Genomic DNA, 55766 nt, shown 5'->3' on the forward strand with positions numbered 1-55766 from the left:
CGGGGCCGCCGCGGGCGTGGCCCGCGGGGACTGGTCCGCCAGCCAGGCCTGGTATTCGGCCTCGGGCAGCACTTCCACCACCACCGGCATGAAGGCATGGTCCCGCCCGCACAACTCGGCGCACTGGCCGCGGTAGGTGCCGGGCACGTCGGCCTGGAACCAGAACTCGTTGACGAAGCCCGGGATGGCGTCCTTCTTGCCGCCGAAATACGGCACCCACCAGGAGTGGATCACGTCGTTGGAGGTCAGCAGCAGCCGCACCTTGGCGCCGACGGGCACCACCAGCGGGCGATCCACGTCGAGCAGGTAGTTTTCCACGGTGCTGACGTCGATGCCGGAGCCCAGCTGGCGGGCGCGGTTGGATTCCTCGGAGAGGTTGCTGAAGAAGGCCACGCCCTCGTCGAGGTACTCGTAGTGCCACTTCCACTGGTAGCCCGTGACCTTGACGGAGAGATCGCTGTTGCGGGTGTCTTCCATGCGGATCAGCGTGTCGGCGGCCGGCACGGCCATCGCCACCAGGATGGCGATGGGGATCACGGTCCAGACGATCTCGACCTTGGTGCTGTGCGAGAACTTCGCCGGTTCGACGCCGCGCGACTTGCGGTGATGGAAGATCGACCAGATCATCGCGCCGAAGACGACCACCGCGATCACGACGCAGACGCCGAAGATCAGCATGTGAAGCTCGTAGACTTCGTTGCTGATGTCGGAGACACCGCGCGGCATGTTCAATGCCCAGTCGGCCCATGCCGACGCCTGTACCGCGAGGGCCAGCCCCGCGCCTGCCGCAATGCGGCCCATCCACTTCAACGTGGTTTTGGACATCAGTCCGGGCTCCCTTGGATCAGGACACTCTCAATTCATTCATTCGTACGGCCGGCCTGCCCGGTTGCGTCTGCCGGCCCGGTGCCGGCGATCAGCTCCGCCAGGCGCTGCCGCAGGCTTTCGCGCTCGCTCCCGGTCAGCACCGCGCCGATCTCCCGGCGCTCCCGCCCGCAGCACAGCAGCAGCCGGGCCGGGTGCCCGCGCCAGGGCGAGGGCTCCAGTTCCACCCGCGTCCAGTGACGGGGCAGCTCGATCCTCTCCTCGACGGCTCCGGCGCCCCGCTCGATCACAATGCGGTCGCCGTAGACGCTGACGAACTCCCGGTAACGCCCCCGCTTCATGCTGAGCCCCAGGGCGAGCCCGAGCGCAAACAGCTCGATCCCCGCGAAGGGCAGGACGGGCCAGAAGCCGCGTGCCGCGAGCGCGCCGGCCAGCAGGAGCGAGGCGGCTGCAGTGACGCCGAAAAACAGGAAAGCCCCCTGCCGGCTCAGCGATGAATTGGCGCTGACCAGTACCTGTCCAAGGAGCTTGTCACTGTGTCCAGAGACGTCTTCAACCTCTCGCCGCTGCCCGGGGCGTCGCTAAAAGCGCGCTAATCGTAAGTGAATGCCGTAATACGGCGCAACACGGCGGCCGCTTCCCGGGCCCGTTCCAGTTCCCCCGCCGCCGTGCAGCGGGGCAGCCGGGCCAGCATGGGGGCCCCGAGCCGCTCGCCGAGCGTGGCGATATTCTCCTCCAGCCGCGGCATTTCCGGCGCCAGGGGATTGGCGATCCAGCCCGCCAGCTCGAGCCCGTCCGCCCGGATCGCCTCGGCGCTGAGCAGGGCGTGATTCAGGCAGCCCAGCCGCAGCCCCACCACCAGCACCACCGGCAGTCCCAGCAGGCGGGGCACGTCGGCGAGCGTCTCGGCGGGACCCAGCGGCACCCGCCAGCCGCCGGCGCCCTCGACCAGCAGGAAATCGGCCCCGGCGCCGGCCTCGCGACAGGCCGCGGCCAGGGTGGCGGCGCACAGTTCGATGCCGGCCTCGGCGGCCGCGATGTGGGGGGCGATGGGCGGCTCCAGCGCCACCGGGTTGACCACTTCCAGCGGACGCGCGACGGGCGCCGTGACGGCCAGGAGTTCGGCATCGCCGTTGACCAGGCGCCCGCCCTCGCGCCGGCAGCCGGCCGCGACCGGCTTGCAGGCGGCCGCGCGCACCCCCGCCGCGCCGAGCTGCAGCAGCAGCGCGGCGCTGAACAGGGTCTTGCCGACCTCGGTGTCGGTGCCGGCGACGAAGACGCCCTTCATCGCTCCCGCCGGCCGATGTTCGCGAGCGGGATGGTGACGGTGCCGTCCTCGGCGGGGCCGGCCCCCGGCGCGGCGGCCGGCGCCCAGGCGTGGCCGTAGACCACTTCCCAGGTGGCCGGCAGCCGCCCGTCGCGGCGCAGGGTCTCGTACCGGGCCTCGGCTGCGGCCAGGCGCCGCCGGCCGGTCAGCCCCCGGTTGCGCCCGCCCGTGGCGTTGCCGGCGCCCATGGTCTTGAGGTCGCGCATCAGTTCGCGCAGGTTGGTATAGGTCAGGGTCAGGTGCTCCACGTCCATCACCGGCTCCGCCAGCCCGGCGCGGACCAGGGCGTCGCCGAGGTCGTGCATGTCGATGAAGCGGCTCACGTGGGTATGGCCGTCGGCAGCGCTCCAGGCGGCGCGGAGCTCCTTGAGGGTGTCCGGGCCGAAGGTGGTGAAGAGCAGCAGCCCGCCGGGTCGCAGGACCCGCCTGAACTCGGCGAACACGGCGTCGGGCTGGTTGCACCACTGGAGCATCAGGTTCGAGAACACGAGGTCCACGGACCCATCTGCCAGCGGCACGGCGGCGGCGTCGGCGCACACGGTGTCCAGCCGGCGCAGCCAGGGGCGCCGGCGACGCGCCTGCGCCAGCATGCCGGGCGCGAGATCCAGGGCCACCAGCCCCGCGCCGCGGTAATGCCGGAGCAGCGCCCGGGCGCCGTGCCCGGTACCGCAGCCGGCATCGAGAATCCGCCGGGGCTCGAGCCGGAACAGCTCGAGCCGTTCCAGCAGGCGCGCGCGCACTTCCGCCTGGATCACCGCCACCGCGTCGTACCCGTCCGCGGCAGCGTCGAAGGACGCGCGCACCCGCCGCCCCTCCAGCCGGAAAGGATCGCTGCTCACGCGGCCGCCTCCGGTTCGTCCAGGAACTCTTCCAGGCCCGCCAGGAACTCCTCCGGGTGGGTGAGGAACGGCGCATGCGCGGCGTCGGCGAATTCCAGCCGCCGGGCCGCAGGCAGCGCGGCCGCCAGCCGGTGGCCGGCCGCCGCGGGCGTCAGCCGGTCCCGCGCCCCGGTGACCACCAGGGTGGGCAGTTCGAGCGCCGGCAGCCGGTCGCGCAGGTCGGTGGCGGCGAGGATCTCCAGGCCGGCCGCCAGGGCCGCCGGGTCGGGCAGCGGCGCGTTCGCCAGCAGCTCGCGCAGCGTCCGCAAGAGGCTGGCGGCGCGGGCATCGCCGCGCAGCTGCAGGCTAAGGAAGTCGCGCACGGTCTTGGCATGATCGACCCCCAGCGCCGCGGCAAAGTCCCGCAGCACGCCGGCCGCCACCCCGCAGGGCCAGTCCGGGGCGGTCACGAAGCGCGGCGTGGTCGCCACCAGCACCAGCCGCCGCGGTTCGTGCCCGGCCAGCGCCGCCGTCATGGCGACCTGGCCTCCGAGCGACCAGCCCAGCCACGTACTGCCCGGCGGCGCGACCGCCGCCACCGCGCCCGCCCAGCCGGCCAGCGTCGGCGCCGCGGCGCCGGCGGGGCTGCGGCCGTGGCCGGGCAGATCGGCCAGCACCACCCGGAAACGCTGCTCCAGCCGCGGCAGCAGGGGCGACCAGATGGCGGAGTTGAGGCCCCAGCCGTGCAGCAGCACCAGGCCGGGACCGCTCCCGCGGGTTTCGACGTGCAGGCTCATGCCGCGCCCCCGGGACGCAGCGCCGGGATGCCGTCCAGTGCCGCCAGCAGGCGGTCGACGTCGGCTTCCTCGTGGGCCGCCGAGAAAGTCACCCGCAGGCGGGCCGAGCCCGCCGGCACGGTCGGCGGCCGGATGGGCGTGACCCACAGCCCGGCCGCGAACAGGCGCTCGGCGGCCTCCAGGGCGGCGCGGGCGGAACTCGCCAGCACGGGCTGGATCGGCGTGTCCGACGGCGCCAGCCGCAACCCGAGCGCGGCGGCGCCGGCACGGAAGCGCCCCACCAGGGTCGCGAGCCGGTCGCGGCGCCACTGTTCGGCGCGCGCCAGGGCCAGCGCCCGGCGCGTCGCGGCCGCCAGCGCCGGCGGGGGCGCCGTGGTGTAGATGTAGCTGCGGGCGCGCTGGAGGAGCGTCTCGATCACGGTCTCGCTGCCGGCGACGAAGGCGCCGAAGGTGCCGAAGGCCTTGCCGAGAGTGCCGACCAGCGCCGTGGCGTCGGCCGGCGCCAGCCCGGCGGCCGCCAGGCTCCCCCGTCCTTCCGGGCCGACCACCCCCAGCCCGTGGGCGTCATCGACCACCAGCTCGGCCGCGTGTCGCCGGGCCAGCGCCGCCAGCGCGGCCAGCGGCGCCCGGTCGCCGTCCATGCTGAAGACTCCGTCGGTGACGATGAAGCGCCGCCGGGCCGACCCGTCCAGCCGCCGCTCCGCCGCCGCCGGATCGGCATGGGCGTAGCGGCGCACCCGGGCCCCGGACAGCCGGCTGGCGTCCAGCAGCGAGGCGTGGTTCAGGCGGTCCTCCGCCACCAGGTCGCCGCGGTCTGCGAGGGCGCAGAGCAGGCCGAGATTGGCCATGTAGCCGGTGGAGAACAGCAGCGCGCGCGGGAAGCCGGTGAAGGCCGCCAGTTCCTCTTCGAGCGCATGGTGCTCCGGGCTGTGCCCGGTGACGAGGTGGGCGGCGCCGCTGCCGGCGCCGGCCGCCAGGGCGTGTCCCGCCAGGGCCTCGGCCAGCCGCGGGTCGTGCGCCAGCCCGAGGTAGTCGTTGCTGCAGAAGGCCAGGCAGCGCCGGCCGTCCACCACCAGCTCGGCGGCGCGCAGCTCCGGCGACCAGGCTGCGACCCGGCGGCGACGGTACAGGTCGGCCTGCTCGAGTCGCTCCAGCTCGCGGGCCAGCGCCTCAGTTGTGGCGGGCGTCGCCACGGGCGTCCGCCGGGCCGGGCTCCGGCACCAGCCCCAGGCGCCGGAACAGCGAGAGGTCCCCGTCGGCGCCGGGATTGGGCGTGGTCAGCAGCTTCTCGCCGTAGAACACCGAGTTGGCGCCGGCGAAGAAGGCCAGCGCCTGCATCTCCTCGCTCATCTCGGTGCGCCCGGCGGAGAGCCGCAGGTGCGAGCCCGGCATCAGGATGCGCGCCACGGCAATGGTGCGGATGAACTCGAAGGGGTCGAGCGGCGCGGCGTCCTCCAGCGGCGTGCCCGGCACCCGCACCAGCTGGTTGATGGGGACGCTCTCCGGATGGGCCGGCAGGGTGGCGAGGGTATGCAGCAGTGCGACCCGGTCCTCGCGCGCCTCCCCCATGCCGAGGATGCCGCCGCAGCAGACTTTCATGCCGGCGTCGCGCACGTGCTGCAGCGTCTCGAGCCGGTCGGCGTAGGTCCGGGTGCTGATGATCTCGGGGTAGAAGGCCTCGGAGGTGTCGAGGTTGTGGTTGTAGTAATCGAGGCCGGCTTCGCGCAGGGCCGCGGCCTGCTCGGCGGTCAGCATGCCGAGGGTGGCGCAGGTCTCGAGGCCGAGCGCCCGCACCTGTCGCACCATGTCCATCACCACCGCGAGCTGCTTCGGCTTCGGGTTGCGCCAGGCCGCGCCCATGCAGAAGCGCGTGGCGCCCGCGGCGCGCGCGGCGCGGGCGCGCTCCACCACCGCCTCGACCTCCAGCAGCGGGTCGACCGGCAGCCCGGTGTCATGGCGCACGCTCTGCGGGCAGTAGGCGCAGTCCTCGGGGCAGGCGCCGGTCTTCACCGACAGCAGCGTGCTGACCTGGACCTCGTGGCCGGGGAAATGGGCCCGGTGCACGCCGTGGGCGCGGTACAGCAGTTCGAACAGCGGCAGCCCGAACAGCGCGCGGACTTCCTCGAGACGCCAGTCGGTACGGGTTTCAGCCATGGTGCGGGACTCTTGCTGGGGCGCCCCTAACAGGGCGATTGGCCTGGATATCGGCCCTGGGCGCGGCGCGCCGGGCGATGCACGATGGACCGGGAGTATTCGGGGCGCCGGAGGAGGCTGTCAACCTGTGAGTGCCGCCTGGGTTAACGGGCGCTTGCGTCCGCGGCCGCCTCGCTGGCCGTGCGAGCTCTGCGGGGCGGCGGCGGGGCGGTCCGGAATCTGTGCGCCGTGTCGCGCCGACCTGCCGTGGATTCGCGGGGCCTGTCCCGGTTGCGGCCGTCCCGGGCCGGCCGGCGGGACCTGCGCCGACTGCGCCGGGGCGCCGCCGCCATGGTCGCAGGTGATCGCGCCGCTGGCCTGGCGTTTTCCGGTGGACGCGCTGGTGACGCGGTGCAAGTACCACGGGGCCCTGCACCTTGGCGCATTGCTCGGCCGCCTGCTGCTGGACGCCTGCGTCGGCCGGGCGGTCGATGCCGTGCTGCCGGTGCCCCTGCATCCGGCGCGCCTGGTCGAGCGGGGCTTCAACCAGGCGGCGGAGGTGGCGCGCCCGGTGGCGCGCGGCCTGCGCCTGCCGCTGCTTGGCCGGGGCGCCCGGCGGGTTCACGCGACGCGGCCCCAGGCCGGCCTGCCCGAGCAACAGCGCCGCCGGAACCTGGCCGGGGCCTTCGTCGCGGGGCCCGCGGTAGCCGGGCGGCGGATCGCCGTGGTGGACGACGTGTTCACTACCGGCGCCACGAGCCGTGCCCTGGCGGCGGCGCTGCTGGCGGCCGGCGCCGCGGCGGTGGAGGTCTGGGCGGTCGCGCGCGGCGGAACGGCTCAGGCCGGGAGGTAGATGTAGTGCAGCAGGATGCCGACGAACACGGCCATGCCGTAGAGATTGTTGTTGAGGAAGGCGCGGAAGCAGTCGGCCGGCTCGCGGTTGCGGATCAGGTACTGCTGCCAGAGCGACAGCGCCGCCGCCACGCCCAGCGCAGCGTGGTACCAGCCACCCAGCCCGGCCTGGCGGCCGACCAGCCAGAGCGCCACCAGCAGCAGCGCCTGGAGCACGCCGATGAGGGCGCGGTCGGCGTCGCCGAACAGGATCGCGGTCGAGCGGACGCCGAGCTTGAGATCATCCGCGCGATCGACCATGGCGTACATGGTGTCGTACACCACCGCCCAGAGGATGACGGCGATGAACATCAGCCAGGCCAGCTGCGGCACCGTGCCCGTCTGGGCGGCGAAGGCCATCGGCACCGACCAGCCGAAAGAGGCGCCGAGCCAGATCTGCGGCAGGTGGGTGAACCGCTTCAGGAAGGGATAGGCGACCGTCAGCACGGCGCCCCCCAGGGCCAGCAGCACCGTGAGCCGGTTGAGTGTCAGCACCAGGCCGAACGCCACCGCGCCCAGGGCGGCCGCCAGCAATAGCGCCTCCAGCGGCGCCACCGCGCCGCGCGCCAGGGGCCGCTCGCGCGTGCGCGCCACGTGGGGATCGATGCGTCGGTCGGCGAAATCGTTCATCACGCAGCCGGCCGAGCGCATCAGCACCACGCCGGCGACGAACACCAGCAGCACGTGCGGGTCGGGCCGGCCGGCGCCGGCGATCCAGAGGGCCCAGAGGGTCGGCCACAGCAGCAGCAGGGTCCCGATGGGCCGGTCCAGCCGCATCAGCAGGGCGTATTCCCGCAGCTGCGAGCCGAGGCCGCGCCCCATGGCGGCCGGGTCTACGGGGTCCCGCATCGGGTGAGGCCGGGGAGAAACATCTCGTAGACCAGGAGCGGCCCCGCCGCGAGGCTGAAGCGCGACCGGCGGCTCCAGATCGCGGCCGGCCGGATGTCCGAGTCCTGCAGGGCGGGCAGGAACAGCGGATGGGACGGGCTGACCCGGGCGAACTCGAAGGCCGAGCGCCGGATGCCGTCGCGTGCCAGCAGCGCGTCGCCGAGGGGCCGGTCGCCGAGGCTCGCGAGCCAGTCGGTGCCCGCCAGGGTCGGCAGCGGGATCAGCGTAGTGGCGCAGACGCACAGCGCGTCGCCGCAGAACATGCGCACCCGGCGCGCCCGCACCGTGGTGCCGTCGAGCAGCCCGCGCGCATCAGCAGGCAGCGACTCGGTGGCTTCCCCGAGGAGTTCGAGCCGGAAGCCCGCGCCGCAGGCGGCACGCAGCCGCGAGGTCAGCGAGCCGGGATCGCGCAGCCAGTCGCGCAGGACGGCGTCGTCCGGGAGCGCGCCGCGGGCACGCGCCGGCAGCCAGGCCAGGGGCTGGGCGAGGTTCTCGGGCCGCGCGGTGAGTGGGCTCTCGCTGCTCATGAGGGGACGGGACATCGCAGGAAATGAACGACCATTATAGAGGTGTTCGGGCCGCCGTCAGACCTGGCCGTAGCGCGTGGCCACGCCGATCCAGCGCGTGGTCAGCGCGGCGACCGCATCCGGATGCCGTTGCAGCAGCGCGTCGGCCAGCTCGCGCACCAGCGGCATCAGCGCCTGGTCGCGCGCCAGGTCCGCGGCCTTGAAGCTCAGCAGCCCGGTCTGGCGGACGCCGAGCACCTCGCCGGGCCCGCGCAGCTCCAGGTCGGTGCGGGCAATGCGGAAGCCGTCATTGGTCTCCCGCATGGCCGCCAGGCGGGTGGTCGCGGTCGGCGACAGGGGCGGCTTGTACAGCAGCAGGCAGGTCGAGTCCGCGCTGCCCCGGCCGACGCGGCCGCGCAGCTGGTGGAGCTGGGCCAGGCCCATGCGCTCCGCGTTCTCGATGATCATCAGGCTGGCGCGCGGCACGTCCACGCCGACCTCGATCACGGTGGTGGCCACCAGCAGGTGGATCTCGCCGGCCTTGAAGGCCCGCATCACGCGCTCCTTGTCGGCCGGCTTCATACGGCCGTGTACCAGGCCGACGGTCAGCTCAGGCAGGGTCTCCGCCAGCAGCGTGGCGGTGTCCTCGGCGGCCTGGGCCTGCAGCTGGTCGGACTCCTCGACCAGCGGGCAGACCCAGTATGCCTGGCGGCCGGCCGCGCAGGCCTCGCGGATCCGGGCGATGACTTCGGCGCGCCGCGACTCGGGCATCGCCACCGTGCGCACCTCGCCGCGGCCCGGCGGCAGTTCGTCGATGACCGACGTGTCGAGGTCGGCGTAGGTCGCCATCGCCAGGGTGCGCGGGATGGGCGTGGCCGTCATGATCAGCTGGTGCGGGCGGCGGCCCGCGCTCGTGCCCTTGTCGGTCAGGGCCAGGCGCTGGTGCACGCCGAAGCGATGCTGTTCGTCGATCACGGCGAGCGCGAGGCGGGCAAACTCGACGCCGTCCTGGAACAGCGCATGCGTGCCGACGACGACGGCCGCCTCCCCGGCCGCGATTCGCGCCAGCGCCGCGCGGCGTTCGGCGGCCGGCTGTGAGCCGGACAGCCAGGCCACGCCTACGCCCAGCGGCTCGAGCCAGCCGCGGAAATTGCCGTGGTGCTGCTCGGCGAGCAGCTCGGTCGGCGCCATGATGGCCGCCTGTGCGCCCGAGGCCACGGCCTGCAGGGCCGCGGCCGCGGCCACCACCGTCTTGCCGCTGCCGACATCACCCTGCACCAGCCGCATCATCGGCTCGCGCGCGGCCAGGTCGCGGCGCACCTCGGCGATGACGCGCTGCTGCGCAGCAGTCAGCGCGAAGGGCAGCGCCGCGATGAAGCGGTCGACCAGGGGCCCGCCTGGGAGCGGCCATGCGGCCTGGCGGCGGGCCCGGTAGCGCAGGGCCCGCATGGCCAGCTGGTGGGCCAGCAACTCCTCCAGCGCCAGGCGCTGACGCGCGGGATGGTGCCCCGACTCCAGGGCCGCGACATCCTCGTCCGGCGGCGGCTGGTGCAGCAGGCGCAGGGCCTCGTCGAGCGACGGCAGGCCGCGCCCGGCCAGCGCCCCCGGCGGCAGCAGCTCGGGCAGGGTCTGCCCCAGCGCGCGCCAGGCCAGGCGCACGAGCTGGCGGAGGCGGGCCTGGGTAAGGCCCTCGGTGCCCGGGTACACGGGCGTCAGGGCCGGCGCTTCCGGTTCTTCCTCCGGCTCAGCCCGCTGGTATTCGGGATGCACCATCTCCAGCCCGCGCTGCCCGGCGCGCGCCTCGCCGAAGCAGCGCAGGCGCGCGCCGCGGGCCAGGGACTGCTGCTGGCGCGCGGTGAAGTGGAAGAAGCGCAGGGTGAGCATGCCGGTGGCGTCGCCGAAAGCGACTACCAGCATGGGCCGGCGGCGGCGCACCACCTCGGCGAGCAGGATCTCGCCCTCGACGACGGCGCGCTGGCCCGGTTGCAGGCTGCCGATCGGCACCACGCGCGTGCGGTCCTCGTACCGGGCCGGCAACAGCAGCACCAGGTCCTGCACCGTCCGCACGCCCAGCTTTTCCAGCCGGGCCGCGAGCGCCGGGCCGACCCCGCCGAGGCGGGTGACGGAATCTTCTGGCGCGAGGGGCACGCCCGGCGCCGGGACCTCAGTTCCCGGGCGCCAGCACGGCGTCCACCTCGACGCGCGCGCCTTTCGGCAGCGCGGCGACCTGGACCGTGGCGCGGGCGGGATACGGCGGGCTGAGCACGTCCTCCATCACCCGGTTCACGACCGCGAAATCACCGAGGTCCGTGAGATAGACGGTCAGGCGCACGGCGTCGTCCAGCGAGGCGCCGGCGGCGGTCGCCACGGCGGCGAGATTGCGGAAGACCTGCCGGACCTCGGCCTCGATGTCGCCGCTGACGAGCTCCATGGTGCTCGGGTCGAGCGGGATCTGCCCGGACAGCCACACCGTGCCGGCGGCCGCGACCGCCTGGGAGTAAGTGCCGATGGCGGCCGGAGCCTGGTCGGTGGCGATGGTGCGGCGGGTCATGGGCTCTCCTTCAGGTGTTGGTGCGCGCCACCGACAGCACTTCCGCCATGGTCCGGATGCTGCGCAGCACGCGTTCGAGCTGGTCGCGCCCGTCCACCTGGAGGAGGAAGATCAGGGACGAGCTGTCGCCGTCACGTTCCACTACCTGGACGTGCTCGATGTTGGTCTGGGTGGAGGAAATGTTGGCCGCGACCGCCGCCAGCACGCCCAGGCGGTTCTGGACCTCGGCGCGAATCTCCACCGGGAAGGTGCGGTTCAGGCGGCTTTCCCATTCCACCGCCACCCACTTGTCCGGCTGCTTGCGGAACTCGGCCAGGTTGCCGCAGTCCTCCCGGTGGATGACGATGCCGCGCCCGGCGCTGAGGTAGCCGAAGATCGTGTCGCCGGGGATGGGATGGCAGCAACGGCCGTAGGTCACGACCATCCCCTCGGTGCCGGCGATCGCCAGCGGCGCGGCCTGGCCGGCCCCGGCCTCGCCGGTGTCGTCGGGCAGCAGGCGCCGGGCCACCAGCGCCGCCATGCGCTCGCCGAGCCCGATCTGCTCGTAGAGCTCCTGGACGTTGTTGCAGCCGAGCAGGTCGAGGGTGGCCTGCATCCGCTCTGCCGGCACCTTGCGCACAGTCAGCTTGAACTCGCGCAGCGCATTGTCCAGCAACCGGCGCCCGAGGTCGGCCGCTTCGCTGCGCTGCAGGTTCTTGAGGAAGCTGCGGATGGCCGTGCGCGCCTTGGCGGTCACCACGAAGTTCACCCAGGCGGGATTGGGCGAGGCGCCGCGTGCGGTCACGATCTGCACCGTCTGGCCGTTCTTCAGCACGGTGCGCAGCGGCACCGGTCGGCGGTCGACGCGCGCGGCCACGCAGCGGTTGCCGACGCCGGTGTGCACCGCGTAGGCGAAATCGACGCAAGTGGCGCCGCGCGGCAGGCGCACGATGTCGCCCTTGGGCGTGAAGACATAGGTCTTGTCGGGGAACAGGTCGATTTTCACGCTCTCGAGGAATTCCTCGGAACTGCCGCCCTCCTCCATTTCCATCAGGCTGGCGAGCCACTCCCGTGCCCGCACCTGGGGCTGGCCGGCCGCCGCGCTGCCGCTCTTGTAGAGCCAGTGGGCGGCAATGCCCGATTCGGCGATATGGTCCATGTCGTCGGTCCGGATCTGGACCTCGCAAGGCAGGCCGCCGGGGCCGAACAGGGTGGTGTGCAGCGACTGGTAGCCGTTCACGCGCGGGATGGCGATGTAGTCCTTGAACCGGCCGGGCATCGGCTTGTAGCACTTGTGGACGACGCCCAGCGCGCGGTAACAGTCGTCCACCGACTCCACGATAATGCGAATGCCGTAGACATCCACGATCTCGTTGAGCGCGCGCTTCTTCTCCCGCATCTTCCGGTAGATGCTGTAGATGTGCTTCTCGCGGCCGGCCACGCGGGCCTCGATCCGCGCTTCCCCGAGGCCTTCCTCGAAGCGCTTGCCGATCTTTTGCAGCACCTGTTTCTGGTTGCCCTGGGCCCGTTTCAGCGCGCGCTCGAGGACGCGGTAGCGATTGGGATAGAGGCAGCGGAAACCGAGGTCCTCCAGCTCCAGGCGGATCGCGTTCATGCCCAGGCGGTTGGCGATCGGCGCGTAGATTTCCAGCGTCTCGCGCGCGATGCGCCGCCGCTTCTCGGGCGGCATGATCCACAGCGTGCGCATGTTGTGGGTGCGGTCGGCGAGCTTCACCAGGATCACGCGCATGTCGCCGACCATGGCGAACAGCATCTTGCGGAAGCTCTCGGCCTGCGCCTCGGCGCGGCTGCGGAACTCGACCTTGTCCAGCTTGCTGACGCCGTCCACCAGCTCGGCGACTTCGGCGCCGAACATCGTGGCGATGTCGGCCTTGGGCACGCCCGTGTCTTCGATGACATCGTGGAGCAGCGCCGCCATCAGCGTCTGGGCGTCGAGCTTGAGCTCGGCCAGGATGGTCGCTACGGCGACGGGGTGGCTGATATAGGGTTCGCCGGAGTAGCGTTGCTGGCCTTCGTGGGCCTTGGCGGCGAACTCGTAGGCCTGCATGACCTGCGCGACCTGCTCGGCCGGCAGGTATTTCTCCATCCTGCGGTTGAGCCGGTCGAGCCCAATGGAGCGCTTCCTCTTAGGCAACCGGGCCAGGAAGGAAGCGGCGTAGTCCACGGGCGCGGGTCCTCCTCGGTCAGTCTCCCAGCGGGGGAATCGGGCGCTCGAAGACCTCCGCTTCCGGCGCCAGCGGCAGGGGCTCCGGCTCTTCCAGGATGGCGGGACCGATCGTGCCCTCCGCGATCTCGCGGAGCGCCAGCACCGTGGCCTTGTCGTTTTCCCACTCGAGGCCCGAGGGCGCGCCGTTGGCGAGCTGGCGGGCGCGCCGGGCGGCGATCAGGACGAGGTCGAACAGGTTGTCGACGTTCTGCATGCAGTCTTCAACAGTGATGCGGGCCATGATGTTCTCTGCGGTTGAGGAGCGCCCCATAAGGCGGGGGCGAGCGTTGCATAGTAACGGAATCCCCGCCGGCGCTGCCAGTGCGCGGACGGCCTCAGGAAAGCAGCGCGGCGGCGACCGGCCGGAGCTCCGGCCGGTCGGCCCGGCTGGCCTGGCCGCGGCCTTGGACGACGTCCGCGAGGTCGTCGAGGGCGCGGCCGAAGTCGTCGTTCACCACGACGTAGTCGAACTCGTCCCAGTGCGAGATGTCGGTTGCGGCGTCGGCCAGCCGGCGCCGGATGACGCTCTCGGCATCGGTGCCGCGGCCGCGCAGGCGGCGCTCGAGTTCGGCGCGGGAGGGCGGCAGGATGAAGATGCCGACCGATTCGGGCATCTGGGCCTGCACCTGCCGTGCGCCCTGCCAGTCGATCTCCAGCACTACGCCGTGGCCGGCCGCCAGCAGCGAGTCCACCTGGCTGCGGGCGGTGCCGTAGCAGTTGTCGAACACCTGCGCGTGCTCGAGGAAGGCGCCGGCCGCCCGCATGCGCGCGAATTCTTCCCGCGTGACGAAATGGTAGTGCTGGCCGTCCTGCTCGCCGGGGCGCTGCGGCCGCGTGGTGTAGGACACCGAGAAGCGCAGCTCGGGCTGGCGCTCCATCAGCGCCCGCACCAGCGAGGTCTTGCCGGCGCCCGAGGGCGCGGCGATGACGAAGAGCCGGTTCTGCGCGGGCTCATTCGACATTCTGGACCTGCTCGCGCATCTGCTCGATCAGCACTTTAAGCTCCACGGCGATGCGGGTGGTGCGGGCGTCGACCGATTTCGAGCCGAGGGTGTTCGCCTCGCGATTGAACTCCTGCATCAGGAAATCCAGCCGGCGGCCGTTGGCCTCGTCGCGGGGGCTGGCGAGGATGCGCTGCGCCTCGGCCACGTGGGCGTCCAGCCGGTCCAGCTCCTCGTCCACGTCGATCTTGCCCAGCTGCAGGGCGAGTTCCTGCTCCAGCCGCTGCGGCTGGGCTTCCAGGTCGAGCGCCGCCAGGCGCTCGAGCAGCCGCGCCTGGAGCCCGGCGCGGATCTCCGGCAGCGCGGCGCGGGTCTCGGCCGCGAGGGCCGCGACGCCGTCCAGGCGCTCCGCCAGCACCGTCGCGAGATGAGCGCCTTCGCGGCGCCGGGCCTCGTCCAGCCCCGCCAGCGCTTCGTCGAGCGCCACGGTGGCCAGTTGCGCCAGCGGCTCCACGTCGCGCTCCTGTTCGCGCACCACGCCCGGCCAGCGCAGGATGTCCATGGTGCCCGGCAGGGCCAGGTCCCCGGCGCGCTCGCGGATGCGGGCGGCGGCCTCCGCGACCCGGGCCGCCAGCTCGAGGTCCAGGGACAGCTCGCGGTCGCTGGCCGGGTGCCAGGTCAGGCGCAGGGTGGCGTCGACCTTGCCGCGCTTCAGGCGCGCCGTGATCCGCTGGCGGAAGGCGGCCTCCAGCGGGCGCAGCTCTTCCGGCAGCCGCAGGCCGGTCTCCAGGTAGCGATGATTCACGGCGCGGAGCTCCCAGGCGACGGTGCCCCAGGGCGCGTCGCGTTCGCTGCGGGAGAAGCCCGTCATGCTACGGATCATGGCTGCATATCCATCGCGCGGTGAGCGTATACTGCCCGGTCTCGCGCCGAGTAAACGGGCGCGTAGTCTAGCAGAAGGCCGGGGATTCAATTGCGCTTCGAAACAGCCGAGATCAGCCTGCTCGGCGACCGGGAGGACAACCAGGACCGGCTTGCCGTCCACGAGGCGGCGGCGGGCCTGCTGCTGGTCGTTGCCGACGGGATGGGCGGGCACGCCGGCGGCGGCGCCGCCGCGAGCACGGCCGTCGCCAGCCTGGTGCAGAGTTTCGACCGCGCCAACGCGGACACTGATCCCGCCGGCTTCCTGGCCTGGGCGATCGCGCGCGCCCACGACGACGTCGTGGAGCTGGGCACGCGGGTCGGCATCGGCGCCGCGCCGCGCACCACGCTGGCCGCCTGCATCGTTCGCGACGGCGGGGCCGTCTGGGCCCACGTCGGCGACACGCGTGTCTACCATGCCCGCGACCGGGCGCTGGTGACCCGCACGCGCGATCACACCGCCATCGAGGCACTGCTGCAGGACGGCCTGATCAGCGAGGACGAGATTCCGGGCCACCCGATGCGCCACTACGTCGAGTTCTGCCTCGGCGGGTCATCGGAACAGCCGCTGGTGACCATCTCCGAGGCTGCCGCGCTGGCCCCGGGCGACCTGCTGCTGCTTTGTTCCGACGGCCTCTGGTCGAGCCTGGAGGACGCCGACCTGGCCGCCGGGCCGGACCCCGACATCAGCCTCGGCGACTGGCTGACGCGCATTGCGGGGCGGTCCGTGCGGGCCGCCGCGCCCTACAGCGACAACACCACGGCAGTCGCCCTGCGGGCGCGCGCGGACGGCAGCGAGGACGAGGCATGAGCAGACCCAGCAAGCGGCGCGCCGACGAGCTGCGCCCGGTGCGCTTCGAGCGCGGCTACCAGCAACACGCCGAGGGTTCGGTGCTGGTCGAGTTCGGCGGCACCCGCGTGCTGTGCTCGGCCAGCGTGGAAGAGCGCGTGCCACCCTTCCTCAAGGGCAAGGGCCAGGGCTGGGTGACGGCCGAATACGGCATGCTGCCGCGCGCGACCCATACCCGGAACCCGCGCGAGGCCGCCCGCGGCCGCCAGGGCGGGCGGACGCTGGAGATCCAGCGGCTGGTGGGCCGCAGCCTGCGCGCCGTGCTCGACCTGCGGGCGCTCGGCGAGCGCACCATCACCCTCGACTGCGACGTGATCCAGGCCGACGGCGGCACCCGCACGGCGGCGATCACCGGCGCCTACGTGGCGCTGGTCGATGCCGTGGCCGAGTTGCGGGCCCGGGGGCTGGCTGCGAACCCGGTCCACGGCCAGGTCGCGGCGGTATCGGTAGGGATCTACCGCGGCATGCCGGTGCTCGACCTGGACTACGCCGAGGATGCCGAGGCCGAGACCGATATGAACGTGGTGATGAACGACGCCGGCGCCTTTATCGAGCTGCAGGGAACAGCGGAGGGGCATGCCTTCCACCGGACGGAACTCGACCAGCTGCTCGAGCTGGCGGCCGGCGGCATCGGCCAGCTGCTGGCGCTGCAGCAGGCCGCGCTGGCGGAGTGAGCCGGATGTCGCGGCGCGTGGTCCTGGCCACCGGGAACGCCGGCAAGGTGCGCGAGATTGCCGCGGTGCTGGCGCCGGCAGGCCTCCAGATCGTCGCCCAGGCTGACTTCGGCCTGCAGTCGGCGGACGAGACCGGCGCCACCTTCATCGAGAACGCCCTGCTCAAGGCGCGCCATGCCGCTGCCGGCAGCGGCTTGCCCGCGATCGCCGACGATTCGGGCCTGGTGGTCGATGCTCTCGACGGCGCCCCCGGCATCCATTCGGCGCGCTATGCGGGCGCAGGCGGGGATGCGGCGAATGTCGCCAAGCTGCTGGCGGCGCTGGACGGCGTGCCGGCGGCGCAGCGCACGGCGCGTTTCGTCTGCGTGGCCGTGTATCTCCGCCACCCCGCCGATCCGCTGCCGCTGGTGTGCCAGGGCTGCTGGGAAGGCCGCATCGGGCCGGCGCCCCGCGGCGCCGGTGGCTTTGGCTACGACCCGGTGTTCCTGCCGCTCGGCGATGCGCGCACGGCCGCCGAACTGGCGCCGGCGGAGAAGAACGCCGCCAGCCACCGGGGCCGGGCCTTCGCGGAACTGCGCCGGCTGCTCGGCACAGGCGCCGCAGCTGCCGGGGGTGCGCCATAAGCGGCGAGTCCCCGGCGCTGCCGCCCCTGGGGGTCTACGTGCATCTGCCCTGGTGCGTGCGCAAATGCCCCTATTGCGACTTCAACAGCCACGAGCTGCGCGGGGCGGCGCCTTACGCCCGCTACATCGACGCCCTGCTGGCGGACCTCGAGGACGACCTGCCGCTGGCCGACGGCCGCGTCGCGGACACCGTCTTTTTCGGCGGCGGCACGCCCAGCCTCTGCCCGCCGGAGGAGCTCGGTCGCTTTCTCGCGGGCCTGGCGGCGCGCCTGCCGCTGGCGCCGGACGCGGAGATCACGCTCGAGGCGAATCCCGGCACCATCGAGCACGGCCGCTTCAGCGAGTTCGCGGCGGCGGGCGTGAATCGCGTCTCCCTGGGCGTGCAGAGCTTCCAGCCCGGCCTGCTGCAGGCCATCGGGCGCATCCACGACGCGCGCGAAGCGGGCCTGGCAATCGAAGAGCTGGCGCGCGCGGGCATCGACAACTTCAACCTTGACCTGATGTACGGCCTGCCGGGACAAAGTGCGGCGGCTGCCGCCGCCGACCTGGAGGCGGCCCTGCAGGCCGGGCCGCCGCACCTTTCGCTGTACCAGCTGACGCTCGAACCGGGCACGCCGTTCCACCGCCGGCCCCCCGAGCTGCCGGACGAGGACAGCTGCTGGGCGATGGAGTGTGCCGCGACCGAACGGCTGGCAGCGGCCGGCTACCGGCGCTACGAGGTTTCGGCCTGGGCCCGGCCGGGCCGGGAATGCCGCCACAACCTGAACTACTGGTCGTTCGGGGACTACCTCGGGCTGGGGGCGGGCGCTCACGGCAAGCTGACGCTTTCGGACGGGCGCGTGCTGCGCCGCCGCCGGCGCCGCCGGCCCCTGGGCTGGCTCGAGGGGCCGCGTCTCGAAGGGGAGGACCGGCCCGGGCCGGAGGCGCTGGTGTTCGAGTTCATGCTCAATGCGCTGCGGCTGGTCGATGGCTTCAGCGTCGAGAGCTTCGAAAGCCGTACCGGGCTGCCGGTCGCCGCGGCGCTGCCGGGGCTCGGGGAGGCCGAGCGACTCGGCCTGCTCACCGCCTCGGCAGCGGGCCGCTGGACGCCGACGGCACTTGGCCGCCGCTTTCTGAACGATGTGCAGGCACTGTTCCTGCCGGTGGGCGGGGCCTGACGGGACAAGTACTTATGCACACCGTCCGGATGCCGGTCGCGCGGACGCCGGCGCTGCCGCTCACGAGAGGCCTCGATCCCCGGACCGGGCGCCCCGACAAGGCGTAACCTGCTGTTTCTGTTGAGGCCATAAGGGGATGGTCATTTTTTGTCCAATTTGAGTCGCGCAGGAAAAATGCCGCGTCCGGGAACATTCATCAAGCCTTGATGCACAGAGTTATCCACAGGTTTTGTGGATAATCCCCGAACCTCCAGCATGGGACTCTCTTTAGCGCATGGAACTTAAAGCGCTTCCTCAATATCGTGTTGCGATGCAACGGAAGCGGGGCCGTCGTGGCCGCCGCGCCCGGCCAGCCGCCACGGCGCGGCCGGACCCGGGCCGCATGCCCAGGCTCTTGCCGTGGCCGCCACTGCTCGCTATGATGGCCCGCTTTTCCAACGACGCCCCTTTCGGGAAGGCCGACCATGAAGCCGAACATTCATCCTGAGTACTCCGAGATCAAGGTGGTCTGCAGCTGCGGCAACACCTTCACCACGCGCTCCACCCTGGGCGAGGAGCTGCACGTGGAAGTCTGTTCCCAGTGCCATCCCTTCTACACCGGCAAGCAGAAGATCATCGACGCCGGCGGCCGGGTGGACAAGTTCCGCAAGAAGTACGGTGGCCTGAGCGCCTGACGCGCCGCTCGCCGGCAGTCATCGACGAAGGGGTGCCCGGTGGCACCCCTTTTGTTTTTCTGCGCCGCGACATGGCCCGACCCCTGGATTATAATTTCGGCCCCCCGATCGGGGCCCGCTTCGATCCACCAGGAAGGCCAGCATGAGCGAGAAGACCCTCACCATCATCAACGACGCCAACGGCAAGCGGCTGGAGATGCCGGTCCGCAGCGGTACTGTCGGGCCCGACGTGGTCGACATCGGCGGGTTGTACAAGAACCTCGGCGTCTTCACGCTGGACCCCGGCTTCGTCTCGACGGCCAGCTGCGAAAGCAGCATCACCTACATCGACGGGGACGAGGGCGTCCTGCTCTATCGCGGCTACCCGGTGGACCAGCTGGCGGAGCGCAGCAGCTTCCTCGAGGTTGCCTACCTGCTCCTGCAGGGCGAGTTGCCGAACCGCAGCGAGCTGGAGGCCTTCACCCACATCATCACGACGCACACGATGATCAACGAGACCTTGCTGCGTCACTTCAACGGCTTCCACCACAACGCCCACCCGATGGCGATGCTCTCCTCGGTGGTCGGCTCGATGTCGGCCTTCTATCACGACTCGACCGACATCGAGAGCACGCGGCACCGCGAGATCTTCGCCCACCGGATCATCGCCAAGATCCCGACCATCGCCGCCGCGGCGTACAAGCACTCGGTCGGCCAGCCTTTCGTCTACCCGCGCAACGACCTGGATTACTGCAGCAACCTGCTGCACATGTTCTTCGCCGTGCCCTGCGACCAGTACCGCGTGGACCCGGTGGCGGCGGAGGCGCTGGACCTGCTGTTCATCCTGCACGCCGACCACGAGCAGAATGCCAGCACCTCCACGGTGCGGCTGGCGGGCAGCTCCGGCACCAATCCGTACGCGGCCATCTCGGCCGGCATCGCCACGCTCTGGGGCCCCGCGCACGGCGGCGCCAACGAGGCGGTGCTGAACATGCTGGAGAGGATCGGCTCGGTCGAGAACATCCCGAAGTTCATCGCCAAGGCCAAGGACAAGGACGATCCCTTCCGCCTGATGGGCTTCGGCCACCGCGTCTACAAGAACTTCGACCCGCGCGCCAAGCTGATCCGGACCATGTGCCACAAGGTGCTCAACCGGCTCGGCCACACCGACTCGCCGTTGTTCGAGCTGGCGTTGCGGCTGGAGGAGATCGCGCTCGAGGACGAGTACTTCATCGAGCGCAAGCTCTATCCCAACGTCGATTTCTACTCGGGGATCATCTACCGGGCCCTGGGTATCCCGACCTCGATGTTCACGGTGATGTTCGCTATCGCCCGCACGGTCGGCTGGGTGGCGCACTGGCAGGAAATGATCGTCGATCCGAAGCGCCGCATCGGCCGGCCGCGGCAGCTCTATACCGGGGCCGGCCGCCGCGATTACGTCCCGATCGAGCGGCGCAGCGGCTGAGGACGGCCTAGGCCGGCGCGGCGAGCAGCTGCTCGACTTCCTCGGGCCGGGCGCGGCGCATGGGCCCGCCCGACACCGGGCAGACCGGCGCCTCGCGCAGCGCCTGTTCGGGGAACACCACCGCCTCGATCGCGGCCCCGCCGAGGTCGAAGGCGAAGCTCGGATAGGTCGCGTGACCGCCGTTGCAGAGGCGCAGGCGGCGCTCCCCCGCCTGGTAGCGGATGCCGCGCTCCAGCAGCAGGAAGGCAACCTCCTCGGGCACGTCCACGAAGAGGTGCAGGGAGACGTCGCTGTGCGGCGTGGCGGTACCGGCTAGCACCGGCCCCACGAGCCGCGGCCGGAAGCGCTGGAGCAGGTCCATCCCGCGCAGCGCCTCCGCGCGCAGGGCGCGGAGATTTTCCTCGTGCTCCGCGCCGCCGAACAGGCGCTGCTGGGCCGCCAGGGCATCGGCGATCTCCTGGTTGGCGGGCATGGCATGCCGGTCCAGGATGCCCAGCCGGTCGGCGGCCTTGCGCTTGGCCAGCAGGAAATCCCTGACCCCCTGCTCCCGCATGATGCGGGCCGCCTCCTCGGCCACTCGCGCGCGGACTTCACCGCTCCTGGTTGTCGATCGCCGTCCCATGGTGCGCCTCCGCTCAGAACAGGGGGTCGTCCTCCCGCTCGCCTGCCGCAGGGAACTGCGACTCGCCCGGGGCCGCGGCTGCGGGGACGTTACCGACGCGGAAGGTCTCGAAGATCGCCCCGGGTTCGCCGGCGCGGGCGAGTTCGCCGGTTTCCGCCGAGATGCGCACGGTCACCAGCCCGGGCGGTTGCGGGACCCGGCTTGCTGAGGTGCCGGCGAGGGCCGGGCCCATGAAATCGATCCACAACGGCAGGGCGGTCGAGCCGCCGGCCTCGCCTCGGCCGAGCGGGCGCTCCTGGTCGAAGCCCACCCAGGCCGTCGCGACCACATCGCCGTTGTAGCCGGCAAACCAGGTGTCCCGCCCGTCGTTGGTGGTGCCGGTCTTGCCGGCGAGATCGCTGCGCCCGAGACTGCGGGCGCGTGCGCCGGTGCCGCGCGTGACCACGTCGCGCAGCATGCTGTCGATCAGCCAGGCGTTGGCGGCCGCCACGGCGCGCGGCGGCTGCTCGATCTCTACCATCGGAAATTCGGGTGGCGGGTCCGTGGAGGCTGTCTCGGTCGGCGCCGCCGCCGCCGCAGCCTGCTCGATCTCGCAGGCGGCGCAGGCCCAGGCGGGCTCGTGGCGGTACAGCAGGTCCTCGTCGGGCCCGTAGATGCGGTCGATGAAGTAGGGCTCCACGAGAAAGCCGCCGTTGGCAAAGGCGGCGTAGCCGGTGGCCAGCTCCAGCGGTGTCGCCGTCCCGCTGCCCAAGGCCAGCGTCAGGTTGCGGGGGAGCGCATCGGGCGGGAAGCCGAAGTTCGCGGCGTGTGCCGCGGCAAAGTTGATGCCGATTCGTTCCAGCAGCCGGATCGAGACCAGGTTGCGAGACTGCACCAGCGCTTCCCGCAGCCGCATCGGCCCGTAGAAGCGGCCGGTGTAGTTCTGCGGCCGCCAGGTGTCCTCGAGTCCCGGGTCGTCGTATACCACCGGGGCGTCGATGATCACCGTGGCGGCGGTCAGGCCCCGCTCCAGCGCGGCGGAGTAGACGAAGGGCTTGAAGGCGGAGCCGGGCTGGCGCCGCGCCTGGGTGGCGCGATTGAACTTGCTGTACTCGAAATCGAGGCCGCCGCTGAGCGCGACCACCGCCCCGTCGTGTGGATCCAGGGCGACCAGCGCACCCTGTACGTCCGGCGCCTGCGCCAGCCGCCAGGCCTCGTCTTCCGCGCGGACCATGATTACGTCGCCCGGCGCCAGCACGTCCCCCGTCGTCTCGGGGGCCGCGCCCGCGCGGTCGTCGTCGATGTACGGGCGCGCCCAGGCCATGTCGGCGAAGGCCAGGCGCGCCTCCCCGGCGCCGCGCACCAGCACGCCGGCGCCCTCCTCGTCCACACTGAGCACCAGTGCGGCGCGGAGTTCCGCCGGCTCCGGATAGCCCTCCAGCAGCGTGGCGGCTTCCGCGAGCGTCGCGGGCACAGTGTCGAGCCGCGCGAGCGGCCCGCGATAGCCGTGGCGCTGGTCGTAGCTGCGCAGCCCGGAGCGCACGGCTGCCTGGGCGAGGGGCTGCAGCCGGCTGTCGACGGTGGTTACGACGACGTAGCCCCGGGTGTAAGCCTCGGCGCCGAAGCGCTCGAGCATCTCCCGCCGCGCCATCTCCGCAACCCAGGGCGCGGCGAGCCGGACCTGGGCGCCGTGGACCTTCGAAACCACGGGCTCGGCCATGGCCGCGTCCAGCTCGGCCTGGTCGATCACGCCGGTTTCGAGCATGCGCCGCAGCACGTAGGCGCGGCGGGCGCGGGCGCGCTCCGGGTTGGTGACCGGGTTGTCGATGGAGGGCAGCCGCCCGATGCCGGCGATCAGCGCTATCTCGCCGAGCGTGAGCGCGTCGATGGTCTTGCCGAAATACACCTCGGCGGCGGCGCCCACGCCGTAGGCGCGCTGGCCGAGGAAAATCTTGTTGAGGTAGAGCTCGAGTATTTCTTCCTTGGAGAGCAGGTGCTCGATACGGAACGACAGGAAGATTTCCCGCACCTTGCGGGAAATGGTCTTCTCCCGGCTGAGGAAGAAGTTGCGCGCCACCTGCATGGTGATGGTGCCGCCGCCCTGGGACGGCTCGCCCGTCAGGGCCACGGCCACAGCCGCGCGCGTGAGACCCTGCCAGTCCACGCCGGGATGCTCGAAGAAACGGTCGTCCTCCGCCGCCAGGAAGGCGCGCTGCAGCCGCTCGGGGACCTGGTCGAGCTGCAGGGGGACGCGGCGCTGCTCGCCGAACTCCGCCAGCAGCAGGCCATCCCGGCTGTATACCCGCATCGGGACCTGCAGCTGTACTTCGCGCAGCGACTCGGGGTCCGGCAGGCTCGGCGCAACGTAGTAATAGGCGCCGATCGCCGCCAGGGCGAGACCGATGAGAGCCATCGAAGCGAAGGCGACGAGGCCGTAGGCGAAGCGCAGGAGGATGTTCATGCGGACGTAGCGGATAACTTGCCTTTCGGCGAAGCGCCCAGAATACTAGCATCTACCCGGGCGCGCCCCTTGGGGGCGTGACCGCCGAGAAGTGGAGCCAGGAAGGTTCCCGGGGCGGATCCGGCCTTGCTGTGGGGGCAGCTGCTTGAGTCCATTGCGGAGTCGACATGACGTTTCGGCGGCGGCCCGACAGGTGCCGCCCGTAACCGGTGTCCGCCGGTCCGGCTCGTCCCTCCGCCGCCCGCCTGCCTGCCCCGCACGACCTTATGTAATATGCGAACCCGTGACCCGGATCACGGATTCCGCCCGGAGTTCTCCGGCACTGTTGGCACGCTGCTCGGCCAAAGGTCGGCAGCCGGTAGCTGGCGCGCCGTTGCATTAGTTAATGTCGTAGTCTATCTTCGCTTTCCAAGCCCCGGATGCAAAAGGAAATTTAAAGTGCTGTTCCGGAGATCCGCCAAGCCCTTGCTGGGGCTGGACATCACGACTTCCTCAGTGAAGCTGATCGAGCTGTCGAAGTCCGGGGAAACCTACCGGGTCGAGGCCTTTGCCGCCGAGGCGACCCCGCTCAACGCCGTCAACGAGAAAGCCATCGTCGACGCCCAGGTCGTTGGCGAGGCCGTGCGGCGCGCCGTCAAGCGCTCGGGCGCGCGCTCCCGCGACGCAGCCGTCGCGATCAGCGGCGACGCCGCCATCACCAAGATCATCCAGCTGCCCGCGAGCTTCAGCGAGAGCGAACTCGAGGGCCAGGTCGCGCTGCAGGCCGACCAGTACATCCCCTTCCCGATGGAAGAAGTCAGCTACGACTTCGAGGTCGTCGGCCCGACCGAGCACGACCCGGACATGCTCGACGTGCTGCTGGTGGCGACCCGGACCGAAAACGTCGAGCAGCGCCAGGCCGCCGTGGAAGCCGCGGGCCTCAAGGCGGTGATCGTCGACGTCGAGGCCTTCACGGTCGAGAATGCGTGCCAGTTGTTGCGCCACCAGATGCCCGAGGAAGGCATGGGTCACAACATCGCGGTGATGGATTTCGGCGCCAGCAGCACCACCTTCAGCGTGCTGCGCGACCTGCGCGTAACCTACACCCGCGATTTCGCCTTCGGCGGGCAGCAGCTCACCGAGGAGATCATGCGCACCTACGGCCTGACGCTGGAAGAAGCCGGCCGGGCCAAGAAGGAAGGCGGCTTGCCCAGCAATTACGAGCCCGAGATTCTCGAGCCCTTTATCGACGACATGACCCAGCAGGTCAGTCGGTCGCTGCAGTTCTTCCTTGCCTCCGGCACGAACCGCGAACAGCCCGAGCAGATCCTTATCTGTGGCGGCTGCGCGAACATCCCGGGCGTCGCCGACGTGATCGGCAGCCGGGTCGGCATCCCGACCCAGGTCGGCAACCCGCTGGGCATGATGAAGATTTCTTCCCGGGCTCGCTCCCAGGGCGTGATGAAGGACGCCACCGCCTTGCTGACGGCTTGCGGGCTGGCGCTGAGGAGCTTTGACTGATGCCGCGCATTAACCTGTTGCCCTGGCGCGCCGAACAGCGCAAGGAACGCCAGAAGAACTTCGCGGTGGCCTCGATCGCCGCGGTGCTGTTGGGTGCGCTCATCATGTTGCTGGTGAACATCTACCTGCAGGGACGGATCGACTACCAGAAGGCGCGCAACCAGCGCCTTGAGCAGGAGATTGCGCGCCTCGACAACCAGATCAAGGAGATCCGGGACCTGCGCCTGCGCAAAGAGCGGCTGCTGGCCCGCATGGCGGCGATCGACGACCTGCAGCGGGCCCGGCCGGAGGCCGTTTATCTCTTCGATCAGCTCGTGGCGGTGATGCCCGAAGGCGTCTACCTGACCGAGTTCACGCAGAACGGGCGCAACTTGCTGTTCCGGGGCGTCGCGGAGTCGAGCACCCGCGTCTCCGCGCTGATGCGCAACATCGCCGGTTCCCCGTACCTGGGCAATCCCGTGCTCGAGGTCGTGCAGTCCGGCCAGGAGCAGCGGGGCGAGACGCAGCCGGCCATCGGCCGCCGGGCCCAGTTCGCCCTCGCGGCCCAGCAGCTGAGCACCACGGATGAGGGGGGCGAGTGAGATGAATTACCTCGAGCAGCTCCGCACCCTGGACTTCAAGGACGTCGGCCGCTGGCCGCTGCTGTTCCACGCGGTCGCGGTCGGCATGATCTTCGTGCTGGTCGCCGTCGGCGGCACCTATTACTTCGTCTGGCGCAACAAGGTTCCGCAGCTGGAGCAGGTGGAGCGCCAGGAGATCGATCTGCGCGCGACTTTCGAGAGTCGCCAGGAACTCGCCGCCAACCTCGAGGCCTACCAGGCCCAGCTGGCCGAGGTGGAGCAGACCTTCGGCGCCATGCTGCGCCAGCTCCCGGGCGAGACCGAGGTGCCGAGCCTGCTGGTGGACATCTCCCAGACCGGCCTGGCGGCGGGGCTCGAGGAGCGGCTGTTCCAGCCCCTGAGCGAAGTCAGCCACGAGGCCTACAGCGAGCTTCCCATCAGGATGCAGGTGGTCGGCACATACCACGAGCTCGGTAACTTCGTCAGCGGCGTCGTGGGCCTGCCGCGTATCGTGACCCTGCACGACATCACCCTGCGCCCTGAGCAGCAGCGGGATGGCCAAAGCAGCGGGCGGCTGGTGATGGACGTCACGGCGAAGACCTACCGCTATCTCGAGCACGAGGGCGGCGGCCAATGACGAATTCCAACAAGATCCTGCTGATCCTGGCGCTGGCGCTCACGGTGGCAACCACCTCAGGCTGCGCGCGCAGCATGTCCGATCTCGACCAGTACATCGCCCAGGTCAATGCGCGCCCGGGCGGGGCGATCGAGCCCCTGCCCCAGATCACGACCTACGAGACCGTGGCCTACGAGCGTGTCGACGCCCGCTCGCCCTTCGTGCCCGACCTGCCGGCCGCGGGCCGCGACGACGGCGGCGTGCGCCCGGATGCGACCCGCAAGCGGGAGTACCTGGAAGGTTTCCCGCTGGACACCTTCCGGATGGTGGGAACGCTTTACAAGGACGGGCAGCTCTTCGGGCTGGTCCAGACCAGTGACAAGCTCATTCACAGGGTAGTGGTGGGCAATTACGTCGGCCAGAACGACGGCCGGATCATTTCAATCACCGAATCGGCCATCCAGCTGCTGGAAATCGTGCCGGATGGTCTCGGCGGATACACCGAGCGCGCGGCCACCATCGGGCTGGGTGAGACATGAATTTCGGGGAGAAGGTACTCATGATGCGCGATCACAGGCGGAGCAACAGGATGGACGCAGCCCCGGCGAGGTCGCGCCGTACATGGTGGGCACTCGCTGCGCTGCCCTTGTTATGGCTGACCGCTGCGGCCCAGGCCCAGGAGCTGCAACTCACCGATCTCGAGGTCAGCACGCTGCCGGGCAACCGCCTGGTGCTCGTGATGACGACCAGCGGCCCGGCCCCGGAGCCCTTGTCCTTCACCATCGAGGAACCGGCCCGGATTTCGCTCGACCTGCCCGGGGTCAGTCTCGGTTCGGCCGAGCGTCGCCGCGAGATCAAGCGCGGCGCGCTGGATACGATCATGCTCGCGGAGGCCCAGGGCCGCACCCGCGTGGTGCTCAACCTGGATGTGATGGTGCCCTACGAAACCACCGTGGAGGGCAACCGCATCAGCGTGACGCTGGGCGAAGCCGGCCAGGCCGCGAGCCCGGCCCGTGCCAGCGCCTTCGGCCAGGCATCCGGTGCGGTCGCGGCGGCCGAAGCGGCCCGGGGACGCATCACCGACATCGACTTCCGCCGCGGCGCCGACGGCGCCGGGCGGGTCATCGTGTCGCTGAGCGACCCGTCCATCGGGGTCGATATCCGCGAGGACCTCGACCGGACCGTGGTCGAGCTCCGCAACGCCACCCTTCCCGACGAGCTGCTGCGCAGCCTCGACGTGCTGGACTTTGCGACCCCGGTGCAGGCTATCGACAGCATCCGCTTCCCGGGCGGCGCGCGCCTGGTGATCCAGGTCGCCGGCGACTACGAGCGGCTGGCCTACCAGGCCGATAACCAGCTCAACATCGAGTTCCGCGCCGTCGAGCGGCAGGATCCGACCGAGTTCGGCGTGTTCGACGAGCGCAAGCAGTACGCCGGCGAGCGCCTCACCCTGAACTTCCAGGACATCGAAGTCCGGGCCGTGCTCCAGCTGCTGGCCGAAACCAGCGGCCTGAACATGGTGGTCAGCGACTCGGTCGCCGGCAACGTCACGCTCCGCCTCGACAACGTCCCGTGGGACCAGGCGCTGGACATCATCCTGGCCACCAAGGGTCTCGACATGAGGCAGGTCGGCAACGTCATCCTGGTCGCGCCGGCGCCCGAGATCGCCGCCCGCGAGCGCCAGGAGCTCGAGTCGAAGCAGGAGATCCAGGAGCTGTCGCCGCTGCGCAGCGAGTTCCTGCAGGTCAACTACGCCAAAGCCGCCGACCTGGCCAACCTGATCAGCGACGGCGGCGGCGAAGGCTCGCTGCTGTCCGACCGCGGCCGCGTCAGCATCGACGAGCGCACCAACACGCTGCTGGTGTACGACACGGCCGAGCGCATCGCGGACATCCGCCGCCTGGTCGCGGCGCTCGACATCCCGGTCCGCCAGGTGCTGATCGAGTCCCGCATCGTGGTGGCCAACGACGACTTCAGCCGCGAGCTGGGCGTGCGCATGGGCGCCACCTTCGTGCGCGAGAACGGTTCCGACGGCGTCATCTCCGTCACCGGTTCGGGCACGGGCACCGACACCATCACCAGCTCCGCGCTGGACAACCTCAACCAGACCGGCTCCGCCTTCCCGGTGCAGCTGCCCGGCCTGGACGACCGCTACAACGTCAACCTGCCGGTCAGCGAGGCCACCAGCCGCATCGGCATGGCGATCCTCGGCTCCGATTACCTGGTCGACCTCGAGCTCTCCGCCGCCCAGGCCGAGGGCCGCGGCGAGATCGTGTCGAGCCCGCGGGTGATCACGGCGAACCAGAAGGAAGCCCAGATCGAACAGGGTGTCGAGATTCCCTACCAGGAGTCGGCCTCCAGCGGCGCGACCGCGACCCAGTTCAAGAAGGCGGTGCTCAGCCTGACCGTGACGCCCCAGATCACGCCGGACGATCGCATCATCATCGACCTCGAGGTGACGCAGGACACGGTCGGCGAGTTCGTGCCCAGCGCCACCGGCGGGCTGGTGCCCAGCATCGACACCCGCCGCATCATGACGCAGGTCCTGGTGAACGACGGCGACACGGTGGTCCTCGGCGGCATCTTCGAGACCGAGCGGCGGGACGCCGAAGACAAGGTGCCGGTGCTGGGCGACATCCCGTTCGTCGGCAACCTCTTCAAGCGCACCAACAAGGTGTCGAACAAGCGCGAGCTGCTGATCTTCGTAACGCCCAAGATCCTGCGCGAAGGCAGCAACATCTACTGAATCCCGGGAGTTGATGCGAGTGAAAGCCCTCATGCCCAGCAACAAGTTCACGCGCCGGTTCCTCGGATTGCCCGGGATCCTGGCGGCCTTCTTCCTGGTGGCCTGCGGGAGCGAGTCGACCATCGTCGAGCCTGACCCGCCGGGCGGCGGCACGCCGACGGTCCCCGTGGCCAGCATCTCGCTGATCGCCAGCAGCAACCTGCTGCCGTCGGACGGCAGCACGCCGGTGGTGCTCTCGGCCCTGATCCGCGACCAGAACAACAACATCGTCGACGACGCCCAGGTCACTTTCTCGGCGGACTCGGGCCTGCTGCGGGTCCTGCCGCCCGAGGGGGACAGCAGTATTCCGCGCGGCGAGCTCACGACCGGCGGCGACCCGACCAATCGCCCCATCACCGTCACCGCGACCACCGGCACCCTGACCGATTCCGTGGTGGTCAACGTCACCGGCACGACCCTCGTGCTGGAAGGCCCGGACAACGTGGTCCAGGGCGACGAGGTGCCGTTCACAGCCCGGCTGCAGAATTCCGCCGGCCAGGGCATCGGCGGGCGGACGGTAACGATCGCGTCCGAGGCCGGCAACACGCTCTCCTCCGACACCCTGCTGACCAACAGCCAGGGCGACGTGAATTTCACCGTGACCGGCACCCAGGGCGGCGACGACACCTTGTCCGCCAGCGCCCTCGGCCTGGTGGCCAGCGCGCCGCTGGCGGTCAGCGCCGACGACAGCCTGGTGTTCATCGAGCCGGCCGGCGGCGCGGAGATCGCTCTTGGCACCGCGCAGCCGGTGACCGTCGAATGGCTCGTCGGCGGCAGCCCGCAGTCCGGCACGGTGGACTTCAGCACCACGCGCGGCACCCTGAGTGCGCTGTCGGCGCCCCTGGACGCCAGCGGTCGCGCCACGATCACCGCGAGTTCGACCACCGCCGGCCCGGCCACGCTGACCGCACGGGTCGGCGCCGGCGGCCCGGTGACCCAGCGCAGCATCGAGTTCGTCGCCACCACGCCGGCCTCGATCGTCGTGCAGGCCAGCCGCTTCACCGTGGGACCGGGCGAGCAGAGCACGATCCTGGCGACCGTGCGCGATCCCGCCGGCAACCCGGTCAAGAACCAGGCCGTGCTGTTCCAGCTGACCGACGTCACCGGCGGCAACCTGTCCGTCGGCAGCGCCGTGACGGGCAGCGCCGGCACCGCCCAGACGGTCTACACCGGCGGCAGCACCATCAGCGGCAGCCAGGACGTCATCATCACTGCCATCGTGCAGGCCGACCCCACGCTGACGAGTACCGTGGGTCTCACCGTGGCGCGCCGCGAGGTCGACATCAGCATCGGCACCGGCAACGAGCTGTTCGAGCCGAATACGGCGATCTATGAGCGCGAGTTCGTGGTCCAGGTGACCGACAGCCAGGGCGTCGGCGTGGCCAACGCCCCCGTGCAGCTCTCGGTGCGCTCGAAGCTTTACCGCAAGGGCTTCTACATTGCGGGCGCCAACGACCGCTGGGTGCCGATCGGCGGCTACGATGTCTTCGGCGATCCCGTGCCGCCCCTGCGCTGCCCGGACGAGGACTTCAACGCCAACGGCCAGCTCGACGCCTCCGTCGAAGAGGACTTCAACTCTTCCGGCTCGATCGACGCGGGCAACGTGGTCTCGGTGTCGCCGGGCGAGGTCCTGACCGACGCCTCGGGAATCGCCGTGTTCCGCATCAGCTACGCGCAGGAATTCGGCAACTGGGTCACGGTCACGCTGACCGCGCGCGCCGCCGTCCAGGGCACCGAGTTCGAGGACACGACGGACCATGCGCTGGAGATCACGGCCGCGGACGCCAACATCAACCAGAGCCCGCCGGGCGGCGGGGTGAGCCGCTTCGGCGGCGACCCGGGTCACCCGACGTACCCCGACAACCTCGATACCACGCCCGATCCGACCGACGAGGGGTTGCTGTACCCGCAGAGCCAGGCCCGACTCGCCGAGCTCGGTTTCGGCGGGGGCCGGCCGCTGGGATGCCGGACCCTCGACTAGCCGGCGCGTAGTGCGGTTATGATTGCGGGGCCGGCGTTTGCCGGCCCCGTTTTTTATGCGTGAACCCAGCGACGTGAGCCTGCCGAACATTATCCTCGTCGGACCCATGGGCGCCGGCAAGAGCGCGGTGGGCCGCCAGCTGGCGCGCCTGCTGCACCGGGATTTCTTCGACAGCGACGCCGAGATCGAGCACCGCACCGGCGTGGACGTGTCCTTCATTTTCGAGAAGGAGGGCGAGGCGGGGTTCCGGCGCCGGGAGCGGGAAATGATTGCCGAGCTCGCCGGCCGCGAGGGCATCGTGCTGGCCACGGGCGGCGGGGCCGTGGTCGACCCGGAGAACCGTGCCGCGCTGGCATCGAGCGGCCTGGTCGTATACCTTGAGGCCTCCGTCGAGCAGCAGCTGGAGCGGACCCGGCTTTCCACTAACCGGCCGTTGCTCGACGCCCCGGACCCGGCCGCGCGCCTCGCCACTTTGCTGCAGGAGCGGGAGCCGCTATACCGGGAGCTGGCGGCGCTGGTGGTCCCCACTGACGGCCGCATGGTGAAAGAGGTTGCACAGGAAATCCGCCGCTGGCTGGCGGAACACGACGGTAATCACTGAGACCAGCGATGCATGCCCTGAACGTGCCCCTTGGACCCAGGTCTTACCCGGTGCTCATCGGCCGCGGTGTGCTCGGCCAGGAAGACCTGCTCGCGCCGTACCTCGACGGGCGCCAGGTATTCATCCTGAGCGATCACAACGTCGCGCCGCTGTGGCTCAAGCCCCTGCAGACGGCGCTCGCCGAATACGACGTTGCCGTGCACCTGATCCCGCCGGGCGAAAGCGAGAAGAACCTCGAGACGCTCAGCGTGGTCTTCGACGTGCTGGCGGAGAATCATTTCAACCGCGATGTCACGGTGCTCGCCCTCGGCGGCGGCGTGGTGGGCGACATCGCGGGTTTCGCGGCTGCCTGCTGGCAGCGCGGCGTGGGCTTCATCCAGCTGCCGACCACCCTGCTGGCGCAGGTCGATGCTGCGGTCGGCGGCAAGACCGCGGTGAACATCCCGGCCGGCAAGAACCTGGTCGGCGCCTTTCACCAGCCGAACGCGGTGGTCATCGATACGAACACCCTCAGCACGCTCGGCCGGAAAGAATACTGCGCCGGCCTGGGCGAGGTCGTGAAATACGGCCTCGGGCTCGACGCCGGCCTGTTCGAGTGGCTCGAGGACAATCTCGACGCCGTGCTCGATCGCGACCCCGACACGCTGGAGCGGGCCACCTACTGGTGCTGCGCCCTGAAAGCCACGATCGTCGCCGAGGACGAGCGGGAAGCCGGGCGGCGCGCGCTGCTGAACCTCGGCCACACTTTCGCGCACGCGATCGAAACCGGCATCGCCATGGGTTCCTGGCTGCATGGCGACGCCGTCGCCGCGGGCCTGGTGATGGCCACGGAGCTGGCCGCGCGGCTGGGGCTGGTGGACCGGGCGCTGGTGGCGCGCGTGGAGGCCCTGCTCACGGCGGCCGAGCTGCCGACCCGCCCGCCGCCGATCGGTGCGGCGCGGATGAAGTCGCTGATGGCCCTCGACAAGAAGATCGCCGGCGGCAAGCTGCGGCTGGTGCTGCCGGACGCACTGGGTTCGAGCCGGGTGGTGGCCGACGTGCCGGACGCCGAGCTCGATGCCGTGCTGGCGCTGGCAGACGGCCCGTGAGCGAAGCGCTGGCGCCCTGGGCCACCCGCGAGAACGAATCGCGGGGGCGGCGCCACCCGGAACAACCGCCGCGCTACCGGGGCGAGTATCACCGTGACCGCGACCGCGTCATCCATTCCACGGCCTTCCGCCGCCTCGTGTACAAGACCCAGGTCTTCGTCAACCACGAGGGCGACCTGTACCGCACGCGCCTGACGCACTCGCTGGAAGTGGCGCAGATCGCCCGCACCGTGGCGGGCGCGCTGGGCCTGAACGTCTATCTCACCGAGGCGATCTGCCTGGCGCACGATCTCGGCCACACGCCCTTCGGCCACGCCGGCCAGGAAGCACTGAACCGCTGCATGGCCGAATACGGCGGCTTCGAGCACAACCTCCAGTCGCTGCGCGTGGTCGACGAGCTGGAGGAGAAGTACGCCGAGTTCCCCGGGCTGAACCTGATGTTCGAGACCCGCGAGGGGATCCTCAAGCACTGCTCGCAGCGCAATGCCCGCGCGCTCGGAGACCTCGGGCGCCGCTTCCTCGAGGGCCACCAGCCCAGCCTCGAGGCGCAGCTGACGAACCTCGCCGACGAGATCGCCTACAACAACCACGATGTCGACGACGGCTTGCGGGCCGGCCTGCTCGACATCGACGAGTTGCGCGAGGCGGAGCTGTTCCGCGAGCAGCACGACGCGGTGCGCGCCCGGTGGCCGGACCTCGCCGGGCGGCGCCTGGTGCACGAGATCGTGCGGCGGATGATCGGCCGGGTGGTCGAGGATCTCGTCGAAGGCTCACGCGCCGCGCTCGAGGACGCCGGTCCCGCCTCCGCGGCGGACGTGCGCCACGCCGGGCGGCGCCTGGTGCAGTTCACGCCCGAGGTGGGCGAGGCGCATGCCGCCCTGAAGCGCTTCCTGCGCCTCCGCCTGTACCGCCACAACCGGGTCATCCGCATGACCACCAAGGCCCAGCGCACCGTGACCGAGTTGTTCCAGGCCTTCATGGATGAGCCGCGGCTGCTGCCCGCGGACCATGCCCGCGAGGCGGAGCGCAAGGAAGCGGCCCAGGGCCCGGCCGGCCGGGCCCGGGCCGTCGCCGACTACATCGCCGGCATGACCGATCGCTTCGCCATCGTCGAGTACGGGCGGCTGTTCGATCCCAGGGCCAGGACCTGAGCAGACTGCGGGCTTCACGGACACTGGCCGCTGGCCGGTCAGTGCTAGAATCGCGGGCCGAACACCAGGCCGGAACACCGATGACCGACAAGAACATCCCCGCCGAGGAACGGCTGATTTTCGCCCTCGACGTCCCTGATGCCGACCGGGCGCGCGCGCTGGTGGCGCAGCTCGGCGACGCCGTCCGTTTCTACAAGATCGGCCTGGAGCTGCTGATGGCCGGCGGTTACTTCGAGCTCCTGGACTGGCTGGCAGCGCGCGACAAGCGCATCTTCGTCGACCTCAAGTTCTTCGACGTGCCCGCCACCGTGGGCCGCGCCGTGGCGCGCCTGAACGACCGCGGCGTCACCTTCTGCACCGTGCACGGCAACCAGGGGATCATGGAGGCGGCCGCGGCGGCCAAGGATGACGTGAAGGTGCTGGCGGTCACGGCGCTGACCAGCCTCGACCGCGGCGACCTCGAGGACATGGGCTTCCAGTGCGACGTGCCCGAACTCGTACTGTCGCGGGCCCGGCGGGCGCTCGAGGCCGGCTGCGACGGCGTGGTGTCCTCGGGCCTCGAGGCCGCCCGCCTGCGCGAGCACCTCGGCCCGCGCCTGATGGTCGTGACCCCGGGCATCCGGCCGGTGGAGAACCGGCCCGTCGACGACCAGAAGCGCGTCGTCACCGTCGACCAGGCGTTCGCGCTGGGCGCGGACTATATCGTGGTGGGGCGTCCGATCCGGGACGCCGCCGATCCGAAGGCAGCGGCAGAGGCCATCCAGGCGAGCATTGCAAAGGCGGTAAGCGCATGACTGCAGAACTCAAGAACGACCGATTCCTCCGTGCGCTGGCGCGTGAGCCCGTGGACCGCACCCCGGTGTGGATGATGCGCCAGGCCGGGCGTTACCTGCCCGAGTACCGCGCCACCCGCGCCAGGGCCGGCAGCTTCATGCAGCTGTGCCAGGCGCCCGATCTCGCCTGCGAGGTGACGCTGCAGCCGCTGGAACGCTATCCGCTGGATGCGGCGATCCTGTTCTCCGACATCCTCACCGTGCCCGATGCCATGGGCCTCGGCCTCCACTTCGAGGCGGGCGAAGGCCCCCGCTTCACGCGCACCATCAACAGCCAGGCGGATGTCGAGGCCTTGGCCAGCCCCGATCCCGAGGACGAGCTCCGCTACGTCATGGATGCGGTCCGCACCATCAGGCGCGAACTCGACGGCCGGGTGCCGCTGATCGGCTTCGCCGGCAGCCCCTGGACCGTGGCGACCTACATGGTCGAGGGCGGCACCAGCAAGAACTTCAGCCGCATCAAGGGCATGCTCTACGACCGGCCGGACCTGCTGCGCAGCCTGCTCGACCGCGTCACCCTCACGACGCTGCACTATCTCAACGCCCAGGTCGCCGCGGGCGCCCAGGCCGTGATGGTGTTCGACACCTGGGGCAGCATCCTCACGCCGAAAACCTACCTGGAGTTCTCGCTGGCCTACATGCAGCGCATCGTCGACAGCCTCACGCGCGTCGCCGACGGCCGCAAGGTGCCGGTCGTGCTGTTCACCAAGGGCGGCGGGCCCTGGCTCGAGGTCATGGCGGATACCGGCTGCGACGGCCTCGGCGTCGACTGGACCACCGACCTGTCCGAGGCGCGGGCGAAGGTCGGTGACCGGGTCGCCCTGCAGGGCAACCTGGACCCCGCCGTGCTGTACGCCTCGCCCGAGGTCATCCGCGAGGAAGTGCGCCAGGTGCTCGAGAGCTTCGGCCACGGTTCCGGCCACGTCTTCAACCTCGGCCACGGCATTCACCCGGAGGTGAAGCCGGAGCATGCCGGGGCGATGATCGAGGCGGTCGTCGAGCTGAGCCCGGCCTACCACACCTGACCGGTCCGGCCGTCCCGCCTAAGAACCTGTCCGCCGGCTGGCCATGCCGGCCTTACCTGACCGCGGCTCGGGGCATTGCAGGGTCCCCTTCGCTTGGAAATCTGATGCCGCTCAGGGGACCCTGCAATGCCCCGGCCGCTGCCCCGGCAACCCGTCAACCCCGCGGGCGCAGCCCAGCCTCCAGCCCGGTGCCGACCCGGCGAGGACGGTGGCGGACATCGGCGAAGCACGTGCGGTCCGGCCCTCGCCGACGCGGTGGTTCCGGTGGCGCGCTGGCTCGGGCGCGCCCGGGCGTCGGTGCTGCCACCTTCACAGCGGCTGGGTATGGCAGGGTCCTGCGAGCGGCATCAGATTTCCAAGCGAGCAGGACCCTGCCATGGCCAGCCGCGGGGCAGGTCTTCAGGACCAACCAACCGGCCGGCGCTGAGGCCGGTCAGCCGTGCGCCGGATCCCCGGGCGGCGCCCAGGCAGCGACGGGCTCCTCGGCGAGGATCGCCTCCATGATGGCCGTCTCGCGCGTGACGATGGTGTCGATGAACTCCTCGGAGCCTTTCATGGCGCGGAAGGCGACGAAGCCGCGCTCGATGAACATGTGCAGGTCGAGGAGGCCCGCCATCTGCGCCGGGCCGTGGGCCAGCTTCACCGCGCTGTAGATGAAGGGCTTGAACACGATCGCGTCCAGCGACTGGCCGACTTCGCGCACGATGCTGATCTGGCGGCGGCGCTGGTCGAGATTCCCGCAGCGCCGGTAAGCCTCGGCGTAGGTGGCGGCGTCGAGCTCGCCCTGCAGTTCCATCTCGCCCCAGATCATGGCGACCATGTCGAGATCGAGTTCCTGGCTGATGGCGTGCAGCTCGATGCCGATGCTGATGGTCATCAGCGCCGGCCCGGGCATCACCCGCGCCATGATGGGATAGACGCGCTCGACGCCTTCGTCCCGGGAGGAGAAGTCCTTGTCCCCGTAAAGGTCGTTGAGGAAGAACTCGACCGCCTTGCGGTAACGCGAGGTCTCCAGCAGGTCGTGGTAGGTGTGGCGGAGGCGCGCGGCCTGCCAGGCCGCCAGCGTGCGGCACTCCGGGCGCATTCCCTGCTCGTCGTACTGCCGCAGGCGGGCCAGCCGGCTGCGCTCCAGCTGCTCGGCCAGCCGCCGGGCCCCGGCGTCCCTTTTTGCGCTGCTCATTGCCCCGCATTGTAGAGCCAGGCCGGTGATTTTGCTCGTGTTGTGACGGATGCACCCTATACCTTCGGATGCCTGTGACATCGTTAGCAGGGGTGGTATGCTCCAAGTATCAAACGAGCGTTTGAGGCATGGTCATGGCAAAGCAGAACGGCTCGAGCCCGCTCACCGACAACCAGCTCACAAGGCTGGTGAGGGGTTCGGCGCGACAGGTGCGGCAGGTCGGGCGGGGGGCGTATTCCCGCGCCGGGGCCGGCGGCAGCTTCCTTTTCGGTAGCCTGGCAAAGCTCGGCGGGAGCCTCGACCGCGAGGCCAAGAGCCGCGTATTCGAGGCGCGCAACAGTGCGACGGAGGCCTGGGAGCGATTCGAGACGGCCTTCGTGCATCGCGTGGCCCGGGCGCTGAACGGGCTGCAGATTCCGACCGCGCGGGATGTGAAGGAACTCAACCAGCGGGTTGCGGACCTGCAGCAGGCGGTGATCGCGCTCGAGCAGCGTGCGGCCGCGGCCGCCGCGCCGAAGAAGCCTCCGCCCCGGGCCCGCCGGGTGGCAGCGAAGAAGGCTGCGCCGGCGACGCGGGCGCGGCGCAAGAAAGCCGGCGGCTGACGCATGCTCCAGACCCAGCAGACCCATCTCTCGGCCAAGAAAGCCGGCCCGAAGATCGGCCTGGCCCTGGCCGGCGGCGGCCCGCTGGGCGGCATTTACGAGATCGGCGCCCTGCTGGCCCTGAACGAGGCCATCGACGGCCTCGATTTTGCCGACGTCGATGTATACGTGGGCGTGTCGGCCGGCTCTTTCGTCGCCTCCACCCTGGCGAACGGCATCACGGTCGAGGAAATGGGCCGACTGCTGGTCAGCCGCCGCGGCCGGCCCCAGCGCTTCGATCCGGCCCTGTTCCTGAAGCCCAACTTCCCGGAGTACCTGCGCCGGAGCTCGCAGCTGCCGAAGCTGCTGGCCGAGGGACTCTGGGATTTCGCCCGCAACCCGCAGGCGCGCGGGCTGCTGGAGTCGCTCAGCGGCCTCACCCGGGCCATTCCCACCGCGGTGTTCGACAACCAGCCGATCGAGAGCTTCCTCGCCGACCTGTTCAGCAATCGCGGCATGACCAACGATTTCCGCGAGCTGCAGAGCCAGCTCCTGGTGGTGGGCGTCGACCTCGACACGGGGGAGGCCGTGCGCTTCGGTTCGCCCGGCCACGACGACGTGCCGATCTCCAAGGCGGTGCAGGCCAGCACGGCGCTGCCGGGACTGTATCCCCCGGTGCTCATCGGCGACCGCTACTTCGTGGACGGCGGCCTGAAGCGCACCCTGCATGCCTCGTCTGCGCTGGACGAGGGCGTGGACCTGCTGTTCTGCGTCAACCCCATCGTCCCCTTCGACGCCAGCGCGGCGCCGCCCGGCCATGACAAGCGACACGACTCCCTGGTGGAGGGCGGCCTCCCGGTCGTGCTGTCACAGACCTTCCGCGCGCTGATCCACTCGCGGATGATCGTCGGGATGGCCAAGTACGAGACCAGTTACGTCGACCGGGACGTGGTGCTGTTCGAGCCGGACACGGGCGACTCGAAGATGTTCTTCGCCAACGTCTTCAGCTACGCCAACCGGGAGATGGTCTGCCAGCACGCCTACCGCACCACGCGCCGGGACCTGTGGGCGCGTCGCCGGAAGCTGACGCCGATCCTGAAGCGCCACGGGGTAGTCATCAACGAGGCGATCCTGCAGGACGGCGACCGGCACTTCTCCAGCGCACTGTCGCGCCGGCCGGATCCGATGCGGCTGGGCCACTACAAGAACCGGGCCACCAACCGCCTGGACGGCCTGCTGGACCGGCTCGAGGTCCTCGTTCGCCCCAGCCACTGACCGCCAGGGCGCAACCGGGGGGGTCAGCTCCCCCCGTCGCGCAGCGCGCGGCGCAGGATCTTGCCGACGTTGGTCTTGGGCAGCTCCTGGCGGAACTCGACCTTGCGCGGGACCTTGTAGCCGGTGAGGCTCTGGCGGCAGAAGTCGATCAGCTCCTTCTCGGACACGCTCTGGCCTTCGCGGCAGACCACGAACAGCTTCACCATCTCGCCGGACTTCTCGTCCGGGATGCCGACCGCCGCTGCCTCGAGCACGGCCGGATGGGTCACGGCCACGCCTTCGACCTCGTTCGGGTACACGTTGAAACCGGAGACCAGGATCATGTCCTTCTTCCGGTCCTCGATGAAAATGTAGCCGCGCTCGTCCATGCGGCCCATGTCGCCGCTGCGGAACCAGCCGCCCTCGAGCATGACTTTCTCGGTCTCGTCGGGGCGTTTCCAGTAGCCGGCCATCACCTGCGGCCCGCGGATGCAGATCTCGCCCACGGCCCCGATGCCGAGTTCCTTGCCGTCCTCGTCGCGGATGCTGAACTCGGTCGAGGAGATCGGCACGCCGATCGAGCCGTTGAACTCTTTCTGGGTCAGCGGGTTGATCGAGGCGGCCGGGGAGGTTTCCGTGAGGCCGTAGGCCTGGATGAGGGGTTTGCCGGTGACCTGCTGCCAGCGCTCGGCGACCGCGGCCTGCACGGCCATCCCGCCGCCGAGGGTCACCCGGAGGTGGCTGAAGTCGACCTCGTCGAAGCCCGGCGTGTTGAGCAGGCCGTTGAACAGGGTGTTGACGCCGGTCATGAAGGTGAACCGGTGCTTCTTCAGTTCCTTGACGAAAGCCGGCAGGTCGCGCGGATTGGTGATCAGGATGTTGTTCCCGCCCATCAGCGTGAAGACGAAGAAGTTCGCCGTCAGCGAGAAGATGTGGTACAGCGGCAGCGGCGTGACCACCACCGACTGGCCCTCGACCACGGTGACGCTCAGCCAGGCGCGCGCCTGCAGCAGGTTGGCGATGATGTTCCGGTGCGTGAGCATGGCGCCCTTGGCCACGCCCGTGGTGCCGCCCGTGTACTGCAGGAAGGCGATGTCGTCGTGGCCCAGCGGCGGCGTGTCCATGGTCTGCCACTTGCCCTCCTTGAGGGCCTTGTGGAAGGGCACGGCGTCCGGGATGTCCCAGGCCGGGACCATCTTCTTCACCTTGCGGATGACGAAGTTGACGAGGTGGCGCTTCGGCACGGCCAGCATGTCGCCGATGCCCGTCACGACCACGGTCTTGACCGGCGTCTTGTGGCGCACCTTCTGCAGGGTGGCGGCAAAGTTCTCCACCATGATGATGGCCTTGGCGCCGGAGTCGTTGAGCTGGTGCTCCAGCTCGCGCGGGGTGTACAGCGGGTTGACGTTGGTCACCGTCAGCCCGGCCCGCAGGATGGCGGCAACGGCCACCGCGTACTGGATGACGTTCGGCATCATGACGGCGACGCAGTCGCCCTTGGCCAGGCCGGCGTTCTTCTGCAGCCAGGCCCCGAGATAGCGCGACATCTCGTCCAGCTCGCCGAAGCTGATCGAGTGGCCCATGTTGGTGAACGCGGGCAGGCTGCTGTACTTGCTGAAGGACTGTTCGAGAAACTCCCGCAGCGAGGGGAACTCGTTCACGTCGATTTCGGCGGGCACGCCCTCCGGGTATTCCTGCAGCCAGATCTTCTCCATAGCTCCCCCCGTAACTACGCTGGTTTTATTGCTCTCGCGCTGTGATTGTACTCTGGAGCAGCCGTTCCAGTTCAGGCCACAGGTTGTCGAGAATACGCGGCTGGGCCGCGGCCGTCGGATGGAGTCCGTCCTCCTGCATCAGGCCCGGCTCGAGCGCCACGCCGTCGAGGATGAACGGGACCAGCCCGGTGCCGTATTCGGTCGCCAGCTCATGGTAGACCTGGTGGAAGGCCTCGGTGTAGGCGGGCCCGTAATTCGGCGGGATATGGATGCCGGCCAGCAGCACCTCGGCACCCGCCGCGTGCGACAGTTGAATCATCTGGGCCAGGTTTCGTCGAAACTCCGGGATGGGAATCGCGCGCAGGCCGTCGTTGCCCCCCAGGCCGATGACGACCAGCGCCGGTTCATTGCGCTCCAGCGCCCGGGGCAGCCGGGCCAGGCCGCCGCTGGTGGTGTCGCCGCTGATGCTGGCATTGACGACATTGTGGGGGTAGCCCTCGGCCTGCAGGCGGGCCTGCAGCAGCGCGGGCCAGTTCTCGTGACGGGCGAGGCCATAGCCAGCGCTGAGGCTGTCGCCGACAATGAGCACGGTCGGTGCCGCCGCGGCGGGGGCCGGGGCGACCAGGACGAAGAGCAACACAAGGATTCGGTACATGGAACAAGCGACCGGGCAGACGCCGGTTCTCAAGGCTGAGGGATTGACCCGGAAGGTTAGCAGTCCGGAGGGAGAGCTGACCATCCTCGACCACGCCGAGCTGGAAATCCGGGCGGGCGAGTCCGTGGCCATCCTCGGCCCCTCGGGCGCGGGCAAGTCGACGCTGTTGTCGCTGCTGGCGGGCCTCGACCTCCCCACGGCCGGCAAGGTCTGGGTCAACGGCGTTGAGCTGACCGCCCTGGACGAGGACGGCCGGGCCGCGGTGCGCGCCGACCAGGTCGGCTTCGTGTTCCAGTCCTTTCACCTGGTGCCGGCGCTGACGGCCCTGGAAAACGTCATGCTGCCGCTGGAACTGTCCGGGCGGCGCGACGCCCGCCGCCAGGCGCGAGCGGCGCTGGAAGAAGTCGGCCTCGGCCCCCGCGTCGGCCACTACCCGCGCCAGCTCTCCGGCGGCGAGCGCCAGCGCGTTGCCATCGCGCGCGCCTTCGTCGCCGGACCTTCGCTGCTGTTCGCCGACGAACCTACCGGCAACCTCGACACGCGTACCGGCGGTCGCATCGCGGACCTGCTGTTCCGGCTCAATGCTGAACACGGCACCACCCTGGTGCTGGTGACCCATGACCGGGCGCTGGCGGAGCGCTGCGACCGGCAGCTCGAGATGGATGCCGGGAGGCTGCTTTGAGAAGCGTCAGTTTCGGCCTGTCGCAGGTTGCCCGGGAACTCAAGTCGGGCGAGGTGCGCGTGCTGGCGGCCGCACTGGCGCTGGCGGTCGCCGCCATGACCGCGGTCGGCTTCTTCACCGACCGCGTGGGCCAGGGCGTGCAGGCCCGCAGCGCGGAAGTGCTGGCTGCCGACCTCGTGCTGAGCTCCAACCGGCCGATCCCGGCAGAGCACGAGGCGCTGGCCCGGGAGCTCGGCCTGGAGACGGCCCGCACGGCCTCCTTCCCGAGCGTGGTGCTGGCGGGCGAGGCCAGCGCGCTGGCGGACATCGAAGCCGCGAGCGCGGCTTACCCGCTGCGCGGCCGCCTCAAGGTAAGCGACGCCATGGATGCCGAGTCGGTCGAGATCGACGCCATGCCGGCCCCCGGCGAGGCCTGGGCCGATCCGCGGCTGATGGCCCGGCTGGGCGCCGAGCCGGGCATCACGGTCACGCTCGGCCGCAGCGAACTGCGGGTCACCCGCCTGCTGGACTACCGGCCGGACCAGGGCTTCAGTTTCGCCGAGCTCGCGCCCACGCTCCTGATCAACCTCGCCGACGTGGAGGCGACCGGCCTGGTGGCGCCGGGCAGCCGGGTGTCCTACCGCCTGTTGCTGGCCGGGGAGCAGGGCGCGCTGGCCGGCTTTCGCGAGCGCGTCGAACTCGGCGTGAGCGAGCGCCTGCGCGGCCTGGAGGACGCCCAGCCCGAGATCGGCAGCGCGGTCGAACGGGCCGGCCGCTTCATCGGCCTGGCCTCCCTGGTCAGCGCCCTGATCGCGGCGCTGGCGGTGGGCATGGCCGCGCGGCGCTTCGCCAGCCGGCGGATGGACACCGTGGCCCTGATGAAGTGCGTCGGCGCGCCGCGTCGCTTCGTGCTGCAGGTGATGATGGTCCAGCTGCTGGCCGTGGGCCTCGCCGCGTCGCTGCTCGGCATCGCCCTCGGCTGGGTGGCGCAGGAGGGCCTGGTGCGGCTGCTGGCGGGCCTGGTCGCGCAGGACCTCCCGCCGCCGACGCTGACCCCGGCAATCAGCGGCCTGGTGCTCGCCGGGGTGGTGCTCGCCGGCTTCGCCCTGGTGCCGATCATCGAGCTCTGCCGCACGCCGCCCGGCCGCGTATTGCGGCGGGACCTGATGCCGCCGGCGCTGGGGCCGATGGTGCTCTACGGCGCCGCGCTCGGCGGCGCACTGGCGCTGCTGGCCTGGCAGGTCCGCGATCCGCGGCTGGTGGGTTGGCTGGCGCTGGGCACCGCGGGGGTGGTGTGCGGGCTGGCCGCCGGCGGCTGGTTGCTGGTGCGCGTGGCGGGACGGCTGCGCGGCGGCGGCGCCGCCTGGCGCTACGGCCTGGCCAATGTCGCCCGGCGCGGCCGCGAGAGCGTGGTGCAGGTGGGCGCCTTCGGCATCGGGCTGATGGTGTTGCTGCTGCTCACCCTGGTGCGCACGGGACTGCTGGAACAGTGGCGCGCCACGCTGCCGGAGGACGCGCCGAACCGCTTCCTCATCAACATCCAGCAGCAGGAGGCCGAGGGCGTGCAGGCCTTCCTCGACGAGCGCTTCGGCGGTGGCGAGCTGGTGCCGCTGATCCGCGCCCGCATGACCGCCATCGACGGTGAGCCGGTCGCGGAGCGGGCCTACGCCTCGCCGCGGGCCGAGGGCTTCATCAACCGCGAGGCCAACCTGAGCTGGGCCATGGAGCCGGCTCCGGACAACCGGATCGTCGCCGGCCGCTGGTGGCCCACCCGCGACGATGCCGAGGTCTCAGTGGAGGTGGATTTCGCGCGCGACCTGGACATCAGCCTGGGTGACCGGCTGGAGTTCGACGTGGCGGGCGAGCGTCTCGAGGCGAAAGTCACGAGCCTGCGCGAAGTGCAGTGGGATTCCTTCAATCCCAACTTCTTCATGGTATTCCCGCCGGGCTTGATGGAAGACTATCCGCTGACCTATATCGCCAGTATTCACGTCGACCGGGCGCAGCGCGGCGACGTGCTGGACCTGGTCCGCCAGTACCCGAGCGTCACGGTGATCGACCTCGAGGCCGCCATCACCCAGGTGCGCGACGTCATGGACCAGGCCTCGCTGGCGGTGCAGTACGTGTTCCTGTTCGCCCTCGGCGCCGGCGTGCTGGTCATGCTCGCCGTAATCCAGTCCACCCGCGAGGAGCGCCTCTACGAGAGCGCGATGCTCCGCACTCTCGGTGCGCGCCGTCGCGTGGTGCTCGCCGGCGTGGCGGTCGAGTTCGCGGCGCTTGGCACGATTGCCGGCGTGCTGGCGGCGGCCGGCGCTTCGGCCGTCTCGTGGCTGCTGGCCGACCGCGTCTTCAACCTGCCGTTCACGCCCGACCCGACGGTCTGGCTGGCCGGGCTGCTCGCCGGCGTGTTCGTGGTCGGCGGCACCGGCGTGCTGGCCACCCGGACCGTCGTCACCCACCCGCCCGCCAACGTGCTGCGGGGCTACTAGGGCTCAGAGCTGCCTGATGTCCCGCATCAGCGCTTCGATAGCGCTGCACAGGTGGGTGATGGTCTCCTCGCGCGCGCAGCCCGGGCGCCAGGCCGCGGCGATGGTGCGCGCCGGCTCGGGGTCCTTCAGGCGGCGCAGGGTCAGGCCGGGCGTGCCGATGCCGTAGGGCTCGGCCGCCAGGTTCGGCAGCAGGGTGATGCCGATCCCCGCGGCGACCATCTGGCGCAGGGTCTCGAGACTGGTGGCGCGAAAGTCCGGCGCCTCGCGGACGCGGGCCAGGCTGCAGGCTTCCAGCGCCTGGTCGCGCAGGCAATGGCCGTCCTCCAGCAGCAGCAGGGTCTCCCCGTCCAGGTCTTCCAGCCCCAGGCGCTTGCGCTTCGCCAGCGGGTGATGCTCGGGCAGGGCGACCTGGAAGCGCTCGCTGTAGAGCGCGCGCGTGGTCACGCGCTCGCCCGGCAGCGGCAGGGCCAGGATGGCGACGTCGAGTTCGCCGTCCTTGAGCAGCTCCAGCAGACGGCGGGTCTGGTGTTCCAGCAGCAGCAGCTTCAGGCGCGGGAAGCGGGCGCGCAGCGGGGCGGCGATGTGAGGCAGCAGGTAAGGGCCGACCGTGGGGATGAGCCCGACGCGGAGTTCGCCGGCCAGCGGGTCCTGGACATTGCGCGCCAGCTCCTCGATTTCGCGTGCCTCGTCGATGATCCGCCGCGCCCGCTCGACCACGCGCGCGCCGACTTCCGTCAGGCGCACGGATTGCCCGCGCTCGACCAGCTGCACGCCGAGCTGCTCTTCCATCTTCTTGAGCTGGGCGCTGAGGGTCGGCTGGCTGACGAAGCAGAGTTCCGCCGCCCGGCCGAAATGGCGGGTCTCGGCGAGGGCGACGAGGTAGCCGAGGGCGCGGAGGCTCAGGTGGAGATTGATAGCCTTCATCTATGGCGAAGATAAGTTCAATTCGCCTGCTACATCAAGGCCGGGACTGCCTGCAGGCCCTCCGAGGCTTCAGGAACCGGCTTTCTCGGCGCTGCCCTTCAGCGCCTGCAGGGCGGCCAGCGCCTCTTCGCGCGTGCGCTTGAGGTCCACCACGGGCGCCGGGTAGCCCGCCGGCGCGACCTCCCACGGGCGATGCACCTGCGCCGCGGGCAGGGCGCGGAGTTCCGGGATCCAGCGCTGCACGTAGCGCCCCTCGGGATCGAACTTCTCGCCCTGGGTGACGGGATTGAAGATCCGGAAGTAGGGCGCGGCATCGGCGCCGGAGCCGGCGGTCCACTGCCAGCCCATGGTGTTGTTGGCCAGGTCGGCGTCCACCAGCGTGTCCCAGAACCAGCGCGCGCCCTCCTGCCACGGCGCGCGGATGTTCTTCACCAGCAGCGAGGCGGCGATCATGCGCACCCGGTTGTGCATCCAGCCGGTGGCCCACAGCTGCCGCAGCCCGGCATCGACGATCGGGATGCCGGTCTGACCGCGTTGCCAGCGTTGCAGCATCTCCTCGTGGTCCTCGCGCCAGGGGAAGGCCGCGTACTTCGCGTACATCGGCTCGGTCGGCGTGTGCGGGAAGTGATACAGCACGTGATGGGCGAATTCACGCCAGCCCAGCTCGCGCAGCCAGGCATCGATGCCCCGGCCCGGGAGTTCGCTGCGCCGCGCCGCGGCCGCGGCCCAGGCCTGGCGCGGCGACAGCTCGCCGAAGTGCAGGTGGGGCGAGAGCGCCGAGGTGCCGTCGATGCCCGGCCGGTCGCGCTCGGTCGCGTAGCGGCCCACCGGTTCCTCGCACCACCCTTCGAGGCGCGCCAGCGCGCCGGCCTCGCCCGGTCGCCACGCGGCTTGCAGGCCGTCGTACCAGCGGGTCGCCGGCAGGAGCTCGAGCGCTTCGAGTTCCAGGCCCGGCGGCCATGCCGGCGGCGGCTGCAGCGCGTCCGGCGCGGGCCGGGGCGGCGGGGGATCGGGCTGCGCGAGGGCCGCTTTCCAGAAGGGCGTGAAGACGCGATAGGGCGCGCCCTTGCCGGTCTCCAGCTCCCAGGGCTCATACAGCAGGGACGCCTTGCAGCTGTGGGCGGCGATGCCCTGCGCGCGCAGGCGCCCCTTGAGGCCGCGGTCGCGTTCGACCAGGGCCGGCTCGTACAGCCGGTTCCAGTACACGGCTTCGGCGCCCGTCTCGGCGACCAGCTTCGCCAGCACCTGCGCGGCCGGGCCGGCGCGCAGCAGGAGCCGGCTGCCGCGCTCGCGCAGGCACGCATCCAGCGCGGCGAGGCTCTGGTACAGCCACCAGCGCCCGGCGCCGCCCGGCGCCCATTCGCCCTCGTCCTCCGGCGACCAGACGTAAACCGGCAGGACGGTCTCGGCGGCCTCGAGGGCAGCGCGCAGCGCGGGGTTGTCGGTGAGGCGCAGGTCGCGCCGGAACCAGTGGATGGCGAGTTTCAAATCACCCGGCCGCGACGGCCGCCTGCGAGGAAGGAATGGATGTTGGCGGCGATTTCGTCCAGCGCCCGCTGGCGGGATTCACGCGCGGCCCAGGCCACGTGCGGGGTGACGATGAGGTTCGGGATGGCGGGATCCAGCAGCGGGTCGCCATCGACCGGCGGCTCCTGCGGCAGCACGTCGATCCCGGCGCCGCCGATCTGTCCCGCCCGCAGGGCGGCCGCCAGCGCCGCCGAGTCCACCAGTGCGCCGCGCGCCGTATTGATCAACAGCGCATCACGGCGCATGCGCGCCAGCGCGGCCGAATCGATCAGCCCGCGCGTCGCGTCGGTCAGCGGGCAATGCAGCGACAGGATGTCGGCCTGCTCGAGCACCGCCTCGAAGGGCAGGCGGGCGGCTGCCGCGGACGCGGGGCCCTGCGCGGTGCCGCCCGGCCGCTCGCTCACCAGCACCTCGAGGCCGAAGGCCGGGGCCGCCCGCGCGACGCCGCGGCCCAGTTCGCCGTAGCCGACGATCCCGAGCTTGCGCCCGGCCAGCTCGCGGATCGGGTAGTCCAGCAGGCAGAACTGGGGACTGTCCCTCCAGGCGCCCTCCTGCAGCAGCCGCTGGTAGCCGGCGAGGTGGTGCGTGAGCGCCAGGATCAGCGCATAGGTGTGCTGCACCACCGAGGCGGTGCAGTAGCCGGTGATGTTGCAGACGCCGATGCCGCGCTCGCGAGCCGCGCCGAGATCGACGTTGTTGACGCCGGTGGCTGCCAGGCAGATCAGTCGCAGCCGCGGCGCGGCGGCCAGCTCCGCGGCGCCGATGCGCAGCTTGTTGGTGATCAGGATCTCAGCTTCGGCCAGCCGGTCCGGCAGCTCCTCGGGCCGCGTGAGGTCGTAGAGCCGGAGGCCGAGCTCCGGGCGGTCCAGGGCGCCGAGCTCGAGGTCGCCGCGGCTGACCGTGGCGAAGTCGGGAAAGACCGTCATGATGGGGGTGCTCATGGCGGGCAAGCCTACACGGGGCCCGGCTGCCGCGGCCAGCCCGCGATGGAGCTACAATGCCCGGCCATGGCGACGCTGCGCGGCATCGTGACCCTGCTCCTGCTCGGGCTGAACATCCTGGTCTGGGTGCTGCCCCTGTACGTGGTCGCGCTGCTGCGCCTGCTCCCCGGCGAACGCCTGCGGGTCGCCTGCGCGCGCCTGCTGGTGCGCATCGCGCAAAACTGGATCGACGGCAACAAGCTGATCCTGCGCCTGACCCAGGACATCAGCTGGGACGTGGAAGGGGTGGATGAACTGCCGGCGCGCGACTGGTACCTGGTGACCTGCAACCACCAGAGCTGGGTCGACATCCTCGTGCTGCAGGGCGTGTTCAACCGCCGCATCCCGTTCCTGAAGTTCTTCCTCAAGCAGCAGCTCATCTGGGTGCCGCTGCTGGGCTGGGCCTGGTGGGCGCTGGACTTCCCGTTCATGCGGCGCCATTCGCGTGAATACCTCGAGCGCCACCCGGAGGCGCGCGGCCAGGACCTCGAGGCGACGCGCCGGGCCTGCGAGCATTTCCGGCACCAGCCGACCTCGGTGATGAACTTCATCGAGGGCACGCGTTTCACCCCGGCCAAGCACGACGCCCAGGGCTCGCCCTACCGGCACCTGCTCAAGCCGCGCGCCGGCGGCATCGCCTTCGTGCTCGGGGCAATGGGCGATATCCTGCACCGCCTGCTGGACGTGACCATCGTCTACCCCGGAGGGGCGCCCAGCTTCTGGGACCTGTGCTGCGGCCGCCTGCAGCGGGTCATCGTGCGCGTGCACGTCTACGAAATTCCCGCCTGGGCGAAGCACGGCGACTACCAGGAAGACAATGCCTTCCGCGCCCGGCTCCAGGCGTGGCTCGGCGAGCTCTGGCGGGCCAAGGACGAAGAGATCGAGCGTCTCCTGGCGGGAGCAGGCCGGGCATGAGCGCAACCCCCTCGCGGCCGCTGGCAGGCTACCCGGCAGTCGGCCCCGAGGAGATGCGCGCGCGGGCCCGCGCCTTCTGCGAACAGATCTCCCGCCGCCGCACGGTACGCGACTACTCGGACCGGCCGGTGCCGCGGGCGGTGATCGAGGATTGCCTGCGCGCCGCCGGCAGCGCCCCGTCGGGTGCGAACCTGCAGCCCTGGCATTTCGTCGCGGTGTCGGCGCCGGCCGTGAAGCGGGAGATCCGCCTGGCCGCCGAGGCCGAGGAACGTGAGTTCTACCAGCACCGTGCGTCGGAGGAGTGGCTGGAGGCGCTGGCGCCGCTGGGCACCGGGCCGGAGAAGCCGTTCCTCGAAACCGCCCCCTGGCTGATCGGCATTTTCGAGCAGCGCTGGGGTTACGACGCCGCCGGCGCCAAGGTGAAGCACTATTATCCGAAGGAGTCCGTCGGCATCGCCACGGGCCTGCTGATCGCAGCCCTGCACCAGGCCGGGCTGGCGACGCTGACCCATACGCCGAGCCCGATGAAGTTCCTGAACCGGATCATGGGCCGCCCGCCGGAGGAGCGGCCCTTCCTGCTCCTGGTCGCGGGTCATCCGGCGGCGGATGCGCGCGTGCCGGACATCGGCCGGAAGTCGCTCGGGGAGATCGCGACTTTCCTGGCCGCAGACGAGAGCCAGCCGAAATCATGAGCTGCCAGCCCGGGAGGTAAACCGAAGTGGACGCATTGATCGCCTGGCTCGACCAGGTCTCGGGCTTCGTATGGGGGCCGTATTGCCTCATCCCGCTGCTGCTGCTGACCGGCCTGTACCTCACGGTCCTGCTGCGCGGCCTGCAGTTCCGGCAGCTCGGCCCGGCGCTGCACCTGGCGCTGATCGTTCGCACCGAGCCGGGCGCGCGCGGCGACATCTCGCATTTCGCCGCCCTGATGACGGCGATGGCCGCTACGGTCGGCACCGGCAACATCGTCGGCGTCGCCACCGCCATCGCGCTGGGCGGCCCCGGGGCCCTGTTCTGGATGTGGGTCACCGGCCTCGTCGGCATGGCGACCAAGTACTCCGAGGCGCTGCTGTCGGTGAAGTACCGCGTCACCAACGAGCGCGGCGAGCAGGCCGGCGGGCCGATGTATTACCTCGCGCAGGGCATCCGCTGGCGGCCGCTGGGCCGCACGCTCGGCTGGCTGTTCGCCCTGTTCACCGCCTGCGCCGCCTTCGGCATCGGCAACATGGTGCAGTCGAACTCCGTCGCTGATGCCATCGGCGGCGCTTTCGGCGTCCCGCACTGGATCAGCGGCGCGGTCATCGCGCTCGGCGTGGCGGCCGTAACGGTCGGCGGCATCCGCTCCATCGGCGGCTTCACCAGCCTGTTCGTGCCGGCGATGATCGTCGTCTACATGGGGGCGTGCACGATCGTGCTGCTGTTCAACTTCAGCGCCATCCCCGCTGCTTTCGCCCTGGTGTTCACCGACGCGTTCACCGGCAGCTCGGCCGCAGGCGGTTTCCTCGGTGCCACCATCGCCCAGGCTATGCGCTTCGGCGTGGCGCGCGGCATCTTCTCGAACGAGTCCGGCCTCGGCTCGGCCGGCATCGCCGCGGCCGCTGCGCGCACCCAGGAACCGGTGCGCCAGGCGCTCGTGTCCATGACCCAGACGTTCATCGACACGCTGGTGGTCTGCACCTTCACCGGCATCGCCATCATCGCCAGCGGCGTCTGGAGCTCGGGCGTCAACGGCGCGGCCCTGACCCAGCTCGCCTTCGGCTCGGCCATGCCCGGCCCCATCGGGCCGGCGGTGGTGGCTGTCTGCCTGGCGCTGTTCGCCTTCTCCACCATCATCGGCTGGAGTCACTACGGCGCGCGCGGCGCGGAGTATCTGTTCGGCGTGCGCGCGATCCTGCCGTACCGCATCCTGTTCGTGATCGCGGCGTTTGCCGGCTCGGTCTATACCCTCGACTTCGTCTGGCTGTTGTCGGACGTCATGAACGGCCTGATGGCCCTGCCCAACCTCATTGGCCTGCTGCTGCTCTCGGGCGTGGTGGCCGTCGAGACGCGCAGCTATTTCGAGCGCAACGGCCGCTAGAGCATGAAGCCCAGGTCGCGCTGGACGAAATTGTCGAGGTGCGGCGCCACCGCCGCCAGGTCGGCGTCCGGGATGCCGAACCACTTGGCCAGCGTCGCGGCGAACTGGTCCGAGGAGGTGGACGGAATGAAGCGCCCGCCACCGACGTCCTCCGGCCCGCCGATCGCCAGCAACGGGTAGCTGCCGTAGAACTGCCGGCCGGCGACGGCGTCGCCGGTGACGATCTGGATGCCGCCCCAGGCGTGGTCCGTGCCGTCGCCGTTCGAGGTCAGCGTGCGGCCGAAATCGGACTGCGTGAAGGTCGTGACGTGGCCGGCGACGCCGAGCTCCACCGTCGCATCGTAAAAGGCCTTCATCGAGTCGCCGACGTCGCCCAGCAGCCCCGGCTGCAGCTCGTTCTGGTCGTCGTGCGTGTCGAAGCCGCCGGCGGCGACGAAGAAAATCTGCCGCTCCATGCCCAGCTGGTCCCGCACCGCGATGAGTCGCGCCACGGTCTCGAGCTGTTCGCCCAGCTGCGAGGCGGGAAACGCGGTGCCGATGGCCGGCGCGCCGGCGATCGCGGCGGTCACGAGGTCGGCGGTGGACACCGCCCGCTGCTGCACGGCTGCGAAGGCCCGCTCGTAAATCGACCCGTGCTCGGCGCCGATGATGCGCTCGAAAGCCTCCCGCTGGGCGAGGCCGAACCCGCTGTCGCCGAAGCCCTCGAAGGTGATCGGGCCGCCGGGCCCCATGACATAGGCCACGGTGTCGTCGCCCGCCTGGAACAGCGAGGCCCCGAACAGCGAGGCATTGGTCGGCAGCTGCTGGCCGGCGACCTCGGTCCGGATCAGGTCCGCGATCCGGCCGGCCCAGCCGGTCCTGGCCGGCGCGCGGCCCTTCAGGGTGAACCACTGGTCCTGCTGGTCGTTGTGCGAGAACAGCTGTGGCGGCAGCTGGACGCTGCCGGACTCGTACTGGTCCCTGGTCGTCGGCTCGATCAGGGGGCCCACGTTGTTGATGAAGGCGGCCCGGCCGCTGTCGAACAGCGCCTGCAGGCCGCCCATCGAGGGGTGCAAGCCGTAGTCGACGCCGTCACTGGTGAGCGGGGCGATCGGCAGCAGGGCGTCCCGCTCGAGCGCGAGATTCTGGCGCGAGTTGGCGTAGACGTCGTATTCCGCCTGGCTGCGCGGCACCACCATGTTCCAGGAGTCGTTGCCGCCGAAGAGGAATACGCACACCAGCGCGCGGTAATCGCTGAAGGGTCCCGGGGCGGCGACGGTATGCAGCCAGGGATACGCCGTCAGCACTGCGCCGGCGCCGGTGGCCCGGAGGAAATCGCGTCGGTTGATTCGTGCCATGAGGAGGCTCCTGCTCAGCGCTGGTACGCGTATTCGGGGGAAGTGACGGTGAGGTAGACGGCCTCGGCCGCCCGCGCGAGCCCCTCGGAAGCCGGGATTTCCGCAAGCATCCCCGCGATCTCGGCCCGGAGCGGCGCGGACATCTCGCCGCCGAGGAGCTTTCCGTCGACCAGGTCGATCAGCGCCTCCGGATCGTCGGCGACCGCGAGTTCGGCGCCGAGGTCGATGGCGACCTGGTCGTCCCTGAGGTTCGGGTTCTGCTGGTTGTTCACGAAGGTGTAGAGCGCGAACAGGTTGGTCAGCAGCGTGTTCTGGAATTCCGTCGCGATCTGCAGCTCCGGCGCCACCAGCCCGCGGTCCTTGATCTCGCCGGGCGGCGCATAGAAAGGGCTGAAGAAGTTGAACACGGAGGGCGACTGCAGCGGGCCCTGGCCGAAGAGGATGTAGGCGGCGCCGAGCGCATAGCTGCCGTTCGCGGCTGCGCCGTCGTAGGCCCGCCAGAGCTGGGTGAGGCGCAGCAGCGGCTCTTTCAGCTTGCCGTCGGTGTCCATCCTGGTCGCCGGCCGGGCCTCGGGGTCGAGCAGGATGGCCCGGACCACGGCGCCGAGGTCGCCCCGCACGCCCGCGCCGTTGTCGTCGAAGGTCGCGGCGACGCGCTCCAGGTAGCCGGGCGAGGGGTTGCTGGTGACCAGCCGTTCGATCAGGCGCGCGGCGATGAAGGGCCCGACGTTGGGGTGGCCGAAGATGTTGTCGAGCGCCGCCGCCAGGTCCTGCTCGCCGGACTGGCCCGGCGGCAGCGTGGCGCCGCCCAGGAGCCGCTTGGCCCCGGTGTCGTGGAAATCGGGATAGAGCTGCATCGGCTGCACCTGGTTCTGGCGGGTCGGGCGGGCGAGCTCGAAGCTCGGCGCGCCGGCGAAATGCCAGCCGGTGAAGACGTGCGCGAAGCCCTCGATGACCGCCTGGTCGTAGGTCGGGATCGGGTCGCCCCGGGCGTCGGTGCGCACCGTGCCGTCGGGCTCGAGTTCGACCAGGCCGATGGTGAACAGCTGCATCAGCTCGCGCGCATAGTTTTCGTCCGGCCGGATGTTCAGCGCGGGGTCGGGCTTCTGGTTGCCGAGCATGCTGAGGTATACGCCCATGGCCGGGTGCAGCGTCACGTCCTCCATCAGGATGCGGAAGTTGCCGAAGGCGTTCCGGGCCAGCATGTCGTAGTAGTCGGCCAGCGCCCAGGGCGCATTGTTCAGGGCGCCGAGCTGGGACACGACCATGATCTCCGAGAGCGCAAAGGCGACGCGCTGGCGCAACTGGTCCGGCGCGCCGATGGCGTGGCGGAACCAGATGTCGACCCGGTCCTCCTGGAGCTGGAAGGGGAACTGGGCCGGCGGCTGGCTCTCGACGAACGGCAATTGCAACGACGCCGGCAGCGCGAGCTGCTCGTCGATCCAGGCCTCGTAGCCCATGTCCTGCAGCCGCGCCGCCTCGGCCTCGGTGGCGCCGAAGGTGGCCTGGTTCAGGAACTGGAAGGCGTCGGCTCTGGAAATGACCGGTGCCGGCGGGGGCTGGCCGCCGCCGCCGGAGCCGCCGCCTGACCCGGCTCCGGCCGAGCTGCCGCTGTCGCCGCAGGCCGCGAGGACCAGCGCGGTGCCGAGCACGAGCAGGCGGCCCAGGCCGCGCGCGCCGCGTTGGAAGATCGGTGTTGTCAGCATCGTCTCAGCTCCTTCGCGGCCGCTGCGGCCGTCATGCTCAGGGCTCGCGGTGATAGCGGTGGCGCCGGGGGCCGTCGCCGTGCCGCTGCAGCTCGTCGCCTTCGAGCACGCCATTGCCGTCGGCGTCGCGCTCGGCGAAGCGGGCCATGCGGGGGGCGCCGAATTCCTCCAGCGTGATGACGCCGTCGCCGTCGGTATCCAGCATCGCGAAGCGGCGCTCATGCACGGCCTTGAACTCTTCCCGGGTGATGCGGCCGTCGCCGTCGGTATCGACGTGCTGCATCATGCCCTGGCGGCCTTCGCCACGCTGGCCCTGCTTGCCATAGCCCGGTTGCTGGGCGAAGGCGGCGGCCGAGAGACCGGCGACTGCCAGCGTGAGGACCGTGATTGTGATCAGCCTGGTTTTCATGGTGTGCTCCTGTGTATGGGGACTGTCCCCAGCCTGCCGCCGGCTGGTGCAGTGAGCATGGCCGAAACGGGGAGAAATCATGGAGATCGCGCCGGCTCAGTCTTCCAGGCGATAGCCGACGCCGTAGACCGAGTGCAGCAGCTCCCGCTCCGGACTGGCCTCGGCCAGCTTGCGCCGCAGGTTCTTCACGTGGCTGTCCACGGTGCGGTCGGAAACCACCCGGTGGTCGTCGTAGATGCGCTCGAGGAGGGCGGCCCGTGAAAACACCCGCCCGGGGCGCGCGGCCAGGGCTTCCAGCAGGCGGAACTCCACCGGTGTCAGCTCCAGCTTGGTGCCGTCGAGCTCGGCTCGCCAGGCTTCGGGCTCCAGCCTGAGGCCGGCCACGACCGGCGCGGCCGCCTCGGCCGCCATCGCGTGGCGGCGCAACACGGCCTTGACCCTGGCCACCACCTCGCGCGGACTGAACGGCTTGCAGATGTAGTCGTCGGCTCCGAGCTCGAGGCCGAGCAGCCGATCGATCTCCTCGACGCGCGCCGTCACCATGATGATCGGCAGTTGCGTGAAACTCCGCAGCTCGCGGCAGACATCCAGGCCGTCCCGGCCCGGCAGCATCAGGTCGAGCAGCACCAGGGCCGGCGGCTGGTCCCGGACACTCGGCACCACCGCATTGCCGTCGCCCAGCGTCCGGGCAACGAAACCCGCCGCCCTGAGGTAGTCGGCCAGGACCGACGCCAGCTTGGGCTCGTCCTCGACGATGAGAATCTCGGGCGCGCCGCTCACGCGCTGCTCCGCAGCATGGGGAGGCGCACCGTGATGCTGATCCCGCCGAGGTTCGAGGGTGCGGCCGCGATGGTGCCGTCGTGCGCCTCCACGATGTTGCGGCAGATCGCCAGGCCGAGGCCGGTGCCGCCGGCGGCGCGGCTGCGCGAGCTCTCGACGCGGAAGAAACGCTCGAACAGTTGCGGCAGCGCCTCTGCCGGCACGCCCGGCGCCGAGTCGCGGACCTCGAGCACCGCGTGGCCGTGCTCGCGCCGGCACGCCACCTCGATCCGGCCCGGCGCGTCGGTGTAGCGAATAGCGTTGCCCACCAGGTTGGCGACCAGCTGGCCGAGCCGGTCGGGGTCGACGTGGACCGGCAGCGGCGCGCCCTCGACGCCGCCGGTGTCCAGCGCCAGGCCGGCGGCGGCACAGCGCTCTTGCAGGGGCTGCAGCGCCGTCGCCACCAGGCTGCGGAGTTCCAGGTCCTGGCGGCGGTAGTCCAGGGCGCCGAGATCCGACAGCGAGAGCTGGTAGAGATCGTCCACCAGCTTGCCGAGGGCGTGCGTCTCCGCCTGCAGCGACGCCAGCGTTTCCGGGCCGGGCGAGCGGATTCCGTCCTCCACCGCGTCCAGCTCGGCGCGGATCACCGCCAGCGGGGTCCGCAGTTCGTGCGCCACGTCGGCCATCATCCCGCGCCGCATCTCCTCGTTGCGCTGGAGCGTGCGGGCCAGCAGGTTGAAGTCGTCTGCCAGCCGGCCGAACTCGTCGGCGCTGCGGACGTCGACCCGCGTATCCAGCGCGCCGGCGGCCAGCCGGTGGGTGGCCGCGCCGATCGTGCGCGCCGGGGCGAGGAAGGCGCGCGAGAGCAGGCCGGCCGCGAGCGCGGCCAGCAGCACGGCCGCGAGGCTGGCGACTGCGAGATTGCGCAGCTGGGCCTGCTGGAAGCGCAGGTCCACCGCCTCGGTGGGCCGGCGCAATGGCGCGCGGACCAGCCAGCCGACCGTCTCGCCGCCGACTACCACCGGATGCCTCAGCGTTTCTTCGCCCGGTGGCGCCGGGCGTCCCACCACCAGCGTGCCGGCCGCGTCATACAGCGCCGCGCGCGGCAGTGCGCGCCGATGCCGCAGCCCCGCGTCGGCCGGCTCGATGCCGCGCAGCCGGGCGCGCCC

Annotated in this window: 53 protein-coding genes and 1 pseudogene; 26 read left to right on the forward strand and 28 right to left on the reverse strand. The window is 70.7% G+C overall.

All coding sequences use genetic code 11. The features are described 5' to 3' along the window. The 7 genes from coxB to bioB form a co-directional block, all read right to left on the reverse strand. The coding region (gene coxB / locus G6N75_RS02535; RefSeq protein ID WP_165346502.1) for a cytochrome c oxidase subunit II at positions 1–825 on the reverse strand (825 nt) is incomplete at its 3' end. Positions 826–860: 35 nt separating this feature from the next. Beyond that, positions 861–1337 (reverse strand): DUF2244 domain-containing protein, encoded by a 477-nt coding sequence (locus G6N75_RS02540; RefSeq protein WP_165346549.1) that lies wholly within the window; start codon positions 1335–1337, stop codon positions 861–863. Positions 1338–1417: 80 nt separating this feature from the next. Continuing rightward, a complete protein-coding gene (gene bioD / locus G6N75_RS02545; RefSeq protein WP_165346503.1) occupies positions 1418–2113 on the reverse strand; it encodes a dethiobiotin synthase in 696 nt (231 codons plus the stop codon). Further along, a complete protein-coding gene (bioC, locus tag G6N75_RS02550; RefSeq protein WP_165346504.1) occupies positions 2110–2991 on the reverse strand; it encodes a malonyl-ACP O-methyltransferase BioC in 882 nt (293 codons plus the stop codon). Before bioC ends, bioD begins: the two co-directional genes overlap by 4 nt. Continuing rightward, positions 2988–3767, reverse strand: a complete 780-nt coding sequence (bioH, locus tag G6N75_RS02555; RefSeq protein ID WP_165346505.1) for a pimeloyl-ACP methyl ester esterase BioH — start codon at positions 3765–3767, stop codon at positions 2988–2990. Before bioH ends, bioC begins: the two co-directional genes overlap by 4 nt. After that, on the reverse strand, positions 3764–4960 hold the full coding sequence (bioF, locus tag G6N75_RS02560; protein ID WP_165346506.1) for an 8-amino-7-oxononanoate synthase: 1197 nt from the start codon (positions 4958–4960) through the stop codon (positions 3764–3766). The genes bioH and bioF overlap by 4 nt, the downstream gene beginning before the upstream one ends. Then, the gene (gene bioB / locus G6N75_RS02565; RefSeq protein WP_165346507.1) at positions 4938–5921 is read right to left on the reverse strand and encodes a biotin synthase BioB; all 984 of its coding nucleotides are present in this window, start codon (positions 5919–5921) and stop codon (positions 4938–4940) included. The genes bioF and bioB overlap by 23 nt, the downstream gene beginning before the upstream one ends. Here bioB and G6N75_RS15530 point away from each other — a divergent pair. Further along, positions 5920–6225, forward strand: a pseudogene (locus G6N75_RS15530) (hypothetical protein); the annotation flags it as partial. The gene bioB and the pseudogene G6N75_RS15530 overlap by 2 nt on opposite strands. A 36-nt stretch (positions 6226–6261) precedes the next feature. Continuing rightward, positions 6262–6753 carry a ComF family protein gene (locus G6N75_RS02570; protein ID WP_240900889.1) on the forward strand — a complete coding sequence of 164 codons (492 nt, stop codon included), beginning with the start codon at positions 6262–6264 and terminating at the stop codon, positions 6751–6753. Here the strand turns inward: G6N75_RS02570 and ubiA are convergent. From ubiA to G6N75_RS02610, 8 genes are all read right to left on the reverse strand, one after another. After that, positions 6738–7613: a 4-hydroxybenzoate octaprenyltransferase gene (gene ubiA / locus G6N75_RS02575; RefSeq protein ID WP_165346551.1), complete on the reverse strand. Its 876-nt coding sequence runs from the start codon at positions 7611–7613 to the stop codon at positions 6738–6740. The two genes, G6N75_RS02570 and ubiA, sit on opposite strands and share 16 nt — an antisense overlap. Positions 7614–7624: 11 nt before the next feature. Continuing rightward, entirely contained in the window at positions 7625–8206 is a 582-nt protein-coding gene (locus G6N75_RS02580; RefSeq protein ID WP_165346508.1) for a chorismate lyase, read from the reverse strand. A 57-nt stretch (positions 8207–8263) separates the two neighbouring features. Beyond that, positions 8264–10333 (reverse strand): ATP-dependent DNA helicase RecG, encoded by a 2070-nt coding sequence (gene recG / locus G6N75_RS02585; protein WP_165346509.1) that lies wholly within the window; start codon positions 10331–10333, stop codon positions 8264–8266. 16 nt (positions 10334–10349) lie between these two features. Then, on the reverse strand, positions 10350–10736 hold the full coding sequence (locus G6N75_RS02590; protein WP_165346510.1) for a Rid family detoxifying hydrolase: 387 nt from the start codon (positions 10734–10736) through the stop codon (positions 10350–10352). 10 nt (positions 10737–10746) lie between these two features. Continuing rightward, the gene (locus tag G6N75_RS02595; protein ID WP_346765472.1) at positions 10747–12900 is read right to left on the reverse strand and encodes a bifunctional (p)ppGpp synthetase/guanosine-3',5'-bis(diphosphate) 3'-pyrophosphohydrolase; all 2154 of its coding nucleotides are present in this window, start codon (positions 12898–12900) and stop codon (positions 10747–10749) included. 19 nt (positions 12901–12919) lie between these two features. After that, a complete protein-coding gene (gene rpoZ, locus G6N75_RS02600; protein ID WP_165346511.1) occupies positions 12920–13183 on the reverse strand; it encodes a DNA-directed RNA polymerase subunit omega in 264 nt (87 codons plus the stop codon). A 94-nt stretch (positions 13184–13277) separates the two neighbouring features. After that, on the reverse strand, positions 13278–13904 hold the full coding sequence (gene gmk / locus G6N75_RS02605; protein WP_165346512.1) for a guanylate kinase: 627 nt from the start codon (positions 13902–13904) through the stop codon (positions 13278–13280). Further along, the gene (locus tag G6N75_RS02610) at positions 13894–14766 is read right to left on the reverse strand and encodes a YicC/YloC family endoribonuclease (RefSeq protein ID WP_165346513.1); all 873 of its coding nucleotides are present in this window, start codon (positions 14764–14766) and stop codon (positions 13894–13896) included. Before G6N75_RS02610 ends, gmk begins: the two co-directional genes overlap by 11 nt. 90 nt (positions 14767–14856) lie before the next feature. On the opposite strand from G6N75_RS02610, the gene G6N75_RS02615 reads away from it, so the two are divergent. From G6N75_RS02615 to G6N75_RS02640, 6 genes are all read left to right on the forward strand, one after another. Next, complete coding sequence (locus G6N75_RS02615) at positions 14857–15615, forward strand: protein phosphatase 2C domain-containing protein (protein WP_165346514.1); 759 nt, start codon at positions 14857–14859, stop codon at positions 15613–15615. Further along, complete coding sequence (rph, locus tag G6N75_RS02620) at positions 15612–16328, forward strand: ribonuclease PH (RefSeq protein ID WP_165346515.1); 717 nt, start codon at positions 15612–15614, stop codon at positions 16326–16328. The genes G6N75_RS02615 and rph overlap by 4 nt, the downstream gene beginning before the upstream one ends. 5 nt (positions 16329–16333) lie before the next feature. Then, the gene (gene rdgB / locus G6N75_RS02625) at positions 16334–16951 is read left to right on the forward strand and encodes an RdgB/HAM1 family non-canonical purine NTP pyrophosphatase (protein WP_165346516.1); all 618 of its coding nucleotides are present in this window, start codon (positions 16334–16336) and stop codon (positions 16949–16951) included. Positions 16952–16989: 38 nt separating this feature from the next. Beyond that, complete coding sequence (hemW, locus tag G6N75_RS02630; RefSeq protein ID WP_346765473.1) at positions 16990–18108, forward strand: radical SAM family heme chaperone HemW; 1119 nt, start codon at positions 16990–16992, stop codon at positions 18106–18108. A 464-nt stretch (positions 18109–18572) separates the two neighbouring features. Then, complete coding sequence (rpmE, locus tag G6N75_RS02635; protein ID WP_165346517.1) at positions 18573–18782, forward strand: 50S ribosomal protein L31; 210 nt, start codon at positions 18573–18575, stop codon at positions 18780–18782. 142 nt (positions 18783–18924) lie between these two features. Beyond that, a complete protein-coding gene (locus G6N75_RS02640) occupies positions 18925–20226 on the forward strand; it encodes a citrate synthase (RefSeq protein WP_165346518.1) in 1302 nt (433 codons plus the stop codon). Between the two features lie 7 nt (positions 20227–20233). On the opposite strand, the gene G6N75_RS02645 is transcribed toward G6N75_RS02640, so the two are convergent. Both G6N75_RS02645 and G6N75_RS02650 read right to left on the reverse strand, forming a co-directional pair. Beyond that, positions 20234–20848 (reverse strand): hypothetical protein, encoded by a 615-nt coding sequence (locus tag G6N75_RS02645; protein ID WP_165346519.1) that lies wholly within the window; start codon positions 20846–20848, stop codon positions 20234–20236. Between the two features lie 13 nt (positions 20849–20861). Next, positions 20862–23288 (reverse strand): penicillin-binding protein 1A, encoded by a 2427-nt coding sequence (locus G6N75_RS02650; RefSeq protein ID WP_165346520.1) that lies wholly within the window; start codon positions 23286–23288, stop codon positions 20862–20864. 438 nt (positions 23289–23726) lie between these two features. On the opposite strand from G6N75_RS02650, the gene G6N75_RS02655 reads away from it, so the two are divergent. From G6N75_RS02655 to hemE, 11 genes are all read left to right on the forward strand, one after another. Beyond that, complete coding sequence (locus tag G6N75_RS02655; RefSeq protein WP_346765474.1) at positions 23727–24788, forward strand: pilus assembly protein PilM; 1062 nt, start codon at positions 23727–23729, stop codon at positions 24786–24788. Further along, a complete protein-coding gene (locus G6N75_RS02660) occupies positions 24788–25369 on the forward strand; it encodes a PilN domain-containing protein (RefSeq protein ID WP_165346522.1) in 582 nt (193 codons plus the stop codon). Before G6N75_RS02655 ends, G6N75_RS02660 begins: the two co-directional genes overlap by 1 nt. 1 nt (position 25370) lies before the next feature. Then, on the forward strand, positions 25371–25985 hold the full coding sequence (locus tag G6N75_RS02665) for a type 4a pilus biogenesis protein PilO (protein WP_165346523.1): 615 nt from the start codon (positions 25371–25373) through the stop codon (positions 25983–25985). Then, the gene (locus G6N75_RS02670) at positions 25982–26503 is read left to right on the forward strand and encodes a pilus assembly protein PilP (RefSeq protein WP_165346524.1); all 522 of its coding nucleotides are present in this window, start codon (positions 25982–25984) and stop codon (positions 26501–26503) included. Before G6N75_RS02665 ends, G6N75_RS02670 begins: the two co-directional genes overlap by 4 nt. A gap of 50 nt (positions 26504–26553) precedes the next feature. Beyond that, positions 26554–28710 carry a type IV pilus secretin PilQ gene (gene pilQ / locus G6N75_RS02675; RefSeq protein ID WP_165346525.1) on the forward strand — a complete coding sequence of 719 codons (2157 nt, stop codon included), beginning with the start codon at positions 26554–26556 and terminating at the stop codon, positions 28708–28710. A gap of 19 nt (positions 28711–28729) precedes the next feature. Then, the gene (locus G6N75_RS02680) at positions 28730–30730 is read left to right on the forward strand and encodes an Ig-like domain-containing protein (RefSeq protein ID WP_165346526.1); all 2001 of its coding nucleotides are present in this window, start codon (positions 28730–28732) and stop codon (positions 30728–30730) included. Positions 30731–30809: 79 nt separating this feature from the next. Beyond that, a complete protein-coding gene (aroK, locus tag G6N75_RS02685; protein ID WP_276611211.1) occupies positions 30810–31331 on the forward strand; it encodes a shikimate kinase AroK in 522 nt (173 codons plus the stop codon). Positions 31332–31339: 8 nt separating this feature from the next. Continuing rightward, entirely contained in the window at positions 31340–32419 is a 1080-nt protein-coding gene (gene aroB, locus G6N75_RS02690; protein ID WP_165346528.1) for a 3-dehydroquinate synthase, read from the forward strand. Further along, positions 32416–33570 carry a deoxyguanosinetriphosphate triphosphohydrolase gene (locus tag G6N75_RS02695; RefSeq protein WP_165346529.1) on the forward strand — a complete coding sequence of 385 codons (1155 nt, stop codon included), beginning with the start codon at positions 32416–32418 and terminating at the stop codon, positions 33568–33570. The genes aroB and G6N75_RS02695 overlap by 4 nt, the downstream gene beginning before the upstream one ends. Positions 33571–33650: 80 nt before the next feature. Then, the gene (gene pyrF / locus G6N75_RS02700) at positions 33651–34364 is read left to right on the forward strand and encodes an orotidine-5'-phosphate decarboxylase (RefSeq protein WP_165346530.1); all 714 of its coding nucleotides are present in this window, start codon (positions 33651–33653) and stop codon (positions 34362–34364) included. Further along, positions 34361–35428: a uroporphyrinogen decarboxylase gene (gene hemE, locus G6N75_RS02705; RefSeq protein WP_165346531.1), complete on the forward strand. Its 1068-nt coding sequence runs from the start codon at positions 34361–34363 to the stop codon at positions 35426–35428. The genes pyrF and hemE overlap by 4 nt, the downstream gene beginning before the upstream one ends. A gap of 433 nt (positions 35429–35861) precedes the next feature. On the opposite strand, the gene G6N75_RS02710 is transcribed toward hemE, so the two are convergent. Then, positions 35862–36608, reverse strand: coding sequence for a hypothetical protein (locus tag G6N75_RS02710; protein WP_165346532.1), 747 nt, complete (start codon positions 36606–36608; stop codon positions 35862–35864). Between the two features lie 134 nt (positions 36609–36742). Between G6N75_RS02710 and G6N75_RS02715 the strand changes: the two genes are divergently transcribed. Together G6N75_RS02715 and G6N75_RS02720 are read left to right on the forward strand one after the other, a co-directional pair. Beyond that, on the forward strand, positions 36743–37210 hold the full coding sequence (locus tag G6N75_RS02715) for a phasin family protein (RefSeq protein ID WP_165346533.1): 468 nt from the start codon (positions 36743–36745) through the stop codon (positions 37208–37210). A gap of 3 nt (positions 37211–37213) precedes the next feature. Continuing rightward, positions 37214–38464, forward strand: coding sequence for a patatin-like phospholipase family protein (locus G6N75_RS02720; protein WP_165346534.1), 1251 nt, complete (start codon positions 37214–37216; stop codon positions 38462–38464). A 23-nt stretch (positions 38465–38487) separates the two neighbouring features. Here G6N75_RS02720 and G6N75_RS02725 read toward each other — a convergent pair whose 3' ends face one another. Continuing rightward, positions 38488–40158 carry a long-chain-fatty-acid--CoA ligase gene (locus G6N75_RS02725; protein ID WP_165346535.1) on the reverse strand — a complete coding sequence of 557 codons (1671 nt, stop codon included), beginning with the start codon at positions 40156–40158 and terminating at the stop codon, positions 38488–38490. Between the two features lie 25 nt (positions 40159–40183). Further along, complete coding sequence (locus G6N75_RS02730; protein WP_346765475.1) at positions 40184–40798, reverse strand: arylesterase; 615 nt, start codon at positions 40796–40798, stop codon at positions 40184–40186. A gap of 13 nt (positions 40799–40811) precedes the next feature. Here G6N75_RS02730 and G6N75_RS02735 point away from each other — a divergent pair, with 13 nt between their 5' ends. Together G6N75_RS02735 and G6N75_RS02740 are read left to right on the forward strand one after the other, a co-directional pair. Then, positions 40812–41495, forward strand: a complete 684-nt coding sequence (locus G6N75_RS02735; protein ID WP_165346537.1) for an ATP-binding cassette domain-containing protein — start codon at positions 40812–40814, stop codon at positions 41493–41495. After that, entirely contained in the window at positions 41492–43963 is a 2472-nt protein-coding gene (locus tag G6N75_RS02740) for an FtsX-like permease family protein (RefSeq protein ID WP_165346538.1), read from the forward strand. The genes G6N75_RS02735 and G6N75_RS02740 overlap by 4 nt, the downstream gene beginning before the upstream one ends. A gap of 3 nt (positions 43964–43966) precedes the next feature. On the opposite strand, the gene G6N75_RS02745 is transcribed toward G6N75_RS02740, so the two are convergent. From G6N75_RS02745 to G6N75_RS02755, 3 genes are all read right to left on the reverse strand, one after another. Then, complete coding sequence (locus G6N75_RS02745; RefSeq protein WP_165346539.1) at positions 43967–44887, reverse strand: LysR substrate-binding domain-containing protein; 921 nt, start codon at positions 44885–44887, stop codon at positions 43967–43969. Positions 44888–44956: 69 nt separating this feature from the next. Beyond that, a complete protein-coding gene (locus tag G6N75_RS02750) occupies positions 44957–46375 on the reverse strand; it encodes a deoxyribodipyrimidine photo-lyase (RefSeq protein WP_165346540.1) in 1419 nt (472 codons plus the stop codon). Then, a complete protein-coding gene (locus tag G6N75_RS02755) occupies positions 46372–47355 on the reverse strand; it encodes a D-2-hydroxyacid dehydrogenase (RefSeq protein ID WP_240900890.1) in 984 nt (327 codons plus the stop codon). The genes G6N75_RS02750 and G6N75_RS02755 overlap by 4 nt, the downstream gene beginning before the upstream one ends. A 66-nt stretch (positions 47356–47421) precedes the next feature. Here G6N75_RS02755 and G6N75_RS02760 point away from each other — a divergent pair, with 66 nt between their 5' ends. The 3 genes from G6N75_RS02760 to G6N75_RS02770 are packed head-to-tail and all read left to right on the forward strand — an operon-like array spanning position 47422 to position 50386. Further along, complete coding sequence (locus tag G6N75_RS02760) at positions 47422–48309, forward strand: acyltransferase (protein ID WP_165346541.1); 888 nt, start codon at positions 47422–47424, stop codon at positions 48307–48309. Continuing rightward, positions 48306–49001 carry a nitroreductase family protein gene (locus G6N75_RS02765; RefSeq protein WP_165346542.1) on the forward strand — a complete coding sequence of 232 codons (696 nt, stop codon included), beginning with the start codon at positions 48306–48308 and terminating at the stop codon, positions 48999–49001. Before G6N75_RS02760 ends, G6N75_RS02765 begins: the two co-directional genes overlap by 4 nt. 26 nt (positions 49002–49027) lie before the next feature. After that, on the forward strand, positions 49028–50386 hold the full coding sequence (locus G6N75_RS02770; RefSeq protein WP_165346543.1) for a sodium:alanine symporter family protein: 1359 nt from the start codon (positions 49028–49030) through the stop codon (positions 50384–50386). On the opposite strand, the gene G6N75_RS02775 is transcribed toward G6N75_RS02770, so the two are convergent. The 5 genes from G6N75_RS02775 to G6N75_RS02795 all read right to left on the reverse strand — a co-directional run. After that, complete coding sequence (locus G6N75_RS02775; RefSeq protein WP_165346544.1) at positions 50383–51723, reverse strand: DUF1501 domain-containing protein; 1341 nt, start codon at positions 51721–51723, stop codon at positions 50383–50385. The genes G6N75_RS02770 and G6N75_RS02775 overlap by 4 nt on opposite strands. A 14-nt stretch (positions 51724–51737) precedes the next feature. After that, positions 51738–53429 (reverse strand): DUF1800 domain-containing protein, encoded by a 1692-nt coding sequence (locus tag G6N75_RS02780; RefSeq protein WP_165346545.1) that lies wholly within the window; start codon positions 53427–53429, stop codon positions 51738–51740. A 37-nt stretch (positions 53430–53466) separates the two neighbouring features. Then, positions 53467–53838, reverse strand: coding sequence for an EF-hand domain-containing protein (locus G6N75_RS02785; protein ID WP_165346546.1), 372 nt, complete (start codon positions 53836–53838; stop codon positions 53467–53469). Between the two features lie 96 nt (positions 53839–53934). Next, positions 53935–54618, reverse strand: a complete 684-nt coding sequence (locus tag G6N75_RS02790; protein WP_165346547.1) for a response regulator — start codon at positions 54616–54618, stop codon at positions 53935–53937. Further along, positions 54615–55766, reverse strand: a 1152-nt coding sequence (locus G6N75_RS02795; protein WP_165346548.1) for an ATP-binding protein, incomplete at its 5' end; no start/stop codon positions are given. The genes G6N75_RS02790 and G6N75_RS02795, both read right to left, overlap by 4 nt.

The organism is Thioalkalivibrio sp. XN8 (assembly GCF_011058255.1).
GTDB lineage: Bacteria > Pseudomonadota > Gammaproteobacteria > Steroidobacterales > XN24 > XN24.

Excerpts from the sequence above, each read along its gene's own strand:
- pyrF (WP_165346530.1), top strand. The coding sequence starts at position 33,651 with ATGACCGACAAGAACATCCCCGCCGAGGAACGGCTGATTTTCGCCCTC.
- G6N75_RS02760 (WP_165346541.1), top strand. The coding sequence starts at position 47,422 with ATGGCGACGCTGCGCGGCATCGTGACCCTGCTCCTGCTCGGGCTGAAC.
- G6N75_RS02640 (WP_165346518.1), top strand. The coding sequence starts at position 18,925 with ATGAGCGAGAAGACCCTCACCATCATCAACGACGCCAACGGCAAGCGG.
- rpmE (WP_165346517.1), top strand. The coding sequence starts at position 18,573 with ATGAAGCCGAACATTCATCCTGAGTACTCCGAGATCAAGGTGGTCTGC.
- G6N75_RS02785 (WP_165346546.1), bottom strand. The coding sequence starts at position 53,838 with ATGAAAACCAGGCTGATCACAATCACGGTCCTCACGCTGGCAGTCGCC.
- aroB (WP_165346528.1), top strand. The coding sequence starts at position 31,340 with ATGCATGCCCTGAACGTGCCCCTTGGACCCAGGTCTTACCCGGTGCTC.
- pilQ (WP_165346525.1), top strand. The coding sequence starts at position 26,554 with ATGGACGCAGCCCCGGCGAGGTCGCGCCGTACATGGTGGGCACTCGCT.
- G6N75_RS02665 (WP_165346523.1), top strand. The coding sequence starts at position 25,371 with ATGAATTACCTCGAGCAGCTCCGCACCCTGGACTTCAAGGACGTCGGC.
- G6N75_RS02720 (WP_165346534.1), top strand. The coding sequence starts at position 37,214 with ATGCTCCAGACCCAGCAGACCCATCTCTCGGCCAAGAAAGCCGGCCCG.
- G6N75_RS02650 (WP_165346520.1), bottom strand. The coding sequence starts at position 23,288 with ATGAACATCCTCCTGCGCTTCGCCTACGGCCTCGTCGCCTTCGCTTCG.
- G6N75_RS02725 (WP_165346535.1), bottom strand. The coding sequence starts at position 40,158 with ATGGAGAAGATCTGGCTGCAGGAATACCCGGAGGGCGTGCCCGCCGAA.
- hemE (WP_165346531.1), top strand. The coding sequence starts at position 34,361 with ATGACTGCAGAACTCAAGAACGACCGATTCCTCCGTGCGCTGGCGCGT.
- G6N75_RS02670 (WP_165346524.1), top strand. The coding sequence starts at position 25,982 with ATGACGAATTCCAACAAGATCCTGCTGATCCTGGCGCTGGCGCTCACG.
- G6N75_RS02715 (WP_165346533.1), top strand. The coding sequence starts at position 36,743 with ATGGCAAAGCAGAACGGCTCGAGCCCGCTCACCGACAACCAGCTCACA.
- rdgB (WP_165346516.1), top strand. The coding sequence starts at position 16,334 with ATGTCGCGGCGCGTGGTCCTGGCCACCGGGAACGCCGGCAAGGTGCGC.
- bioH (WP_165346505.1), bottom strand. The coding sequence starts at position 3,767 with ATGAGCCTGCACGTCGAAACCCGCGGGAGCGGTCCCGGCCTGGTGCTG.
- G6N75_RS02735 (WP_165346537.1), top strand. The coding sequence starts at position 40,812 with ATGGAACAAGCGACCGGGCAGACGCCGGTTCTCAAGGCTGAGGGATTG.
- ubiA (WP_165346551.1), bottom strand. The coding sequence starts at position 7,613 with ATGGGGCGCGGCCTCGGCTCGCAGCTGCGGGAATACGCCCTGCTGATG.
- bioD (WP_165346503.1), bottom strand. The coding sequence starts at position 2,113 with ATGAAGGGCGTCTTCGTCGCCGGCACCGACACCGAGGTCGGCAAGACC.
- G6N75_RS02775 (WP_165346544.1), bottom strand. The coding sequence starts at position 51,723 with ATGGCACGAATCAACCGACGCGATTTCCTCCGGGCCACCGGCGCCGGC.
- G6N75_RS02780 (WP_165346545.1), bottom strand. The coding sequence starts at position 53,429 with ATGCTGACAACACCGATCTTCCAACGCGGCGCGCGCGGCCTGGGCCGC.
- G6N75_RS02580 (WP_165346508.1), bottom strand. The coding sequence starts at position 8,206 with ATGAGCAGCGAGAGCCCACTCACCGCGCGGCCCGAGAACCTCGCCCAG.
- G6N75_RS02610 (WP_165346513.1), bottom strand. The coding sequence starts at position 14,766 with ATGATCCGTAGCATGACGGGCTTCTCCCGCAGCGAACGCGACGCGCCC.
- G6N75_RS02745 (WP_165346539.1), bottom strand. The coding sequence starts at position 44,887 with ATGAAGGCTATCAATCTCCACCTGAGCCTCCGCGCCCTCGGCTACCTC.
- gmk (WP_165346512.1), bottom strand. The coding sequence starts at position 13,904 with ATGTCGAATGAGCCCGCGCAGAACCGGCTCTTCGTCATCGCCGCGCCC.
- G6N75_RS02645 (WP_165346519.1), bottom strand. The coding sequence starts at position 20,848 with ATGGGACGGCGATCGACAACCAGGAGCGGTGAAGTCCGCGCGCGAGTG.
- G6N75_RS02590 (WP_165346510.1), bottom strand. The coding sequence starts at position 10,736 with ATGACCCGCCGCACCATCGCCACCGACCAGGCTCCGGCCGCCATCGGC.
- rpoZ (WP_165346511.1), bottom strand. The coding sequence starts at position 13,183 with ATGGCCCGCATCACTGTTGAAGACTGCATGCAGAACGTCGACAACCTG.
- G6N75_RS02755 (WP_240900890.1), bottom strand. The coding sequence starts at position 47,355 with ATGAGCACCCCCATCATGACGGTCTTTCCCGACTTCGCCACGGTCAGC.
- rph (WP_165346515.1), top strand. The coding sequence starts at position 15,612 with ATGAGCAGACCCAGCAAGCGGCGCGCCGACGAGCTGCGCCCGGTGCGC.
- G6N75_RS02765 (WP_165346542.1), top strand. The coding sequence starts at position 48,306 with ATGAGCGCAACCCCCTCGCGGCCGCTGGCAGGCTACCCGGCAGTCGGC.
- G6N75_RS02660 (WP_165346522.1), top strand. The coding sequence starts at position 24,788 with ATGCCGCGCATTAACCTGTTGCCCTGGCGCGCCGAACAGCGCAAGGAA.
- G6N75_RS02710 (WP_165346532.1), bottom strand. The coding sequence starts at position 36,608 with ATGAGCAGCGCAAAAAGGGACGCCGGGGCCCGGCGGCTGGCCGAGCAG.
- bioB (WP_165346507.1), bottom strand. The coding sequence starts at position 5,921 with ATGGCTGAAACCCGTACCGACTGGCGTCTCGAGGAAGTCCGCGCGCTG.